The organism is Dyella agri (assembly GCF_044904705.1).
Taxonomy (GTDB): Bacteria; Pseudomonadota; Gammaproteobacteria; order Xanthomonadales; family Rhodanobacteraceae; genus Rhodanobacter_A; species Rhodanobacter_A agri.
Map to the genome: position 1 here is coordinate 1 of NZ_JADIKL010000002.1, position 57,671 is coordinate 57,671.

47 protein-coding genes (1 of these 47 running past the window's edge) are annotated in these 57,671 nt (G+C 64.4%); 30 read left to right on the forward strand and 17 right to left on the reverse strand.

What is annotated here, in order from left to right:
• Positions 1–245 precede the first annotated feature (245 nt).
• The 5 genes from ISP14_RS02715 to ISP14_RS02735 all read right to left on the reverse strand — a co-directional run bounded on the left by ISP14_RS02715 (position 246) and on the right by ISP14_RS02735 (position 3,178).
• The gene (locus ISP14_RS02715) at positions 246–923 is read right to left on the reverse strand and encodes a Fe2+-dependent dioxygenase (protein WP_404536105.1); all 678 of its coding nucleotides are present in this window, start codon (positions 921–923) and stop codon (positions 246–248) included.
• Positions 924–1,049: 126 nt separating this feature from the next.
• Entirely contained in the window at positions 1,050–1,457 is a 408-nt protein-coding gene (locus ISP14_RS02720; protein WP_404536107.1) for a hypothetical protein, read from the reverse strand.
• A complete protein-coding gene (locus ISP14_RS02725; RefSeq protein ID WP_404536108.1) occupies positions 1,454–1,945 on the reverse strand; it encodes an Mpo1 family 2-hydroxy fatty acid dioxygenase in 492 nt (163 codons plus the stop codon). Before ISP14_RS02725 ends, ISP14_RS02720 begins: the two co-directional genes overlap by 4 nt.
• The gene (locus ISP14_RS02730) at positions 1,945–2,277 is read right to left on the reverse strand and encodes a DMT family transporter (RefSeq protein WP_404536109.1); all 333 of its coding nucleotides are present in this window, start codon (positions 2,275–2,277) and stop codon (positions 1,945–1,947) included. The genes ISP14_RS02725 and ISP14_RS02730 overlap by 1 nt, the downstream gene beginning before the upstream one ends.
• 4 nt (positions 2,278–2,281) lie before the next feature.
• Entirely contained in the window at positions 2,282–3,178 is an 897-nt protein-coding gene (locus ISP14_RS02735; RefSeq protein WP_404537104.1) for a phosphoribosylaminoimidazolesuccinocarboxamide synthase, read from the reverse strand.
• 128 nt (positions 3,179–3,306) lie between these two features.
• On the opposite strand from ISP14_RS02735, the gene ISP14_RS02740 reads away from it, so the two are divergent.
• The 3 genes from ISP14_RS02740 to rpe all read left to right on the forward strand — a co-directional run bounded on the left by ISP14_RS02740 (position 3,307) and on the right by rpe (position 5,183).
• Complete coding sequence (locus ISP14_RS02740) at positions 3,307–3,633, forward strand: c-type cytochrome (RefSeq protein ID WP_404536110.1); 327 nt, start codon at positions 3,307–3,309, stop codon at positions 3,631–3,633.
• Complete coding sequence (gene djlA / locus ISP14_RS02745) at positions 3,630–4,430, forward strand: co-chaperone DjlA (RefSeq protein WP_404536112.1); 801 nt, start codon at positions 3,630–3,632, stop codon at positions 4,428–4,430. The genes ISP14_RS02740 and djlA overlap by 4 nt, the downstream gene beginning before the upstream one ends.
• 84 nt (positions 4,431–4,514) lie before the next feature.
• Positions 4,515–5,183, forward strand: a complete 669-nt coding sequence (gene rpe, locus ISP14_RS02750) for a ribulose-phosphate 3-epimerase (protein ID WP_404536113.1) — start codon at positions 4,515–4,517, stop codon at positions 5,181–5,183.
• Between the two features lie 707 nt (positions 5,184–5,890).
• Here the strand turns inward: rpe and ISP14_RS02755 are convergent.
• Complete coding sequence (locus ISP14_RS02755) at positions 5,891–6,562, reverse strand: hypothetical protein (RefSeq protein WP_404536115.1); 672 nt, start codon at positions 6,560–6,562, stop codon at positions 5,891–5,893.
• Positions 6,563–6,819: 257 nt separating this feature from the next.
• Between ISP14_RS02755 and pdsR the strand changes: the two genes are divergently transcribed.
• The 4 genes from pdsR to ISP14_RS02775 all read left to right on the forward strand — a co-directional run bounded on the left by pdsR (position 6,820) and on the right by ISP14_RS02775 (position 12,096).
• Positions 6,820–7,509 (forward strand): proteobacterial dedicated sortase system response regulator, encoded by a 690-nt coding sequence (pdsR, locus tag ISP14_RS02760; protein ID WP_404536116.1) that lies wholly within the window; start codon positions 6,820–6,822, stop codon positions 7,507–7,509.
• Entirely contained in the window at positions 7,506–8,102 is a 597-nt protein-coding gene (locus tag ISP14_RS02765) for a hypothetical protein (protein WP_404536117.1), read from the forward strand. Before pdsR ends, ISP14_RS02765 begins: the two co-directional genes overlap by 4 nt.
• A 170-nt stretch (positions 8,103–8,272) precedes the next feature.
• Complete coding sequence (locus ISP14_RS02770; RefSeq protein ID WP_404536119.1) at positions 8,273–10,072, forward strand: VanW family protein; 1,800 nt, start codon at positions 8,273–8,275, stop codon at positions 10,070–10,072.
• A complete protein-coding gene (locus tag ISP14_RS02775) occupies positions 10,069–12,096 on the forward strand; it encodes an ATP-binding protein (RefSeq protein ID WP_404536120.1) in 2,028 nt (675 codons plus the stop codon). Before ISP14_RS02770 ends, ISP14_RS02775 begins: the two co-directional genes overlap by 4 nt.
• A 115-nt stretch (positions 12,097–12,211) precedes the next feature.
• Here the strand turns inward: ISP14_RS02775 and ISP14_RS02780 are convergent, their stop codons facing one another.
• Positions 12,212–15,121 (reverse strand): TonB-dependent receptor domain-containing protein, encoded by a 2,910-nt coding sequence (locus ISP14_RS02780; protein ID WP_404536122.1) that lies wholly within the window; start codon positions 15,119–15,121, stop codon positions 12,212–12,214.
• Positions 15,122–15,390: 269 nt separating this feature from the next.
• Entirely contained in the window at positions 15,391–17,418 is a 2,028-nt protein-coding gene (locus ISP14_RS02785; protein WP_404536123.1) for an alpha/beta hydrolase family protein, read from the reverse strand.
• A 289-nt stretch (positions 17,419–17,707) separates the two neighbouring features.
• On the opposite strand from ISP14_RS02785, the gene trpE reads away from it, so the two are divergent.
• Positions 17,708–19,183, forward strand: coding sequence for an anthranilate synthase component I (gene trpE, locus ISP14_RS02790; RefSeq protein ID WP_404536124.1), 1,476 nt, complete (start codon positions 17,708–17,710; stop codon positions 19,181–19,183).
• 35 nt (positions 19,184–19,218) lie between these two features.
• On the forward strand, positions 19,219–19,842 hold the full coding sequence (locus tag ISP14_RS02795) for a hypothetical protein (RefSeq protein ID WP_404536126.1): 624 nt from the start codon (positions 19,219–19,221) through the stop codon (positions 19,840–19,842).
• On the opposite strand, the gene ISP14_RS02800 is transcribed toward ISP14_RS02795, so the two are convergent.
• From ISP14_RS02800 to ISP14_RS02830, 7 genes are all read right to left on the reverse strand, one after another.
• Positions 19,839–20,651: an N-acetylmuramoyl-L-alanine amidase gene (locus ISP14_RS02800; RefSeq protein WP_404536127.1), complete on the reverse strand. Its 813-nt coding sequence runs from the start codon at positions 20,649–20,651 to the stop codon at positions 19,839–19,841. The genes ISP14_RS02795 and ISP14_RS02800 overlap by 4 nt on opposite strands.
• Positions 20,652–20,674: 23 nt before the next feature.
• Positions 20,675–21,733, reverse strand: a complete 1,059-nt coding sequence (locus ISP14_RS02805; RefSeq protein ID WP_404536129.1) for a serine hydrolase domain-containing protein — start codon at positions 21,731–21,733, stop codon at positions 20,675–20,677.
• A gap of 172 nt (positions 21,734–21,905) precedes the next feature.
• Positions 21,906–22,619, reverse strand: coding sequence for a M15 family metallopeptidase (locus ISP14_RS02810; RefSeq protein WP_404536131.1), 714 nt, complete (start codon positions 22,617–22,619; stop codon positions 21,906–21,908).
• A complete protein-coding gene (locus ISP14_RS02815) occupies positions 22,616–24,199 on the reverse strand; it encodes a serine hydrolase (protein ID WP_404536133.1) in 1,584 nt (527 codons plus the stop codon). The genes ISP14_RS02810 and ISP14_RS02815 overlap by 4 nt, the downstream gene beginning before the upstream one ends.
• On the reverse strand, positions 24,186–25,397 hold the full coding sequence (locus ISP14_RS02820) for a dipeptidase (RefSeq protein ID WP_404536135.1): 1,212 nt from the start codon (positions 25,395–25,397) through the stop codon (positions 24,186–24,188). Before ISP14_RS02820 ends, ISP14_RS02815 begins: the two co-directional genes overlap by 14 nt.
• A gap of 13 nt (positions 25,398–25,410) precedes the next feature.
• Positions 25,411–26,715, reverse strand: a complete 1,305-nt coding sequence (lysA, locus tag ISP14_RS02825) for a diaminopimelate decarboxylase (protein ID WP_404537106.1) — start codon at positions 26,713–26,715, stop codon at positions 25,411–25,413.
• Between the two features lie 143 nt (positions 26,716–26,858).
• Positions 26,859–28,370, reverse strand: coding sequence for a transglutaminase-like domain-containing protein (locus ISP14_RS02830; protein ID WP_404536137.1), 1,512 nt, complete (start codon positions 28,368–28,370; stop codon positions 26,859–26,861).
• A 162-nt stretch (positions 28,371–28,532) separates the two neighbouring features.
• Here ISP14_RS02830 and ISP14_RS02835 point away from each other — a divergent pair, with 162 nt between their 5' ends.
• The 17 genes from ISP14_RS02835 (at position 28,533) to ISP14_RS02915 (ending at position 51,743) form a co-directional block, all read left to right on the forward strand.
• A complete protein-coding gene (locus ISP14_RS02835; RefSeq protein WP_404536138.1) occupies positions 28,533–29,684 on the forward strand; it encodes a DUF819 family protein in 1,152 nt (383 codons plus the stop codon).
• Between the two features lie 26 nt (positions 29,685–29,710).
• Positions 29,711–31,114 (forward strand): C40 family peptidase, encoded by a 1,404-nt coding sequence (locus ISP14_RS02840; protein ID WP_404536139.1) that lies wholly within the window; start codon positions 29,711–29,713, stop codon positions 31,112–31,114.
• Positions 31,115–31,167: 53 nt separating this feature from the next.
• Positions 31,168–32,265 (forward strand): dipeptide epimerase, encoded by a 1,098-nt coding sequence (locus tag ISP14_RS02845; RefSeq protein ID WP_404536140.1) that lies wholly within the window; start codon positions 31,168–31,170, stop codon positions 32,263–32,265.
• Positions 32,265–33,122: a MurR/RpiR family transcriptional regulator gene (locus ISP14_RS02850; RefSeq protein WP_404536141.1), complete on the forward strand. Its 858-nt coding sequence runs from the start codon at positions 32,265–32,267 to the stop codon at positions 33,120–33,122. Before ISP14_RS02845 ends, ISP14_RS02850 begins: the two co-directional genes overlap by 1 nt.
• Positions 33,123–33,152: 30 nt before the next feature.
• Complete coding sequence (locus tag ISP14_RS02855; RefSeq protein ID WP_404536142.1) at positions 33,153–33,950, forward strand: L,D-transpeptidase family protein; 798 nt, start codon at positions 33,153–33,155, stop codon at positions 33,948–33,950.
• A 2-nt stretch (positions 33,951–33,952) separates the two neighbouring features.
• Complete coding sequence (locus ISP14_RS02860; protein WP_404536143.1) at positions 33,953–35,233, forward strand: dicarboxylate/amino acid:cation symporter; 1,281 nt, start codon at positions 33,953–33,955, stop codon at positions 35,231–35,233.
• Between the two features lie 2 nt (positions 35,234–35,235).
• The gene (locus tag ISP14_RS02865; protein WP_404536145.1) at positions 35,236–36,390 is read left to right on the forward strand and encodes an NAD(P)/FAD-dependent oxidoreductase; all 1,155 of its coding nucleotides are present in this window, start codon (positions 35,236–35,238) and stop codon (positions 36,388–36,390) included.
• Between the two features lie 259 nt (positions 36,391–36,649).
• Entirely contained in the window at positions 36,650–39,769 is a 3,120-nt protein-coding gene (locus ISP14_RS02870) for a TonB-dependent receptor (protein WP_404536146.1), read from the forward strand.
• A 155-nt stretch (positions 39,770–39,924) separates the two neighbouring features.
• Entirely contained in the window at positions 39,925–41,520 is a 1,596-nt protein-coding gene (locus ISP14_RS02875) for a tetratricopeptide repeat-containing sulfotransferase family protein (RefSeq protein ID WP_404536148.1), read from the forward strand.
• A 324-nt stretch (positions 41,521–41,844) separates the two neighbouring features.
• Positions 41,845–43,080, forward strand: a complete 1,236-nt coding sequence (locus ISP14_RS02880; RefSeq protein ID WP_404536149.1) for a tyrosine-type recombinase/integrase — start codon at positions 41,845–41,847, stop codon at positions 43,078–43,080.
• Positions 43,081–43,333: 253 nt separating this feature from the next.
• Entirely contained in the window at positions 43,334–44,674 is a 1,341-nt protein-coding gene (locus ISP14_RS02885; RefSeq protein WP_404536150.1) for a hypothetical protein, read from the forward strand.
• Entirely contained in the window at positions 44,671–46,641 is a 1,971-nt protein-coding gene (locus tag ISP14_RS02890) for a phospholipase D-like domain-containing protein (RefSeq protein WP_404536151.1), read from the forward strand. Before ISP14_RS02885 ends, ISP14_RS02890 begins: the two co-directional genes overlap by 4 nt.
• Positions 46,638–49,319 carry a helicase-related protein gene (locus ISP14_RS02895; RefSeq protein WP_404536152.1) on the forward strand — a complete coding sequence of 894 codons (2,682 nt, stop codon included), beginning with the start codon at positions 46,638–46,640 and terminating at the stop codon, positions 49,317–49,319. The genes ISP14_RS02890 and ISP14_RS02895 overlap by 4 nt, the downstream gene beginning before the upstream one ends.
• 229 nt (positions 49,320–49,548) lie before the next feature.
• On the forward strand, positions 49,549–50,367 hold the full coding sequence (locus ISP14_RS02900) for a hypothetical protein (RefSeq protein WP_404536153.1): 819 nt from the start codon (positions 49,549–49,551) through the stop codon (positions 50,365–50,367).
• Between the two features lie 270 nt (positions 50,368–50,637).
• Positions 50,638–50,793, forward strand: coding sequence for a hypothetical protein (locus tag ISP14_RS02905; protein WP_404536154.1), 156 nt, complete (start codon positions 50,638–50,640; stop codon positions 50,791–50,793).
• Positions 50,786–51,154, forward strand: coding sequence for a hypothetical protein (locus tag ISP14_RS02910; RefSeq protein WP_404536156.1), 369 nt, complete (start codon positions 50,786–50,788; stop codon positions 51,152–51,154). Before ISP14_RS02905 ends, ISP14_RS02910 begins: the two co-directional genes overlap by 8 nt.
• Before the next feature lie 112 nt (positions 51,155–51,266).
• Positions 51,267–51,743 carry a JAB domain-containing protein gene (locus ISP14_RS02915; protein WP_404536157.1) on the forward strand — a complete coding sequence of 159 codons (477 nt, stop codon included), beginning with the start codon at positions 51,267–51,269 and terminating at the stop codon, positions 51,741–51,743.
• Between the two features lie 77 nt (positions 51,744–51,820).
• Here the strand turns inward: ISP14_RS02915 and ISP14_RS02920 are convergent, their stop codons facing one another.
• Positions 51,821–52,111, reverse strand: coding sequence for a helix-turn-helix domain-containing protein (locus tag ISP14_RS02920; RefSeq protein WP_404536159.1), 291 nt, complete (start codon positions 52,109–52,111; stop codon positions 51,821–51,823).
• Between the two features lie 303 nt (positions 52,112–52,414).
• On the opposite strand from ISP14_RS02920, the gene ISP14_RS02925 reads away from it, so the two are divergent.
• The gene (locus tag ISP14_RS02925) at positions 52,415–52,900 is read left to right on the forward strand and encodes a hypothetical protein (protein WP_404536160.1); all 486 of its coding nucleotides are present in this window, start codon (positions 52,415–52,417) and stop codon (positions 52,898–52,900) included.
• 89 nt (positions 52,901–52,989) lie between these two features.
• Entirely contained in the window at positions 52,990–54,126 is a 1,137-nt protein-coding gene (locus tag ISP14_RS02930; RefSeq protein ID WP_404536162.1) for a toxin-antitoxin system YwqK family antitoxin, read from the forward strand.
• Between the two features lie 151 nt (positions 54,127–54,277).
• Here the strand turns inward: ISP14_RS02930 and ISP14_RS02935 are convergent, their stop codons facing one another.
• Positions 54,278–55,186, reverse strand: coding sequence for a restriction endonuclease (locus ISP14_RS02935; protein WP_404536163.1), 909 nt, complete (start codon positions 55,184–55,186; stop codon positions 54,278–54,280).
• Positions 55,187–56,160: 974 nt separating this feature from the next.
• Here ISP14_RS02935 and ISP14_RS02940 point away from each other — a divergent pair.
• Complete coding sequence (locus ISP14_RS02940; RefSeq protein ID WP_404536165.1) at positions 56,161–57,594, forward strand: Wadjet anti-phage system protein JetA family protein; 1,434 nt, start codon at positions 56,161–56,163, stop codon at positions 57,592–57,594.
• A gap of 5 nt (positions 57,595–57,599) precedes the next feature.
• On the forward strand, positions 57,600–57,671 hold the start of the coding sequence (locus ISP14_RS02945) for a DUF4194 domain-containing protein (protein WP_404536167.1). It continues 606 nt past the right edge of the window; only the first 72 of its 678 coding nucleotides appear in the window; it begins with the start codon at positions 57,600–57,602; its stop codon lies off the right edge, out of view.

Consider the following 57,671-nt stretch of genomic DNA (forward strand, 5'->3'; position numbering starts at 1 on the left):
AAGCATCGGCGACCCACTGGCTATGGACATACAACCACGAGCGTCCGAACATGGCTCTCGGCGGCATCACACCCATGCAGAAATTGGCCTTGCCCGCTTAGCTCCACTTTTGGCGAGCGCTAAAAGCGGGGGGATTACCGATAGCTGTTTAGTTCGAATCCTAGTCTCCCAGCCAAAACAAAAAGCCCCGCCAATGGCGGGGCTTTTTGTTTTGGCTGGGATCAGGAGCCGCCCTGCTTTTCCCATCAAGTGTCGGCCCAGAGTCGCAGCAGGTTATGGTACGAAGCCAGCACCAGCTTCAGTTCCTGGCTGTTCGGGTCGTGTTCGCGCAGCTTGTTGGCGGCGGCGTCGAGATCGGCCAGGATGCGGCGCTGGCCCGGATCGCGGATCTGGCTCTGGATCCACAGCACACAAGCCAGCCGTCTGCCCTTCGTCACCGGGGCGACGCGATGCAGGCTGGTTGCCGGGTAGGCAAACGCGCTGCCCGCAGCAAGCTTGATGCGGTGGTTGCCGAGTCCGATGTCTTCGATCTGCAGCTCGCCACCTTCGTAGCTCTCCGGTGGGGAAAGGAAGATCGTCATCGCGATATCGCTGCGAATCGGTCCCTGCCGTGTCTGCAGTACGCCGCTGTCCACATGCAGGCCGTATTCCATGCCTTGCGTGTAGGCCGAGAACATCGGCCGCGAAACGCGCTGGGGAAGTGTCGCGCCGACGAAATCGTGCACATTGCGAAGATGCTTGAGGACCGCTTCGCCGAGCTCATCCGCGAGCGCCGATCCGGGGGCGAGCTGGGTATTGTTCTTTACGATGCGCGCATTGCCGCTGGCGGTGATGCGCCCATCCACGAACTCCGCGGTGGCCAGACGGGTCTGCAGTTCCTTGAGCAAGTCTTCGGGGAGCAGACGATCGATTCGTAGCAGCATGGAATGCTTCCTGTTGGTTCATGTCGACGACAGCAAATCAGCGGCGCAATCGCGGGCGACGCCAGGTAGTTTCCTGCGCCCGGCCAGATACCAGCAAAACGGCTCAACCCCTCAAACTCCCCACCTTCACACCAGGCTGGTGGCCACCCCGAAACCCACTGCCATCACCGCCGCCACCGCCAGACACGCACTCCCCGGCCGCACGCGATGCGCATCCACCCGCGGCGTCAGCCGCCACACCAGCGCCACGCCCACCACCATGTCCAGCACCAGCGCCCACCGCAGCAGCCCGGAAGAGAGCAGCGCGCGGAACGGCGGGTGCAGATGGCCCTCGTACGCGGCCACGCCCACCACCAGCAGCATCCCGAGCAGCGTCCACAGCAAACAGGCGAGATAGACCCGGTTGAACACCACGTTGCAGCGTTCGGTCCAGCGCAGTATCGACCAGGCGATCAGCGCGCAGAACAGCGCGCCGATGCTGCCGTAGAGCACCCACCAGACCAGGCTGCTGACGAGCGTGAGCAGAGCGTTCATACGGCGTGCTTGAAGCCGAGCCGACGCAGCAGCTTGGCCATCAGCCAGGCCGGGCCGATCAGCAGATAGGCGAGGTCGGTGAGGAAGCTGGGTTTGCGCCCTTCGAACTTGTGGCCGATGAACTGGCCGATCCACGCCACCACGAACACGCCGACGGCGAGCCAGCAGAGATGGGCCGCGCCGAGCTTCCAGTACAGGAAGTTGGTGAGCAGGCCGAGCACGGCGAAGGCAATCAGCAGTGCCAGCGCCAGCCCGCGCGAGCGCTTCCAGTACCAGTAGAACGCCAGCACCATCACCGCCACCGCCCAGGCGCCGGGGCGCAGGTAGGCCTGCGGCACCGGGGCGGCCCACAGCAGTGCAATCACCGACCACACGATGGGTGGCACGCAGCACCAGTGGAAGACCTGGTTCACCGGATTGCGGTGGTCGTTGCTGTAGCTGTCCAGCCAGTCCTGCATGCTGCGCCGGCTTGCGTCGTGGGTGGCCATCAATGCGCTCCGCTCTTGGACCAGAGGTTCAATACCAGCACACCGGCGACGATCAGTGCGATGCCGAGCACGCCGGCCGCGTCGATCTTCTGACGGAATGCCAGCACGCCGATCAGCGTGATCAGCACCGTGCCGATGCCCGACCATACCGCGTAGGCGATGCCGACGGGAATCTGCCGCAGCGCGAGGCTGAGGAAGTAGAACGCGGTGCCGTAGCCGGCCACCACCACGAGGCTGGGCCACAAGCGGCTGAAGCCCGCACTGGCCTTGAGCGCCGAGGTACCGATCACCTCGGCGAGGATGGCCAGCGCCAGCGGCAGCCAGGCGCGCATCGGATCAGTCCAGCCGGATGCCGGCGAGGCGCTCCAGCGCCTCGGCGTACTTGGCGGCGGTGCGCGCGATCACTTCGTCCGGGATCGCCGGGCCGGGCGGGGTCTTGTCCCAGCCTTGCGCCTCCAGCCAGTCGCGCACGAACTGCTTGTCGTAGCTGGGCGGGCTGATGCCGACCTGGTAGCTGTCGGCGGGCCAGTAGCGCGTGGAGTCCGGCGTGAGCATCTCGTCCATCACGTACAGCTTGCCGTCGGCGTCGGTGCCGAACTCGAACTTGGTGTCGGCGAGGATGATGCCGCGCTCGGTGGCATACGCTGCGGCCCAGCGGTAGATCGCCAAGGTGGCGTCGCGCACCTTTTCCGCCAGCTCGCGGCCGACCAGGTTCACCACGGCGTCGAAGCTGACGTTCTCGTCGTGGTCGCCTACCGCGGCCTTGGTCGACGGCGTGAAAATCGGCTCGGGCAGCTGCTGCGCCTGCTTGAGGCCTGCAGGCAGCGCGATGCCGCACACGGCGCCGGTCTTCTGATAGTCCTTCCAGCCCGAGCCGATCAGGTAGCCGCGCGCGATCGCTTCCACCGGGACCGGCTTCAGCCGGCGCGTCACCACGGCGCGCTTCGCGTAGAGCGCGAGGTCGGTGCCGGGCGGCAGCACGTCGGCCAGCGGCACGTCGAGCAGGTGGTTGGGGATCAGGTGCGCGGTCTTGCCGAACCAGAAGTTGGAGATCTGGGTGAGCATCTCGCCCTTGCCGGGAATCGGGTTCGGCAGCACCACGTCGAAGGCGGAGAGACGGTCGGTGGCCACCATCAGCAGGCGATGCTCGTCCAGCGCATAGACATCGCGCACCTTGCCGCGATGGATCAGTTCCAGGCCGGGCAGGTTCGATTGCAGCAAGGTGGTGGGCACGACGGCGGTTCCGTGGCGGGGAGGGAAGCGCTCATTGTAGCGGTTGGCATCGGCGGTGTTCCGTCGCATGGCGGGCAGCGTCGCCCGCCGCTGCTAGAATCGGCGGCTTTCGCCCCCAGCTCCCGTCGATGCGCATTTTGCTGACCGCGGCACTCAGCCTCACCGTAGCCTTGCCGAGCCTGGCGCAAACGGCTTCGCCCGCCGTGGCGAAGCCGTCGCGGCTGGGCCTGTGCGCGTCCTGCCATGGCGAAACCGGTATGGCCGTGATGCCCGGCGCGCCGAATCTTGCCGGGCAGCGGCTGGATTACCTGCGCCAGGCACTCAAGGACTACCGTGACGGACGCCGCGACGCACCGGTGATGCGCGCCGCGATCGGTCCCATCGGTGCGGCCGAGCTGGATGCGCTGGCGCGTTGGTACAGCGCGCAGGCCCCGGCCGCGGCATCCGCGCCATGAGCTTCACCTACACGCTCTGGTTCGCCTTCTTCGGCCTGTTGATCGGCCATCTGCCCGGTGCGATCACCGGCGGCATCCTCGGCTTTGTGTTCGACAACCTGCGCCACAGCCAGCGCAAGCAGGCCACGCCGGAGGCGGGCGGTTTCGTCGGTCCGCTGTTCGCGCTGCTGGGCGCGGTGGCCAAGTCCGACGGCCGCGTCTCCGAGGCAGAGATCGCCGTGGCCGAGCGCATGATGGCGCGCATGGGCCTGGACGCCGCGCAGCGCCAGCAGGCGATCGCCAGTTTCAACGCCGGCAAGCAGCCGGAGTTCGACGTGACGCCGACCATCGACGAGCTGCGCCGCTGGGCCGGCTTGCGCCGCGACCATGCCTTCCCGGTGCTGGACGTGGTGATCGATACCGTGCTCGCCGAGGGCAATCCGCCGCCGGAGAAGATGGCGATCCTGCGCCAGCTCGCGTTCGCCTTGCGCGTCAGCGACATGGAGCTGATGGCGCTGATGGCGATGAAGGGCTATGCCTGGAACACGGGTGGCACGCGCGGACGCCAGGGCTACGGCGGTGGTGGCTACGTGCCGCCGCGACGCAATACACAGGGGCCGGATCCCTACGTCGTGCTCGGCATCGAGCGCGGCGCCGACGACCGCACGGTGAAGCGCGCCTACCGCAAGCTGATTTCCGAGCACCACCCCGACCGCCTCGGCGACCTGCCCGAGGCGATGCGCAGGCAGGCCGAGGCCCGCGCCAGCGAGATCAACGCCGCCTACGAGCGGATCAAGGCGGAAAGAGGCTTCAAGTAGACGCGTCCCCGTGCGCGAATGCGTTGGCTTCGTTGAACATTTAGAGTGGTCGCGCACAGGGTGCGCTCCTACAGGAATCAGCCCATGAGCAAGCAGAACCCGATCATCGCCCCTTCCATCCTCGCCGCCGATTTCGCGCGGCTGGGCGAGGACACCGCCGCGGCGCTGGCCGCGGGTGCCGACTGGGTGCATTTCGACGTGATGGACAACCACTACGTGCCGAATCTCACGATGGGCCCGATGGTGCTGCAGGCGCTGCGCAAATACGGCATCAGCGCGCCGATCGACGTGCATTTGATGGTGAAGCCGGTGGACCGCATCGTGCCGGACTTTGCCAAGGCCGGCGCCACGCTGATCAGCTTCCACCCCGAGGCCAGCGAGCACGTGGACCGCACCATCGGCCTGATCAAGGATTCGGGCTGTCAGGCCGGCCTGGTGTTCAACCCCGCCACCTCGCTGGATTGCCTGGACTACGTGCTGGACAAGCTCGACCTGGTGCTGATCATGTCGGTGAACCCCGGCTTCGGCGGCCAGAAATTCATCCCGATGGCGCTGGAGAAGCTGCGCCGCGTACGCCGCATGATCGACGATCGCGGCCTGGCGGTGCGGCTGGAAGTGGACGGCGGCGTCACCGCCGAGAACATCGGCATGATCGCGGCCGCCGGCGCCGACACTTTCGTGGCCGGCTCGGCGATCTTCAACGCCAAGGACTACCGCGCCGAGATCGCGGCGATGCGCGCGGCGATCGGCTGAAGCCACGGTTGCTCGAAGGGCGCCTGCCGCAGGCGGTGGCCGCAAAAAGCCCCGGCGTGGCGGGGCCGTGCCGGGGCAAACGTCATTGCGTGACGTGCGAGGAGACACCATCGACCGGCACCGTGGCGCGGATAGAACGGCCACGGAGGGGAGGTCTGTGGCCGTATCGGCGCCATCCACGGCAATGGATGTGGCACCGGTCATCAAGTCTGACCCGGTCCGGAAAGGATTGGTTCCCCAAAAAAATCCCCTCGCGCGGAGGGGATGAAGGAACCACCATGTTGGAGGATCGGGTGGATGGGATCGGGGCGCCGGGGGCGGCCTGTTCAGCATCGGGATTCGGGGTCGTCGTGCCCCCGCGGCCGGAGCGCTTCCCTGCGCCACGGCCGCCATCGCTTTCCACGGCTAATGGGGGTGTCGACGGGCTTTCAGTGCAGACCCGCCAGCAGGCCGAGCAGCAGCGCGCCCAGCGCCAGCGTCACCCGCAACGGCTCAAAGCTGCGCAATTCGGCGTTGGGGTCCACTTGAGCGGGTGTGGGCTTGTTCATGGGCATGCGGCGCGGGTTGGGAGGGGGTTGAGCCCATGAAAGCACCGGACGCGTGCTTTCGCGGGGTGGAAGCGGACAAATCGATGGTGAAATCTGGCGAAATGCGGGCAAAACGTTTCGAGATGCGCGGCTGGGTTTAGCGGGGGTGCCTGCCGGCGATCAACCGCTGAAGCTCTGGCATGCGACCTTCTTCACGCTCTGGTGCTTTCCGGCGGCGGACGAGAGGTACAGGCAGGTGTCCGCACTGCGACCGTCCTCGTGATCCGTACTGATGATCAGATCGAGTCGGCCGTCGTGGTCGAGATCGCCGGCCCACATGAGCTGCGCCGAGTCCGTGTCGGTGTCGAGCAGGGTGCGTGTGCGGCCGTCATCGAGGACGAGGTTGCTTCCGGCATCCGAGCCCTGCGCGGACAGGATCAGTCGGTAGCGTTGCGCGCCAAACCGCATTGCGAGCTGGTTCTTGCCCTTCCCGTCGGCGGCGGTTTCCGGCAGATCCACGCCATCGGGCAACTGCATTGCCAGCGTGCGCACCCTGCCGGCGGAAAGCCGGCGCGCGTGCAGGAAAACCAGCGCCTCGGGCTGGCTGGAGGAATGGATTTCGGGGTCCAGGTCGATTTTCGTGCGAACCAGTTCCCAATGGCCGCCGCGCTTGACCAGCGCAAGCCAGCCGTCGCGAGGAAGGGGCGAGACGTCGAGGTCCGCGGTTTCGTAGCCGCCCGGCTGGAGGATCGAGACAGCGGGCGGGTGCTCGTTCGCGGCGATGGCCGGCGCGATGGCCAGCATGGCCGAGAGCAGCGCGGCGCGGTACGGAAAGGGAAGCGGCGAGGGCATGCAGGCGGCCTCAGTGGTTCTTGAAGTGGCGGCGAAGCACCCGGGCGCGGGTTCGATCCCGTGATCCGGGTGGCGGGCGGTCCTGACGGAATCCCCATGCCGAGTGCATCTATCCGAGCATGCCGCGATGGAGGCGCGCGGCACGGCGGGGGCGCGCCCGGGGCGGCTTGGGGCAATTCGCGGGCAAGCGCACTTTCAAGCTTGCATGGAAGCGGCGCGCATAGCACGCTGCGCGCCATTGCCACCGGGAGCCGCCCATGGGCCGCAGCATTGCCATTGTCGAGGACGAACCGCTGATCCGCGCCAACTACGTCGAGGCGCTCAATCGCTTCGGCTACGACACCCGCGGCTACGGCTCGCGGCGGGAGGCGTCGAACGCGTTCGCGATCAAGTTGCCGGAGCTGGTGATCATCGACATCGGCCTCGGCGACGAGCCGGAGGGCGGCTTCGACCTGTGCCGCGAGCTGCGCGCCAAGTCGGCCACCTTGCCGATCATCTTCCTCACCGCACGCGATTCCGATTTCGACGTGATCTCTGGCCTGCGCCTGGGCGCCGACGATTACCTGAGCAAGGACACCAGCCTGCACCAGCTCGCCGCGCGCATCGCCGCGCTGTTCCGCCGCATCGAGTCGCTGAAGGCACCGGCGGCCAGCGAGACGGTGATCGAGCACGGTCCGCTGAAGATGGAATCCGAGCGCATGCGCATCACCTGGAATGGCATCGAGGTGCCGCTCACCGTCACTGAATTCTGGATGGTGCATACCTTGATCCGCTTCCCCGGCCACGTGAAGAACCGCGACCAGCTGATGCGCGAGGCGGAGCTGGTGGTGGACGACGCCACCATCACCTCGCACATCAAGCGCATCCGCAAGAAGTTCATCGCGGTAGCGCCGGAGTTCGATGCGATCGAAACAGTGCACGGCGTGGGTTACCGGTGGCGGCCGTGACCCAGAGTGCGATGCGGCGATGCCTGCTGGCGCTGGTCCTGCTCGTGCCATGCGTGTTCGCCGTGCAGGCCGCCGACAAGAGCGGCGACGTGCTGGCCCACGGCGTGCGCGACGGCAACGCGCCGGCCTGGGCGATCGCGGTGGCGAGTCCGACCGGCTGGACACGCGACTGCTGCATGTACGCCAAGGCCATCGGCGTCGATGCCGTGCTCTACCAGGGCGAATGGACGGGCAAGCCCGAGCGCGTGATGGTGCTCAATGTGTGGCCGCGCAAGCTGGCCACGTTGGCCGACGAATTGGCTGCCGACCGCAAGCAGTACCTGCAGCGCGACGCGGCGAGCAAGTCCACCGCCATCACCATCCACAACCCGCACATGCCTTGCCAGGGCGTGCTGCACCAGGGCAGCGACCACATCGACGACATGGTGGTGTTCTGCGACCCGGGCGAGACCAGCGGGATCCGGCTGAGCTGGTCGATGAGTTTCGCCGACGCCGACGCCACGCGGCGCCCGCTGCTCGATGCCTTCATGCGGGTGGCGACGGACGCGCGGTACCAGCGCGATATTGTGCCGCCTGTGCCAAAGAAGTCCTGACGCACAATGACCTTGCGCCGCAAGCTGTTGCTGGTCGCGCTGTGCAAATCGCCGTTGTTGGCGGTCCGCACTTGGGCGAGCCGGATCGATGCGAGTGTGAGGAAGTAAGCCGCGGTGCGAGGCAGAGGATGAATGCGCCAAGCCGAAAGCTGCCGAGCCGGGCTGATGCCATGTCGTTCTGGCTGCGCTCACGCGCCTTGATCGGCTTGCGCGTGCTGCGCAACGTGTTCGAACCCGGATCTCGGTGCTGGTCTGCAGGGGAGGCGTTGGCACATGCGCCGGTGCGTGCGTGGTTGCGTACGCCATTGTGGGCGGACGGGCGCGACGAGGAATTTGTGCTGGTGGCTGGGAAGGTGCATAACCTGCGCATCGCAGCGCTGGCATTCAACGGTGTGGTGGTGCCGGCCGGCGCGACGCTGAGTTTCTGGCGCCAGCTTGGCCGACCCAATCGGCGGCGCGGCTTCGTGATCGGTCGCGAAGTGCGCGCCGGCTGCGTGATCCCAGCCTTGGCTGGAGGCATCTGCCAGCTTTCCAACGCCTTGGCTACCTGTGCGCAGCAGGCTGGCTTCGCGTTGGTCGAGCGACATGCGCACGGCGCACGCACCGAACAAGCCATCGCGCCAAAGGACGGCCTTGATGCGACGGTATTCTGGAACTACGTCGATCTGCGCATTCGTGCGCCTGTGCGGTGGCGACTCGACGTAAGCCTGGACGGGCACGAATTGCGGGTGGATATCCGGAGCGAGGAGACGCTGCTGGTGCCACCCTCTGTACAGTCCGACACAGGAAGTGTGCCGGTAGCGGCGTCGCCAGCCGCACGCAGCTGTTCGACCTGTGACGAGACGAGTTGTTTTCGCCATCGGTCAGGGAAGCAGGCGCTATCTCATCGAAGTGTTTGGCTGCTAGACGCGTGTACGCCGGAGCTCCGGCAATGGCTACTCGATCGGGATGAGGCCGCCGAGCTTTTCCTACCCGTGCCGTCGCGTCAGCTGTTGCGATGGCTGTTGCGATTGCGCCCGCCGGACGGCAACTGGACATTATGGGCTATTGAAGCGGATCGACGCTTGCGGCTATTCGGTTGGCCCAGCCTGCGCCGGGCCGTATGGCTCCGGGTGAATGCGCAGCGACCCGGCCGACGCCAAGCCAACATCGTCAACGGTCAGGGTTGGCTGGCGCAGGCGTATTCACGTGCGCTGCGACCGGAGCACACCGATCTAGTCGTCGATCAGGGACTGCTGCCGCAGCTTTGGTTACAGGGAGCATTGGGTGGGCGTAGCTACGACGTGCTCGCCACTGCGCTGCCGATGCAGGAGATCGAGCGCCGACTCGATCGAGCCGATGCCCTGCACGCGGGCAACACCGCCGCGCGCACGCTGGTCGACTTCCGCGTCCGGCCGGTGCTGGCGCAGGCAGAATTGTCGGCGCTGCGCGGTGCGCGTCGTATCGTGACCGCGCACGCCGACGTTGCCGACTATTGGCGTCAACGCGGGCTGACGGTACTCGAGTTGCCGTGGCAAATGCCGTTGTCACCCCGGCGACCAGCATTCGACTGCAAGACGAAACCATTGCTGGTGTTCCCGGCGAGCGCCTTGGCACGCAAGGGCGCGTACGAACTCGCGGCTGCGTTGCGTGGGTTGTCTGTACAGCTGCTGGTGCTTGGTACACCGTCGGACGATGTTGCTTTGTGGAAGGGGCTGGATGTGATCCATGGATGCTATGCCGAGGACTGGGTTAGCCGGGCTGACTTGGTGGTGCTGCCTGCACACGTCGAACATGCGCCGCGCGCCTTGCTGCGTGCCATTTCTGCCGGCTTGCCGGTGATCGCCACATCGGCCTGTGGCGTGCGTGGCGAAGGCGTAGTGCGGGCAGTGGCAGGCGACGTCGAAAACCTGCGCGCGACCATCATCGCGACGCTGGGGCTTGAGACCAGCGTATTGGCAACGCACGCCACTGCGGTGGTGCCCACATGACCCTGCGCCGCAAGCTGTTGCTGGTCGCGTTGTGCACGCTGGCGTTGCCGGTGGCTGGCTGGCTGTACGTGCGGCAGATGGAGGCGCTGCTGCGCGAAGGGCAGGCGCAGGCGCTGATCGCCTCGGCGCGCGCGGTGGCGCGCAGCCTGGTGGTGACGCATGCCGAGCTACCGCAGGGTGACGCCGCCTGGTACGTGGAGCAGGCGGTCAATCCGATCACTGTGGACGGCTATGGCGACGACTGGGCGCCGCTGACGCCGTGGAGCCAGCCATTCGGCACGCGCGGCAAGCTGTTGCTGGCGGGGGATGCCGGCGGGCTGTATCTCTACGCCGAGGTGCGCGATACCCGGCGCACCCGCGGCGACGCGATGGACGGCGCGAACGCGCTGGCCGCCGATCATCTCAACCTGGTGCTCGGCAACGCGGCTGGCCAACAGCGCTACCTGCTGGAGAGCGACGCGCCCGGCGCGATCACGGTCAGGGCGCAGGGGCCGTCGGTGGCTGGCCTGCCCGCGGAGTTTCCCGCGCAATGGCAGGAGGACGGCAGCGGTTTCCGCATCGAGCTGAGCCTGCCACGCAGCCTGCAACTGCAGACGCTGGGCATCGGCGCCTATGTCGCGGAGGCCGGCGGCGACCGCATGGCGGTGGAGCTGCGGCCGTTGCTGGACTATTCGTCTGCGCTTTCCACCGAACTGGCCAGCCTCGCGCCCGAGCGCACGCAGGCGCGTGTGCTGTCGCCGCAGGGTTGGTTGTTGGCGCGCAGCGGCAAGCTGGACACCGCGCCCGGCGCGCACGGCCAGCCGGGCTGGTTCGCCGCGCTGGTCTACCGTTCCCTGCTGGCCACGCGACTGGAGGATGCCAACCTGTGGGCGCAGGACGTGCCGCGACTGGACACGCCCGAGGTGCTGCGCGCCCGTGCCGGCCAGTCGGTGAGCGTGTGGCGCAGCGGCGAGGAGCGCGGCAGCGTGGTGCTCTCCGCTGCGGTACCGATCGAACAGGACGGCAAGCTCGTCGGCGTGCTGTTGCTGGAGCAGGCCAGTCGCGCGGTGCCGCTGCTGGCCAACCGCGCGCTGCTCGGCCTGTTGCTCACCAGCTTCGGCGTATTGCTGGTGGCCGGCGCGATCCTGCTGCTGTTCGCCACCCGGCTCAGTCTGCGGCTGGGGCGCTTGCGCAACGCGGCCGAGCGCGCGCAACTATCGGATGGACGTCTGGACGGCCTGTTCGAACGCGGCCGCTTTCCGATGACCGATGCGCCCGACGAGATCGGCGATCTTGCGCGCAGCTTCGAGCGCTTGTTCGAGGCAGTAGGCGGCTACACCGACTATCTGCGCACGCTGGCGTCCAAGCTGTCGCACGAACTCAATACGCCGCTGGCGATCGTGAAGTCCTCGCTGGACAACCTCGAACACGCCCTGCAAGAGCGGGCCGAGCTTCCGCCCGATGCACAGCCCTATCTCGCCCGCGCTCGCGACGGCGTGGCGCGGCTGGGCGCGCTGGTGCGCGCGATGAGCGAGGCCAGCCGCATGGAGCGTGCGATCGCCGCCGCCGAGCCGGAAGACGTGGATTTGCGCGAGGTAGTACGCGGCTGCGCCGACGCCTACCGGCCGCTGGCCGGCGCGCGACGGCTGGACTGCATGCTGCCCGATACACCGTTGCACTTGCATTGCGCGCCGGAACCGATCGCGCAGGCGCTGGACAAGCTGTTCGACAACGCGCTGTCGTTCACCCCGCCCGACGGCTGGTTGCGGCTCAGCCTGCGCGCCGTCGACGGCGGCGCCGAGATCGAGCTGGCCAACCAAGGCCCCCCGTTGCCCGCGGCGATGCAGGGCCGCCTGTTCGATTCGCTGGTCAGCCTGCGCGACAAGGCCACGCCCGGCGACGCGCCGCACCTCGGCCTGGGCCTGTACGTGGTGCGCCTGGTGGCGGAGCGCCATGGCGGCGTGGCCAGCGCACGCAATCTCGACGATGGCGACGGCGTGGCTTTCAGCGTGAGTCTGCGCGGCATGCCGCGGCAGCGGCTCTGAATTTTCTTCGTTTCCGGCCGTGCAATAACTGGAGCGAGATGCGCCATGCGGATGAAGGCCGACAAAAAGGGGGCGACATGACGTCGCCCCCTCGGTTCCCACACTGTCCCTGCCGTCAGAACTTGTAGTTCAGACGAGCGAAGAGCGTGCGGCCGTACCAGTCGTACTGCGAGGCGTACAGCGGCGTGTTGCCGATGGTGGTGCCTGCGCTGGCCGAAATCAGATCCGGCTGCTTGTCGAACAGGTTGCGGATGCCAACCATCACACCCCAGTTACCCTTCTCGTAGGTGGCGGACACGTTGTGCAGGAACTGCCAGCCGGCCTTGATGTCGCGCACGGCATCGGGATAATCCGAATAGGTGAAGGTGCGATCCAGATCCCTGTTTTCAGTGGTACTGACGTAGCGCCCCTGCCAGGCGAAGGTCCAGTCGCCCCGCTTCAGGCTCAGATCGGCGATGCCTACCGTCTTGGGGCGTCCGATGTAGCCGACCTGGTTGTCGCGGGTGAAGCCGCTCGCTTCCGCGCTGTCGAACAGCAGGGTGGTGTCCTCGATGGTATAGGTCACCTGCGCATCGGCCGACAGTTTGCCGAACGAGAAGTCCTTGTCGTAGTTGATCTGCAGGTCGTAGCCGCGGGTGCGCTCACTGTTGATGTTGATATACGAGCCGTAGATATCCGTGATCAAGAAGGGGTTGGCAGGGTCGTTGGCAGGCTTGCGCTTGATCTGGTCGCAGAACGCGTTCGGGTAGGTTGCCGAGCCATAACAGCCGGAGATGACATCGCTCGCGCTGAGATCGGTGATCTCGCCGTGCACGTCGTAATCGAAGTAGTCCAGCGCCACGTTCAGGTTGGCAAAATCCGGAGTCCAGACGAAACCCAGTGATTTGGCTCTGGAGGTCTCGGGCTTCAGGTGGCCCTTGCCGCCGCCGGAATGGATCACGGCAGATGAGCCGCTGCCGGCATAGTCGGCCGGGATGCCTGCAGCCGCGCAATGTGTACGGATGCGGTCGTTGGTGCTGTCGCCCCATAGGATGCAGGGATCGATCACCGTCTGCGCCTCGAAGCCGGTCTGGTCGCCGAGGTACAGCTCGTACAGGCCTGGGGCGCGATAAGAGGTACCCAACGTGCCGCGGATACGGAACGTGGGTGTCAAGCGCCAGTTGAGGCCCGCCTTCCAGACCTGGTCATGTCCGCCTACCGTGCCGTACGTGAACATGCGGCCGGACAGATCGACTGTCAGCGACTCGATGGCCGGAATGCCCTTGAGCAAGGGCACGCTGACTTCGCCGAAGATCTCCTTGACGTTGTCTGTGCCATAGGTCCTGTCAGCCGAGGTGTAGCCCCACTGGCTTTTGTCCAGGGCAAGCTGGCTGGGTTGGTCGTCGATCTTGTAATGGCGGTATTCGGCGCCGAACGCGGAGGCGACATCACCCGCTGGCAAGGTGAACAGGTTGCCGGTGAGCAAGGCGTTGACGGTGGCCTGGGTGTACACCGTGTTGCCGGTGTCCCAGACGCCGATGGCATTGACCAGATCACGCATCCGGGAGCCGCTCAGGAAGCCAGGGTCGAAGTAGTTGACCAGGGGATCGCCGGAGTTGTCGTAACTCAAATCGCCAGTCTTCGAGGTGTCGATATCCAGATGGCGATAGCTGCCGTCAGAGCGGCTGAAGCCGGCATTGACTTCCCACGCCCAACTGTCCGTGGACGTGAACAGGCCTTCCAGTTTGGTGGTGCCGTATAGGTAGTCCACCGATTCCGTGCCGTTGTCCGGGAACGGCATGATGGGTTCGTAGACATTGGACAGGTCATCCTTGAGCGGGCCGTCGGAGACCAGCGGGAAGAACTGCCGGTACGAGTGCGTCCGGGTGGTGCGATGGTTGAGCAGCCACTGGGTTTTCCAGTTCACACTGCCGAAGCTGAAGTCGGTGGCGAGATATGCGCTGGCACGTTGGCGCGCGCTGATCGCGTCGCTGTCGCCGAAGAACGGGTAGTTCAACACGTCCTCGTAAGAGGCCTGGCCACCGTTCGCATAGCTCGGCGTGGGATATGGGCGCGGATGGTAGCCGGGGAACGGCCCAACGGTACTGCCGTCTTTCGATGGTACGTAGCGGACCCTGGAATCGATGTACTTGACGATCGTGTTCGCATACAGGTTGTTGCAGCCTGCCAGCTTGCTGCCTTGCAGGATGGAATGGTCTGCACGATCGATGCGCTGCCCGTTCTTGCCCCAGACCATGTCCTGATTGCAATCGAGGAAGTCGCGATCGCCCACCTGCAGCGCCTTGAGCTTGTCGAACTGCACGGCGGCCACAATGCTGCCGCGCTCGAAACTCCAGCCGTTGCCGAAGGAGAAAGTGTATTGCTCGCCGCCACCGTGCTCCGGCAAGCTGGTCGCCAGGGTCATCTCCGGGCGGTCCATGCTCTTTTTCGTGATGAGATTCACCGCGCCTGCCAGCGCGTCGGAGCCATAGATCGAGGACGAGCCGTCCTTCACGATCTCGATGCGCGAAAGGATGGCCTGCGGGATGACGTTGAGGTCGAACGCGCCTACCTGGCCGCGCGTGCCCGCCGGGCCTGGCCGTTGGCCATCAAGCAACACCAAGGTGCGATTGGCGCCCAGGCCGCGCAGGTTGACGGACTGCACGCCGGTGCCGCCTTCGATGACGTAGCCGCCGAACTGGCCGTTGATCTGCGTGGAGCCGGCTGCGGCGGCTGTGGTCATCAGGATGTCGGCGGTGTCGAACTGGCCGGCGGCAACGCTGGTCTTGATGTCGATCACTTGTACAGGCGAGGTCGTTTCGTATTCCGGACGCTTCAGCAGCGAGCCAGTCACGTTGACTGCTTCAAGCTGCTTGGCCTTGCTCGTCTCGGCTTGTTTCGACGTATGGGTGTCGTTGGTTGTCTGGCCGGTAGGCGCAGCGGTGGACGTCTGATCCTGTGCGAACACAGGGGCGATCTGCAGTGCGGCAAGCACCGCGATGGTCAGTGGCAGACGCTGGATTCCCCGATGGGCAAACTTGGGCATGCTGGATTCCCTCCCCGTTTAATGAATGCAAATGCCGCAACCGCATTTTGTTGCGGTTCACGAATCTAACTGTTCGTAATTTGTTACGCAACACGCGCAAATGCCTGGATTCGCGCCCAGGCAGAGCGGTTCGGAAAAAGCGAGACGCCATACGGGGCGCACAACCTTGCTGTACAAGGCTGTGCGGCGCCGATTGATGGTGGCGAGTCCGGGCTTATGTGGAGGGCGTTTGCTCGGGAACTGCTGAAAAGGTGGTTGAGGAATTTCCCTCAGGAGCGAACGGACCCGCAGTTTTTCTCGAGATAATTCACGATCAGGTCGAGGGTTTCCCGCTGCTGGCGCGGATACCACGGCATGCTGTGCGGCATGTCAGGAATCACGTGGTATTGGGCTGGAACCTTGTCCTTGACGGCTTCGTAGAAGTCGTTCGGGTGATAGGGCGGGACGCGCACATCGCGGTCGCCGCCGAACAGCATGATCGGCAGGTGGGCCTTGTCCGTGTTCCGCATCGGATCCATGCCTTTCACCGTGCGGCCCTGCAGGATGCGTTGCAGACGGTTGTCGCTCCAGGAAGTGCCGAGCCGTCCCAGATTGGCCACCGGCGCACCGGCAATGGCGCACTGGAATGGCGAAGGCGAACGCACGTCGGCAGCGATTGCCGCGAAGCCGCCATAGGAATAACCGAAGATGGCGATGCGGTTCTTCGCGGCGATGCCTTGCGACACCAGCCACGCGGCGCCGTCGTCGACGTCGTCGGACATTTTCAGTCCCCACTGCGCGTCGCCGGCCAGCCACAGGCCGCGACCCAGGCCCTCGGAGCCGCGGTACTGCGGGCGCAACACGGCATAGCCGCGTGAGGTGAGCAGCGGCACCCAGCCCGAGACGTCCCAGCCGAGATAGTCACGTGCCCAGGGGCCACCATGCGGCAAGACGATGGCATGCGTGGCGGCATCGCCCTGTTTCCAACCGGCGGGCAGGTCGAGGATGGCTGGAATTTCGCGGCCATCGCGCGCCTTGTAGTGCACCCAACGCTCGACGCCGGTCTGGTCGGCGGCGATGCCACTGCGCGAGCTGCCCAGGTTCACCACCTGCTTCTTGTCCTGCAGCAGATGGTAGGCAGGCGGCACGTTGGCGCTTTCGGTAACGAACAGCACCTTCGAGAAGTCGTCGCTGTAGTCGACCAGGCTCACCTGCTGATCCGGAAAAGCCTGCTTGATGCCGGCCTGGATGGATTTGAGCGCGGGGTCGACGTAGACCGTTTCGCGCTGGGGGCCGTCGACGACGAAGCCGGTCACCTGGTTAAAGTTCGCCGGGCGCGTGCTGAACAGCAGGCGGGCGATGGAGTAGTGGGCGTCGGCGGCCACGGGTTCGGGGTCGTACTGGTGCTTGGTCGCGTCGTACAGGCGCGCTTGCACCATGTCGGAGAACTGGTCGGTAAGCACGTAGTACTTGCCGGTGGCGTCGTCGATGCCTACCGGGTTCACGGTGTAGCGGTCGGACAGCTTGGTGGTCAGCGCCGGCTGAAGTTCGAATTGCCCGGTTCCCGGGTTGAGGAACAGCACCCTGCGCTCGTAGTCGCCGTCTTTGGGCTCGGTCTCGACGCGGGCCAGCACCTTGCCGGTGCGCGAATCGAACAGCGATGGCGAGGCGCGCAGGTTGTCACGGAACAACAGTTCGGAATCGCCGGTCTTCAGGTTGTAGAGGTAATAGTTCGATCCCAGGCTGACGCCGCTGAGTTGCCGGATGATGACCTTGTCCGGATCCAGCGGCAGCATGTCTATCAGGGACGTGGTGCCGGCCAGCTCCAGACACTCCTGCGTCTGTTTGCTGACGCCGGTCATGCGGGTGTCCTGCGCGAAGGCTTCCTTGAAGCTCTTCTGGTCGTCGCCGGTCAGGTAGGCCTTGGTGATGAAGGTCCTGGTGGCACCGGTGACTTTGCCTTCGCCGCAGCCACCGAGCTGGCCGGTCCACTCCTGGCGCGCGATAGCGAGAATCTTGCCCGCCTTGAGCGCCGAGGCGGCGATGAATTTCATGTGCTCGCCGGAAGGTGTGACCACGGTCGGGCCCTTGTCCAACGCGCCTGTGTCCCATGTCGCCAGGGCGGTTTCGTCCGGGTTCTTGGGCGAGGGAACGAGCGCGACCAGGTGCTTGCCGTCCGGGCTCATGGACATCGACTGCAATGCGGGCAGGCGCGCGAGCGTATCGATCGGGATGGCTTGGGTTGCCAGGGCGGGACTCGCGATGGTTGCGCCGAGCGTGGCGGTGAACAGGGCCCGGTAGAGCATGCTGTTGCGCATAGTCGGTTACCTCTTCCTTGTGTCCATGATTCCGGCGTGGCGTGCGATTCGGCCGGTCCTTTGTAATAACTTGCGAAATTAGCAGAAAATTGCGAATGACGAGCAAGCATCGGGTGATGCGCGCCGTGGGCGGCCGCGCCTGTGAGGACATGCGGCAAGCCTGCGGCGAAGCATGGGCACCACTTTCACTGCGGATCCGGCAAGAAGGTCGCAGGCTTCTGGACGTCCATACGGAATCCGGCGCCATCCTGCTATCGTGCGCAGTTCGTCCCCGCCTGGATCGTTTCCCGTGATCACCCGTAGCGACTTCGACGCGCTGGCCGCGCAGGGCCACACCCGTATCCCGCTGGTGCGCGAGGTGTTCTCCGACCTCGACACGCCGCTGTCGGTGTACCTGAAGCTGGCCGACGGCCCGTACACCTTCCTGTTCGAGTCGGTCGAGGGCGGCGCAACCTGGGGGCGCTATTCGATCATCGGCCTGCCGGCGAAGCGCGTGTACCGCCTGCGCGGGCATGAGCTGGAGGTGGAGGATTCCGGTGAAGTCACCGAACGCCGTCACCTCGACGATCCGCTGGGTGAGATCGAGAAGCTGCGCGCGCAGTACGACGTGCCGCGTCTGCCGCAGCTGCCGGCGTTCAGTGGCGGCCTGGTCGGCTACTTCGGTTTCGAAACCATCGGCTATATCGAGCCGCGGCTGGCGCAGTGGGATCGCGCCGACGAACTCGGCACGGCCGACGTACTGCTGATGCTGGCCGAGGAAGTCGCCGTGTTCGACAACCTCAAGGGCCGGCTGTACCTGATCGTGCATGCCGATCCGTCGCAGCCGCAGGCTTACGCCGCCGCGCAGCGCCGGCTCGACGCGCTGGTGCACCGCTTGCGCCAGGGCGGCGCGGCGTATCCGCAGCTTACGCAGTCCGTCGCGCTGGACGAGGGTGACTTCAAATCGTCGTTCACCAAGGCCGAGTTCGAGGCGATGGTGGAGAAGGCGAAGGAATACATCCGCGCCGGCGACATCTTCCAGGTGGTGCCCTCGCAGCGGCTCAGCGTAGGCTTCAATGCACGTCCGGTGGACGTGTACCGCGCGCTGCGCGCGCTGAATCCCTCGCCTTACATGTACTTCGTCGATCTCGGCAACACGCAGATCGTCGGCTCCTCGCCCGAGATCCTGGCGCGGCTCAAAGACGGCAAGGTACTGGTGCGCCCGCTGGCCGGCACACGCAAGCGCGGCGCTACCGAGGAAGAGGACAAGGCGCTGGAAGCCGAGTTGCTGGCCGATCCCAAGGAGCGCGCCGAGCACGTGATGCTGATCGACCTGGGCCGCAACGACATCGGCCGCATCAGCGAGACCGGCACGGTGGAAGTGAGCGAATCCTTCGTGATCGAACACTACTCGCACGTGATGCACATCGTCTCGCAGGTGCAGGGCACGGCGAAGCCGGGGCTCAGCTATATGGATGTGCTCAAGGCCACCTTCCCGGCCGGCACGCTCAGCGGCGCGCCGAAGATCCGCGCGCTCGAAATCATCCAGGAGCTGGAGCCGTACAAGCGCAACATCTATGCCGGCGCGATCGGCTGGATCGGCTGGTGGGGTGACGCTGACACCGCCATCGCGATCCGCACTGCGGTGATCCAGGACGGCCGCCTGCACGTGCAGGCCGGTGCCGGCATCGTCTACGACTCCGATCCCGCCGCCGAATGGGAGGAGACGATGAACAAGGGCCGCGCACTGTTTCGCGCGGTGGCGCAGGCGGCGAAAGGGCTGTGAGAGCCTCTTCGCGGAATTTCGCGGCATGCGTTGCGATGGCGCTGGCAATTGCGCCAGCCGTATCCGCGCGCGACGGCTGGCCGGACACGCCGCTGGCCCGCACGCAGGCGCTGGCCGAATTGCAGACGCTTAATGCCGAATTGCTGAGCCATCCCAGCGCCACGCTGACTTTGGAACACTGGTGCGGCGTGCACCGCCTGGCGCTGCAGGCGAAGATCGTGGCGCATCGCGTGCGGGGCGAGGACAAACCGTTGCCGCCGGGTGGGCGCGGCTTGCTCGGCATCGGCCCGGACGAACCGGTGCGTTACCGCCGCGTGCAACTGGCCTGCGGCGACACGGTGCTTTCCGATGCGGATAACTGGTACGTGCCATCGCGACTGACGGCGGCGATGAACCAGCAGCTCGACACCACCGACGTGCCGTTCGGCAAAGTGGTGCAGTCGCTGCATTTCCGCCGCCAGACGCTCTCCGCCGAGCTGCTGTGGTCGCCGTTGCCGCAGGGCTGGGACAGTGGCGCGGCACTGCCGCCGGCGAGCAGCCGGCCGTTGGCGATTCCGCCCCACGTGCTGCAACACCGCGCCCTGCTTTACACCCAGGGCAACCAGCCTTTCAGCCTGGTGGTGGAGAGCTACACCGCGCGCGTGCTGGCCCGTCCCTAGCCGGCCGGGGCCTGCGGCGACGGCGCGGCGCAGGTGTTCGCGCCCGGCTCGATCTGCTGTACGAGGTTGTAGAGGATGCGCAGGTCCTGTGTGTCCAGCGTGTCGCCTTGCATGCCGCGGAAATGATGGTGGAAGGAGCGCGCGGCGGCGGCGCGGTCGTCCAGCGCGTAACCAACCACTGCCATGGCCATCCACGGGTCGAAGCCCGGTGGCGGATCGCACAGCGGGCCGTGTGGCCAGCGGCCGTAGCCGGCGTCGGCGAGCTGCTGCCACGGGAACAGCGGGCCGGGGTCGTCCTTGCGGTCGGGCGCGAGATCCTCGTGGCCGATGATCTGCGTGGGCGGGATGTGCAGCCGCGTGGTGAGGTCGGCGAGCAGGCGCAGCAAGCTGTCGATTTGCGGCTGGGCGAACGGTGTCTGACCGTCGCTGTCCAGCTCGATGCCGATGGAGGCCGAGTTGAGGTCGGTGATGGTGCCCCAGCGGCCCGGCCCGGCCTGCCACGCGCGCAGCGAGTCGGGCACCAGCTGGTAGATGTGGCCGTCGCGGCCGATCAGATAGTGGGCGCTGACCGGGCCGCCGCTGTTGCGCGTGCGCAAGGTATCCAGGCTCTGCGCGGCGGACTGCTGCTGGGTGAAGTGCAGCACGATCAGCACCGGCCGGCGGATGTCGTAGTTCGGCGACGGCACCCAGGTCGCCAGCGGATTGCGCGGCGCATGGGCACAGGCGGCGAGCAGCAGGAATGCGGCCAGCAGCGCCGCAAAGCGAACGAAGGCGAAGCGGCTGCGCGACGTGTCGGGCGAAGCGTGCATGAATGCGGTGTTCCAGCGGGCGGTCAGTGTTGCAGGAACGGCTCGGCGATCGCCAGCACGGTGCGATAGGGCTCGGGCTCGTTGCGGTTGCTGAGCAGGATCACCGTGAGGTGCTGCTTCGGCCAGCGCACGATCACGTTGCGGAAGCCGATGCTCTCGCCTGAATGCCACAGCGTGTCGCCGGTGATGCGCCAGCCGTAGCCGTAGCTGGCTTCATATGGCTCGCCGGTGACCTTCACGTGCGGGCCGAAGGCGAGCTTGCGCGAGGCGTCGCTGAGCAGGCGATCGTCGTAGAGCGCCGCATCCCACTTCGCGAGATCGTCGATGCTGGAATAGATGCCGCCGTCGCCGCGGGTAGCACTGGTCAGGTCCTGGTCGGTGCGCTGCCAACGGCCAGTGGTTTCGGTGTAGCCGTAGGCGCGGTTGGGCACGGTCTTGGCGTCGTGCACGTAGAGCAAGGTGTGGTCCATGTGCAGCGGCTGGAAGATGCGCCGTGCAAGGAAGTCCTGCAGCGACAGGCCGGAGGCCTTCTCCACCGCCAGGCCGAGCAGCACGAAGCCGGTGTTGCTGTAGCGATAGGCGGTGCCCGGCGGGAAATAGCCATGCGTGGTGGCGCCGATCATGCGCAGCACGTCCTGGTCGTCGAGCTGCTTCGTGCGGCCGGGCGGGATCAGGTCTTCGTAGTCGAGCAGGCCGCCGGTGTGGCAGAGCAGCTCGCCCAGCGTCACCTTGTCGGTGAACGCCGGAAGCGTGGGCAACCAGTGGCGGATCGAATCGTCGAGCTTCAGCTTGCCGTCCTGTGCCAGCAGCAGGATCGCGGCGGCGGTGAACTGCTTGGTGACGGAGGCAAGGCGATAGTCGGTGGCCGGAGAGGCGGCGACATGGTGTTCCAGGTCGGCCATGCCGTAGCCGCGATCGAGCAGAGGCTTGCCGTCCTTGATGACCAGCAGCGAGGCGCCGGGGATGTTGCCGGTGTACTTCTGCATCAGCTGGTCGGCATGGCGGACGGCGTCGGCAGTGGTGGCTGCGCTTGCGGTGCCGGCGACGAGCAGTGACAAGACGAAGAGGAATGCGAGACGCATGTCGGACCTCCGGAAGCCGAGGCTTGAGCCCCTCTCCCGTCGGGAGAGGGGTTGGGGAGTGGGTTCGGTACCGCCGTGACGCCCGGCTTCGCCCGTACCCTCTCGCGCCTGCCGGCACCCTCTCCCGGAGGGAGAGGGGATGTACTGGGCAGAGTGGGGCGCGGGAGGGTGCTCATTGCACCGGCACGTCGTAGAGCGTGTGCGGCGTGGGCTCTGGGGTGAGTGTGTAGTGCCACCACTCCAGCGTGTAGTTCTGGAATCCTTCGCGCTGCATGGCCGCGCGCAGGCGATGGCGATGGGCTAGCCGCGCGGCGTTGATACCGGGCGCGTCGGTGTGGGCGCGCACGCCGAACCAGTCGAAACCGGTGCCCATATCCAGCGGCGCGCAATGCGTGCCGTCGGCAGCGCAGCGTTCCATGGTGAGGTCCACGGTGGCGCCGCGGCTGTGGCCGGAGACGGGGGCGATGTAGTCGCCGAGCAGTTGCGATTTGTCGAGGTCCGGATAGTGCTGCGGCTTGGTGCGCTGGTCGGACAAGTCATGCGCCCAGTGTACGAAGTCCGCCACGGCGCGCGCGGGTCGGTAGCAGTCCCACAGTTTCAGCCGGTAGTGCTGTGCGCGCAGCTCGTGTTCGACCCGCGCCAGCGCTTCGGCAGCGGGGCGCAGCAGCAGGCACTTGGGCGCGAGGTAGCCGTGCACCGGCCGGCCGACGAAGTTGTCGCTGCCGGCGTACTTGATGTCCTCGGCGATATCAGGGGCCAGGCTGCGGATGTCGACCAGGCCAGCCTGCGCCGCGGTTTTCGCGGGCGAGAGGTGCGGCGGCGGCTCGTCGGCCCGTGCCGCAAGCGGCAACAAGAGCAGGGCAAAGAGCAGCAGCTGCGGTTTCATGGGCAATCTCCGGTACGCACGAAGTGCAGGTCCTCGTAGTCGGAGCTGAAGTCGCCCAGCGGATCGACCTTGGCCATGGTCAGCGTGGCTGGCTGACCGGCCTGCGCGGGATGGAAGTCCAGCCACGCGTCGGGCTCCATGCCGTGCTTGCTCCAGTGCACCAGCTCGCGCTTGCCAAGGCGCATCACGTCGCCGTTGAGCCGCGGCGACTTGGCGACGGCGAAATGCACACGGTCGCCGTCCGGGCACAGTGCAAGGTCGCCCAGCCACGGGTCGCGGTAGCGGCCCGTCCATGCCGCCAGCGCGGCAGGCGCGACGGGCGTGGCGGCGGAGGTGTCAGGCGCGGCGGCGCGTTTGCTGGCCTGCGCATCGGCGTGTTGCAGGGCATCCGCGTACCAGGTGACGTCGTGTGTATCGTCCGGCTTGGTGAAGTGTTTGAGCAGCGCTTCGCCGAGCACGGTGCGCGCGGATTCCGCTTCGCCGTTGATGAGGAATACGAAGCCGTCCTTGCGGTCGGGCAGCAGCATCAGTTCGGAGTACATGCCGTTCAGCGTGCCGGTGTGCCACACCGTCCAGCTACCGTCCACGTCGGTCATGCGCCAACCGTAGCCGTAGGCCATGATGTGGCTGTCGTCCCAGTCGCGGCGCTGATCGGAAACGGGGATCAGCATGTGCGGCGATTGCAACACGCGGCGCTGCTCCGCCGACAGCCACTTCAGCTGTGCCGGCGTGGGTGCCAGCCAGTTGCGCGCCCAGGCCAGCATGTCGTCGAGGTCGCAGCGGATGCCGCCGGCGGGGGCGGAGGCGATCGCGGGGATCGCCGGGCCGTCCTCGTCCGTCAGCAGGTTGCGCTCGCCCTTGCGGGCGTGCGGCTCAGCCACATCGCCTACCGCATCACGGCTCCACTGGCCGACCTGGCAGCGGTTGAGGCCCAGCGGCTGGAACACTTCGCGGCGCATCAGCGTTTCGTACGGCGCGCCACTCGCAGCGGCGGCGACTTCGCCGGCCACCACATAGAGCAGGTTGTCGTACTGGTACTTCGAGCGGAAGCTGTAGCCGGGCTTGATGTAGCGCAGGCCGTGGATGATGTCGGCGCGGGTGAATGCGTTCGGCTCCGGCCACAGCATCAGATCGCCGCCGCCCTCGGGCAGGCCGCTGGAGTGGGTGAGCAGGTCGGCCACGCGCATGTTCTGGGTGACCCACAGGTTGTACATGCGGAAGTCCGGCAGGTACTTCGTCACCGGGTCGTCCCAGCGCAGTTTGCCCTGGTCCACCAGGCGGCCAAGCAGGGCCGTGGTCATCGCCTTGCTGTTGGAGGCGATCTTGAACAAGGTGCGCGGGGTGATCTTGCGGCCCGAACCGGCGATGGTTTCGCCGCGCGTAGCGACGTAGACCACCTGGCCGTGTTCGATCACGCCGACGGCGATGCCGGGCAGGCGATAGCGGGCGACCACGGCATCGACGATGCGGTCGTAGTCTTTCGCCGGCCGGGTGGCGGCGTGCGCGGGGCCGAAGCTTGCCGCCGCAAGCAGCAGGGCGAGGCCGCCGAGGCAGCGGCGGGTGCGCCTAGTGCTGCGCATCGCGCTCGACCTCGCGCCACACTCGCAGCAGGTTGCCGCCCCAGATCTTGGCGATATCGGCGTCGCTGAAGCCGGCGCGGCGCAGCGCGGCGGCGACGTTGCGCGTTTCCGTGGCGTCCTTCCAGCCGGTGATGCCGCCGCCGCCGTCGAAGTCGGAGGCGATGCCGACGTGATCGATGCCGGCCACCTGCACCATGTGCCGGATCTGTTTCACGTAGTCGTCCAGCGTGGGCAGCGGGTACTTCGTCTGGATCTCGGCCATGCCGGCGGCCATCGCCGGCAGGTAGTCGTCCTTGTCGCTGTCGTATACCTTGTCGCCGTTGGCTTTCGCTACCGCGTCCTGCAATTTCTTCTCGGCGGCTTCGCGGCCAGGGTCGTTCTTCAGGAATTCCTTGTAAGCCACCGCCTGGATCACCCCGCCCTTGGCGGCGATCGCGCGCAGCAGGTCATCGGGCAGGTTGCGCGGGTGGTCGAGCACGGCACGGGCGCCGGAGTGCGAGGCGATGATCGGCGCGGTGGATACCTTCAGCGCATCGCGCACGCAATGGTCGGAAGCGTGCGAGATGTCGACCATCATGCCGAGTTGGTTGGCGCGTTTCACCGCCGCACGGCCGAAGTCGGTCATGCCGGTGTCGCCCTTGCTGTTCATCGCCGGCTCGTGCCTGTCCTTGTCGGGCAGCGAGCTGGTGCACAAGTCGTCGTTGCCGACGTGGACCAGGCCGAGGTAACGCGCGCCGCGGTCGAAGGCAGCGTCGAGGCGGTGGATGTCGTGACCCAGCGAGTAGGCGTTCTCGATGCCGATCATCGCCGACAGCAGGCCGGCCTTGCGGTTGGCCAGCGCCTGTTCGGGCGTGGTGGCGAGCCGGATGCGGTCGGGATACTGCATCAGCATGCGATCGATGCCGTCGTATTTCTCCTCGGCCTGCGCCACGGCCTTGGCGTAGCCCGCAGGCGTGAGCGGCCCCTGCGGCACCCAGATCACGAAGAACGCCGCGTTCAGGCCGCCGCGCTCCATCTTGCCCAGGTCGACCAGCAGTGGCGTGTCCTTGCCCACGTCGAAGCGTGCCTCGCGCATGTAGCTAAAGGGGATGTCGACGTGGGTGTCGATGGTGATCGGCGGATCCTGCGTGGCGTGCGCCGGAAGTGTGCCGGCCAGGCCGAGCGCGGCGAAGGTGGCGAAGCGGGCGATGGGGTTCATGCGATCGGCCTGTTCAAGGGGTTTGCCAATGGCGTGCCGGTTGTTCGCCGGCGATCATCTCGTCGAAATGCTGGCGGCGGCGCACCACCGCATAGCGGCCGCGGTCGAGCAGTACCTCGGCCGCCAGCGGTCGCGAGTTGTAGGTGGAGGCCATCGACGCACCGTACGCACCGGTGGCCTTGATCAGCAAGAGGTCGCCGGCGACGCATTCGGGCAGCACGCGCCCGCGCGCGAAAGTGTCGCCGGTTTCGCACACCGGCCCGACGATGTCGTAGGTAGTCGGCGACCCCGAGGCGTCGGCACGGACCGGCACGATGTCGTGCCAGGCGTCGTACAGGCTGGGCCGCTGCAAGTCGTTCATCGCCGCGTCGAGCACCAGGAAGCAGCGTTCGACGCCCGGTTTGACACGGATCACCCGGGTCAGCAGCACCCCGGCCTCGGCGACCAGCCAGCGGCCGGGCTCCAGCAGTATCCGGCCCTTGAAGCCGGACAGCGCTTCGTGGATCGCGGCGGCATAGTCGGTCACGGCCAGCGGCTGGTCCACGCCGGCGCGGTAGCACACGCCGAGGCCGCCGCCGACGTCGATACTGGCGATAGGGTGCCCGGCCTGTTCCAGCTCGCGCCAAAACACCGCGACCCGTTGCAGCGCCAGCCGGAACGGCTCCGCGTCGAGAATCTGCGAACCGATGTGCACATGCAGGCCGTCCAGCCGCACGTTGGGGAACATCGACCGCGCGGCGAACCAGCAGCGCGCCTCGTCGATGCTCACCCCGAACTTGTTCTCCGACTTGCCGGTGGAGATCTTCGCGTGGGTGTGCGCATCCACGTCGGGATTGATGCGCACCGCGGCCGCCGCGACCACCTGCTGCGCCTGGGCCAGCCGCTGCAGCAGGTGCAGCTCGTCCAGCGATTCGACGTTGAAACGGGCGATGCCCACGCTCAGCGCGCCGGTGATTTCGTCCGCACTCTTGCCCACGCCGGAGAACACGATCCGTCCAGGTGGCACGCCGGCGTGCAGGCTGCGCTGCAACTCGCCGGCGGACACGATGTCCGCGCCGACGCCGGCCTCGGCCATCAGCTGCAGGATGGCCAGGTTCGGGTTGGCTTTGACGGCGAAGCAGATCCCGGCATCGAGGCCGGCCAGTGCCTGCCGCAGCGTGTCGATGCGTTGCCGGATCGCGCTGGCCGAGTAGGCGTGCAAGGGCGTGGCGATGCGATGTGCCAGCTGTTCCAGGTCGACGCCATCGAGCGTGGCGTCGTCGTCGAGGGCGTGGGTCGATGCATCCGGGTCCGCGGGTCCGGCAGTGGCAGCTTGCATCATGGGCGGCATCGTCATCGTCGTCATGGCGGGTCGAAGGTGGTGGCCGCTTGCAGGGCAAGCGGCAGGTGGATCATGGATCGGTCAGCAGCGTCGACTGCAGCAGGCGCGCTGGTGCGGCCTCCCCCGAAGCGTCCGCTCCGTCAGCCGTCGTTGTGTCCTTGCGCCGCCGGCAGGATCTGCCACTTGAAGTCGTAGTCCCACTGGTCGAAATACAGGTTGCCGCCGTTCCATTCGACTTCGCCGCGCTGCGAGTCGACATTGTCGGAACGGAAATGCTGCTTGGGCGGTGCGAAGGTCTGCCCGTAGTCGTCGTTGAACGCGATGCGGTAGGCGTCGAGACCGCCGAGGTAGAACCATTGTAACGCCGGGTCGTCGCCCGGGCCGGGCCGCAGCTGGCCGGTGGTGACGTCCATCGGCACCCAGCCGTAGGGCGCCAGATACAGGTAGCCCCAGTCGTGGATATCGCTGTACTTGCCGTCGTCGGCGAACACCATGCCCGACTGCCAGCGCGTGGGAATGCCGTTGAGCCGCAGCAAGGTCATCAGCAGCATGGTCTGCTGACCGCAGTCGCCATGGCCGGCGTGCAGTGTGTAGTCGCTGATGTTGCTGATCGTCGAGTACTCGCGCGCGCCGGCCCAGGGAATGCGGTCGACCGCGGCGAACAGTTTCTGCGCGATGCGCCAGGGATTCTTCTCGTTGCCCACCACCTTGCGCGAGAACGCCCGCATCGCCGGGGTGAACACGATGTGCGGCGGGCGCTCGGCCACGAACGGGGCCAGTTCGGGCGTGATCGCCGGCAACCGCGTGCGGTCGGGATCGACGGCGTGGTACTGCGCGTACACGGTCAGTTCGTAGGTCACCGAGAACACGGTGGGCTGGCCGGCGTGGGCCGGCTGTTCCAGGTGTACGGTGCGTTGCAAGGCCGTGGTCGGTGCGATCTCGTGCTGCGCCGGTTCGCTGGCGACGTAGCGGATGTTCTCTTGCTGCCCCGCAATCGCGCGCGGGTAGGGGATCCAGGCGCGAACGATCTGTCCGGCGGGCACTGCGTCGGCCTTGACGGTAAGGATCTGGGTCATCCGCACGCGACGCGGCAGCACGCTGCTGCGGTGCTCGGCCAATGCGGTGTGGTAGACCGCGCGCTGATGGTCGTTCAACGATTCCATCGGACCGGCGCTGAGCGGCGTCTGCACCGCGCGCCGCGCCAGCGCCTCGGGGCTGAGCCGGAACAGGTTGCTGGGCGAGCGTTTGAAGTACAGCGTGCGGCCGTCGATCACCTGGTGCTCGAACAAGCCCTCGGCATTCCATCTGGCGAACTCGGCGTCGCTGAGGTCGGGGATTTCCTTGCGCACACGCGCCTTGACGTCGTCGGCGCTGAGGGTGAAATCGAGCAGGATGCGGTGCATGCGTTCGCGCTGGAACAGCAAGGCGTTGCGTGTCTGCGTCGCCAGCTGCGGTTGCGTCAGGGCTTGTTCGATCGACGCCTCGGCCGCTTTGAAATGGCCGGCGTCGATCTGGCTGATGATGGGGGCGAGCGGCGTGTCGGCCGTTGCGGCGAATGCCATCGGCATGGCGAGCAGCAGGGCCAGCAAGGCGAGCATCGCGCGCCGCACGCAGAGGTGCCGGCGTGGCGCGATCGGATGCGGCGTGCCCATCGTCTGACCCCCGATGTGAAACCCCCGGAAGCATGCTGTGTAGCACGCTTGCAAATCGCGGTCAATAATTTATGCTTCGAATGGATGGCAATGGAATCATCTATTCCTGATTGCCCGGACCCGTTCCGCCTCGCGGCGGACCACCCAACAAGGGGAACGCGCGTGATCCACACGGTCTGGCCTTATCTGGCGGTGATGTTGCTGGCCGCCGGCCTGTTCCCCGCCATGGAGCGGCGCTTCGGCTGGCGCGTCTTCAACGTGCTGCCGCCGATCGTGTTCACCTACCTGCTTGTCACCGCACTGTCGGTAGCCGGCCTGTGGCAGCTCAACGACGGCATCCGCGCCGCGCAGGGCATGCTCACCGACCGGCTGGTGCCGGCGCTGCTGTTCCTGCTGATGATCAACTGCGACCTGCGTGCGATCTGGCGGCTCGGGCCGCGCGTGCTGGCCGTGTTCACCTGCGCCGGCATCGCACTGTTCATCGCCTTCATCGGCACCTACCTGCTGTACCGGCACTGGCTGCCGGGCGACGACTGGCAGCCGTTGGCCGCGCTGTCGGGCAGCTGGATGGGCGGGACCGCGAACATGATCGCCGTGAAGCAGGCGATCGGCATGTCCGACCAGCACCTGGCGATGTCGCTGCTCACCGATGCGCTGTGCTACTCGATGTGGGTGGTGGTGCTGTTCTCGGTGGCGCGCCTGGCGCCGGCGTTCAACCGCTGGACCGGGGCACGCTCCAGCGGCGACATGGAGGTGGCCGAGACACCGACCAGCGGGCCGATCACCTACGACTGCGTGTTGCTGTGGCTGGGCATGGCGCTGGCGGTGGCGGCGTTGTCGAGCTGGGCGTCGGACTGGCTGCCGGTATCCAGCATGATCAGCGGCACCACCTGGGCGATCCTGCTCGCCACCGCCGCGGGGCTGGTGGTGGCGCACACGCCGCTGTCGCGGTTTCCCGGCGCAAGCAAGATCTCCAGCGCGATGCTGATCAGCGTGGTCGCGGTGCTGGCCTCGCAGAGCAACTTCCAGGGCATCGCGGCCGCGCCGATGTACCTGCTGTGCGGCGTCACCATCATCACGATCCATGCGGCGCTGCTGGTGGGTTTCGCCAAGCTGTTCCATTTCGATCTCTACCTTTGCGGCATCTCGTCGCTGGCGCAGATCGGCGGCGTCGCCGCCACGCCGGTGCTGGCCGCGAGCTATTCGCGGGCGCTGGTGCCGGTGGGCGTGTTGCTGGCACTACTGGGCTACATCCTCGGCACCGCCTTCGGCCTGCTGGTGGCGAGCGTGATGTCGATGCTGGCCGGGTCATGAGCCGGCGTCGTTACGGGAGCATGGTCATGCGATCTTTCCGGTTTGTGGCGACGTTGTTCGTTTTTGCCCTGACGGCCACGCCGCTGGCTGCGCGCGATGGGAGTCCGTCCGGCGCGACGTCCGCCTCCGGCATGCCCGGGATGGGTGCGGCGCAGCTCACGCCGGACTACTGGATCGGGCTGTTGCAACAACCCGACCGGGTGATCCTCGACCGGACACAGATCGCGGCAGAGAACGCGCAGCTGCTGAAGACCGATCCGTCGATGCACGACCTGAGCGCCTTGCCGCACACGCTGGACCGTGCACGGGTCGCAGGCTGGATCCAGGCGATTTCGGAGCGTCCCACGCGGCCGGTGTTTGACGCCGACGGCCAGCCGGTGCCTGCGGCCACACTGGACGCACTGGTCGACGCGCTGGCGCTGGCGGACATCCCCGCGCAACAGCCCACGCGCTACGGATTGGTGGTGCGCCGCGCCGCGCTGCGTGCGTTCCCCACCGCGCTGCGCGTGTTCAGCGAGAAGGGCGATACCGACATCGACCGCTTCCAGGAGACCGCCGAGTTTCCCGGTACGCCGGTGGTGATCGCCCATGCCAGCCGCGACGGCCAGTGGCTGTTCGTGGTGAGTCCGCGCTATGCCGCGTGGACGAAGAAGGACAACGTGGCCGAGGGCAGCGCCGCCGAGGTGTTCGGTTATGCGGAGCAGGCGCCGTACCGGGTGATCACCGGTGCCACCGAACACACCGTGTTCACCCCCGAGCGGCCCGAGCTGTCGCAGCTGCAGCTGGACATGGGCACGCGTGTACCGCTGCAGGCCGGATTGCCGCCGGACGAGCCGGTGAACGGGCAGACGGCGCAGGCCGCATGGACGTTGCGGCTGCCGTACCGCGATGCCGGCGGCAAGCTCGCGTTCTCGCCGGCACTGCTGCAGAAGAGCACCGACAGCGCGCCCGACTACCTGCCGCTGACCCGGGCCAACATCATCCGCCAGGCCTTCAAGTTCCTCGGCGAACGTTATGGCTGGGGCCACGCCTACGACGGCCGCGACTGCTCGGGCTTCGTCTCCGACGTCTACCGCAGCATGGGCGTGCAGATGCCGCGCGACACCAGCAAGCAGTCGGTGAGCCCGGCGTTGTCGCACCGGCTGTTCACCGCCAAGGACAGCCGCGAGGCGCGGCTGGCGGCGGTGCGCGCGCTGCAGGTGGGCGACCTGGTCTACATCCCCGGCCACGTGATGATGGTGATCGGCCAACGCGACGGCCAGCCGTACGTGATCCACGACGTGGGCGGCATGAGCTGGCGCAGGAGCGACGGCAGCATCGGCCACATCAAGCTCAACGCGGTGTCGGTGACGCCGCTGCTGCCGAACCTGTTCAACGACCACCAGACCTATGTCGACCGCATGACCAGCATCGTGCGCATCCGTCACTGAATCGTCGCAGGCGATACCAAGCACCAGGACATGGACTCCATGAAGGCTGCCTCATGAAAATCACCGACATCACCTTCGGCATGCTGCGGGTACCGCTGAAGACGCCGTTCAAGACCGCCTTGCGCACCGTCGCCACGATCGAGGACATCGTGGTGATGGTGCACACCGACACCGGCCATGTCGGCTACGGCGAGGCGCCGGCCACCGCGGTGATCACCGGCGACACGCATGGCTCGATCATCGACGCGATCCGCCACTACATTTCGCCGCGGCTGATCGGCATGGAGGTGGCCGATCTCAATCGCGTCACCCAGCTAATCCAGGGCGCGATGGAAAAGAACACCAGCGCCAAGGCGGCGGTGGAGATCGCTGTCTACGACTTGTGGGGCCAGCTGTACAAAGCACCGCTGTACAAGCTGCTCGGCGGCGGCGACCCGGCGATCACCACCGACATCACCATCAGCGTGGACTACATCGACAAGATGGTGGCCGATTCGGTGGACGCGGTGGAGCGCGGTTTCGAATCGCTGAAGATCAAGGTAGGCAAGGACATCGGCGTGGACATCGAGCGCGTGCGCGCGATCTACGCCGCCGTGGAGAACCGCGCGCTGCTGCGGCTGGACGCCAACCAGGGCTGGACCGCCAAGCAGGCGGTGTACGCGTTACAGACGCTGGAGGACGCCGGCATCAAGCTGGAACTGGTCGAGCAGCCGGTGAAGGCGCGCGACCTGGCCGGCATGCGCTACGTCACCGAGCGCGTGCACACGCCGGTGATGGCCGACGAAAGCGTGTTCGGCCCGATGGAGGTGATCGAGCTGATCCGCATGCGCGCGGCCGACATCATCAACATCAAGCTGATGAAGACCGGCGGCATCTCCAACGCCATCCGCATCGCCGACATCGCTGCCATGCATGGCGTCGAATGCATGATCGGCTGCATGCTGGAAACCTCGATCAGCGTGGCCGCCGCGGTGCACGTGGCGGTGGCCAAGGCCGACGTGATCACCAAGGTCGACCTGGACGGCCCCTCGCTGGCGCGCTTCAACCCGATCGACGGCGGGGTGATCTTCAACGAGTCGGAGATCTCGGTGACGGACGCGCCCGGCCTGGGCATCCGCGAGATCCGCGGCCTGGAAAGGATCGAAACCTGATGTCGCCCCTGGTCAAAATCCGTTCGGAGCGCGACCAGATGTCGGCGGTGGAGCGGCGCATCGCCGACTTCATCCTGGAGAACGCGCAGCTGCTGCGCGACTATTCCTCGCAACAGCTGGCCGACGCGCTGGGTATCAGCCAGTCCAGCGTGGTCAAGTTCACCCAGAAGCTCGGCTTCAAGGGGTATCCGGATCTCAAGTACTCGGTCGGCGAGGCGATCGCCCGCGCCGACAACGGCGACGCGCCGCAACCGGCGGCAGCGAGCGCCCGCGAACAGGCCGCTTCGCTGGCGGAGCAGCTGTGGCGGCGCAAATCGGAAGCGGAGGAAGCGACCCGGCTGATCAATACGCCCGAGGCGATCCGCGCCGTGGCCGAGGCGATCGGCCAGGCCGGCCGCAGCGGCAAGGTGTTCATCATCGGCCTGGGCGAGGACGACATCTACGCGCGCGGCTTCGCGCTGAAGCTGTCGCTGCTGGGCATCCTCGCCGTGCACAACTTCGATACCGCGCGGATGACCGCCAACATCTCCGCCGCCGCTCCCGGCGATGTGCTGCTGGTGTTCTCCGAGCACGGCAACCACCCGGCGCTGGGCAAGATCGCGCGCTACTTCCGCGAGCACCGCGGCAAGGTGATCTCGGTGACGCGGCATACCGCCAACCCGCTGCGCACGCTGGCCGACATGTCCTTGCTGGTGTCGGCCCACGACGAGCAGCCGTACATCCAGCCGCTGCTTTACCAGTCCGCGCTGCAACACCTGCTCGACAACGTTTTCGTGCTGCTGTGCGAGGGGCACGACGATCGCCGCGCGCAGCTGCTGGCGAACCTGGAACGCATCCAGCTGATGCTCGAACCGTAAGTCTTCCGTCCTCCCACCAGGCAGGTCCGCATGGCTTTCCAACGTTCCTTCCGTTTGCGCTTGGTGCCGGCCTTGGCGTTGCTGGCGTTGTCTGCCGCCGCCGCCGCCGGCGAGCCGAAAACCGCCGAGGCGGACCACTGGCGCAGCGCGCGCCAGCTGGTGCTGGTGATCGTGCCCGACTGGAACGCCGGCCACGGCAAGCTGCGCACGTTCACGCGCGGGCCGCATGGCTGGGCCGCGGCAGGCATCGATGCGCCGGTGGTGATCGGCAAGAACGGCGCGGCCTGGGGGCTGGGCCTGAACGAGCTGCGCAGCGACGGACCGGTCAAGCACGAAGGCGACGACCGCAGCCCCGCGGGGGTGTTCCGTGTCGGCACGGTATTCGGTTACGCGACCCGCGCTGACACCGCCATGCCTTATCGCGCGCTGAGCGCCAGCGACTATTGCGTCGATGTCAGCGGTACCGCGCAATACAACCGCATCGTCGACGCCACGGTGGTCGGCGAGGACGCGGTGAAAGGCTCCACCGAGCCGATGCGGCGCGACATCCACGTGCACGGCGACCAGGCCTACCGGCTGGGTTTCAACATCGAGCAGAACCCGCAGGCGAAGCCGCTGGGCGGCAGCTGCATCTTCGGCCATCTGTGGAAGTCGCCGAGCACGCCCACCGCCGGCTGCACCGCGATGACGCCGGCGGTGATGCAGTCGCTGGTGGCCTGGCTGAAGCCGCAGCAGCAGCCGGTATTCGTGTTGCTGCCGCAAAGCGCCTACCTGAAGCTGCGCGAGCACTGGCAGCTTCCGCGCGTCGACGCGGAGCCGGCGCGATGAAGATGAGCGCGACCAGTCGCGTCCTGGCCGGCCTGGTGGCCGGTGTCGTCACCGGTCTGCTGCTGGCCGCATGGCGGCCGCGGGTGGCACTGCAGGTTGCCGGCGTGGCGCAGCCGATCGGCAAGCTGTGGTTGAACGCGTTGCAGATGACCGTGGTGCCGCTGGTGCTGGCGCTGGTGGTGGTCGGCGTGAACACGGCTACCGATGCGGCGGCGTCCGGGCGCATCGCGCGACGCGCGCTCGTCGCCATCATCGTGCTGCTCGTGCTGGGCGCGGCGGTTGCCGCACTGCTCGCGCCGCCGTTGCTGGCCATGTTTCCGCACAATCCGGCACTGAGCGAGGTGCTGCGCGGCAGCGCCGCGCACGCGCCAGACATCGCGCCGCCGGGCTGGGCCGACTGGTTCGCCGGCATCGTGCCCAGCAACGCGCTGATGGCGGCGGCACAGAGCGCGATGCTGCCGCTGGTGGTGTTTGCGCTGTTCCTCGGCTTCGCGCTCACGCAGTTGCAGCCATCGCGGCGTGCGCTGCTGGTGGAGTTCTTCCAGGCTGTTGCCGACGCGATGATCGTGATTGTGCGCTGGGTGCTGTGGCTGGCGCCGCTGGGCGTGTTCGCGCTGATCCTCGCGGTGTGCGCGCGTGCCGGCCTGGGCATGGTGCGTGCACTCGGCGTTTACGTGCTGGTGGAGATCACCCTGTACCTCGTGGTCGCTGCGCTGATGCTGCCGGTGGCGGTGTTGTGGGGCGGCGAGCGCCTGCGACGCTTCGTGGCCGCGCTGGCGCCGGCGCAGGCCGTGGCGGCCAGCACGCAGTCTTCGCTGGCGTCGTTGCCGGCGATGCTGGAAAGCGCAGAGCGGCGGCTGGGCTATCCCTCGCAGGTCACCGCCCTGGTGCTGCCGATGGCGGTGTCGCTGTGCCGGCTCACCAGTCCGGTGCAGTACATCGCCTCCGCCTGTTTCATCGCATGGGCCAGCGGCATCGATCTCGGCGCCGCGCAGCTGATGGCCGGTGCGGCGTTGGCGGTGGTGATCAGCCTGGGTTCGGTGGGCCTGCCCGGCCAGGTCACCTTCATGGCGACCAACCTGCCGGTGGCGCAGGCAATGGGTGTGCCGGTGGCGCCGCTGGGCCTGATGCTGGCGGTGGATACCTTGCCCGACGTGTTCGCCACGCTCGGCAACGTCACCGCCGATCTCACCGTGGCCAGCGTGGTCGCGCGGCAATCGCGCAAGGACATCTCCGGTGCCGTCCGCGCGTGCGGGGACGGCGACACGGGAGCACGGGGTTGAGCATGCAGGCGAACGATTACGACGCCATCGTCATCGGTGCCGGCATGGCCGGCGCCTCGGTTGCCTGGTTCATGGCGCCGCATGCACGCGTGCTGGTGCTGGAGCGCGAGGCCTGGCCCGGCATGCACTCCACCGGCCGCTCCGCGGCGCTGTTCAGCGAGACCTACGGCTCGGCGCAGGTGCGTGCGCTGTCGCGCGCCACGCGGCCGTTCCTCGAGCATCCGCCGGAAGGCTTTGCCGGGCATCCCATCCTGAGCCGTCGTCCCACGCTGGTGATCGGCAGCGCCGCACAGGCAGACGAGGTGCGCGCGATGTACGCGGAAAACCGCGGCCACATTCCCGGCCTGCGCCTGCTCGATGCCGCCGAAGTGCAGGCGATGGTGCCGGTGCTGAAGCCGGAAGCCGCGCAGATCGGCATGCTCGAGCCCGACGCCGCCGACATCGACGTCAACGAATTGCATCAGGGTTTCCTGCGTGGCCTGCGCCAGCGCGGCGGCGTGCTGCGCGTCGAGGTGGCGATCCGTGCGATCGAGCGCTCGCGGGGGCAGTGGCAAGTCGATTGCGGCGAGGCGGTGTATCGCGCGCCGCGGCTGCTCGACGCCGCGGGTGCATGGGCGGACGAAGTAGCGTGCCTCGCCGGCGTGGCGCCGCTGGGACTGCAACCGAAGCGGCGCACCGCCTTCCTGTTCGAGCCGCCGAAGGGTTTCGACACCGCGCATTGGCCCTTCGTGATCGATGCGGCGGAGAGCTTCTACTTCAAGCCCGACGCCGGCCTGCTGCTGGGTTCGCCTGCCAACGCCGACCCAGTGCCGCCGCACGACGTGCAGCCGGAGGATCTCGACGTCGCGCTGGGCATCGATCGCATCGAGCAGGCCACCACGATGACGATCAGCCGCCCGATCCGCAGCTGGGCCGGCCTGCGCAGTTTTGTCGGCACGGAAGGCGACCTGGTAGGCGGCTTCGCGCCGGATGCGGAAGGCTTCTTCTGGGTCGCCGCGCAAGGCGGCTACGGCATCCAGACCAGCGCCGCGATGGGCGAGGCCTGCGCCTGCCTGGCGCTGGGCCGGCCGCTGCCGTCGGCGCTGGTCGATGCCGGCGTGTCCGCCGGAATGCTTGCACCACCGGCGGCCCGTCCGGACGGGAGGGCGATGCCGTGAAGCCCATTCGAACCGGAATCCGCGCGTGCGCCGCCGGAGTCGGCTTCGCCCGGGACGGGGCGTCGACACACAGCTTGCTGACGCGATCCACGGCCGGATCGCGTTTGACCCGGCGGCGCAGAACGCCGGGCCATCGGAAACGGGTCCGGATATCGGGCGGATTCGTCGAGTTGAAGAGGGCAGGGCCGCCCTCTCCAGCGAACTTGCAGAGGGCATCCATCCACTGGCAGTGGCCATCGATCCAATGGGGAGCACGTCAATGAAGGGCAACTATTCTCGTGCGTCGCGACACAACGCCGTCCTCCGGCGCAAGGCGCTGGCGCTGGCTATCGGTTCCGTCACCATGGGTTTCGCAAGTGCCGCCTGGTCGCAGGCGACCAACGGCACCATCTACGGCACGGTGCCGGTGGCGCCCGGCGAAACCGTCCAGATCACCAGCGCCGGCGGCTTCAACCGCAGCATTCCGGTGAACGAGTCCGGCAGGTACTCGATCACCTTGCCGGTCGGCACGTATACGGTGTCGCTGTTGCAAGGCGGCAAGGTCGTGCAGAGCCGCACCGACGTCACGCCGGTGGCGGCAGGCGCGGTGGCGGTCGATTTCTCGTCCGCGGCCGGCGGCTCCGGGAACGCGGTGAACCTCAATGCGATCCAGGTCACGGCCAACGCCCTCCCGGCGATCGACGTGACCACGACCAACCAAGTCACCACGATCACCTCCAAGCAGCTGCAGCAGCTGCCACTGGCGCGCACCGCCGAAAACATCGCCATGCTGGCGCCGGGCGTCAACATGGGTTCGCCCGAACTTGGCAGCGGCCCGCTAGGCACACCGATGAATGTGTTCGGCGGCGCCTCCACGGCCGAGAACGCGTATTACGTCGACGGCATGAACGTCACCGAGGCGCTCAACAACTCGGGCGGCATCACTCTGCCTTACGGCGCGATCGACCAGCAGCAGACCTACATCAGCGGCTACGACGCGCGGTATGGCCGCTCCATCGGCGGCGTGATCAACCAGATCGGCAAGAGCGGCACCAACGACTGGCACTTCGGCGTGCGCGCGCTGTGGCAGCCGGCCAGCCTGCGCGCGAGTCCGGACAACATCTACTACGCCAATCCGCTGCTGGCCAGCGACCCGGTCTATTCGCCGGGCGACCTTGCCGTATATCGCAACGGCAACCGATCCTGGGAAACGATCTACGACGCCTACGTCAGCGGCCCGCTCGTCAAGGACAAGCTGTTCTTCTTCCTGAGCGCGGAGAAGGACGACAGCCGGTACCGCAGCACACCGGAATTCGGCAACGGCGTCACCGACACCTTCAGCGAGCATGATCCGAAGTTCTTCGGCAAGCTGAACTGGAACATCAACGACAGCAACGTGCTGACGCTGAGCTACCTGCAGAACGCGCACCAGACGCAAGGCGCGTATTACAACTTCGACTACGGCACGCTGCAGAGCGGCGCCTTCGCCTATCTCGGCCAGTACAACAAGACGGTGTTCAAGATGGGGGTGCTGAACTACACCTCCTACCTCACCGACGACCTCACGCTGAACGCCACTTACGGCAAGATGCACGGTCAGTACTACTCGGCCCAGCCTGCTTACCCTGGCTTCGACCCCGAGCTGCCGCACATCGCCAGTGCGTCCCTGCAGGATCCGCGGTTCGCCCCGCCGGGCGGCATCGTCAATGCGCAGTCCAGCTCCACGCTCGCCGACCCCGACCATCGCGAGTCGATCACCAACTACCGCCTCAGCCTCGACTGGAAGCTGGGCAACCACGACTTCCAGGTCGGCATCGACAACATCAACTCGTACGACATCAACGATGGTTCGCAGGACACCGGCCCGGGCTATCAGTGGATGTACGGCGCCACCGGCCCCGGCGTGCCGGTGTTCGGCACCGACCCCAACATCCCGCCCTACGTCGCGCCGTCCACCCAGTGTTACCAGGGGACCTGCTACTACGTGCAGAAGCATGTCGACCTCAGCGTCGCCACTGTGCGCGTGACGCAGCGCGCGCAGTACGTCATGGACAACTGGCAGGTCACCCCGAACCTGCTGCTGAACCTCGGCCTGCGCAACGACCAGTTCGTGAACTACGACGCCTCCGGCGTGCCCTACATCCGCGAGACCAAGCCGCAGTGGGCGCCGCGCCTAGGCTTCAGCTGGGATGTGCACAGCGACTCGTCGCTCAAGGTGTTTGGCAATGCCGGTCGCTACTATCTGGCCTTGCCGACCAACGTGGCCTTGTCCATCGCTGCGCCGGTGACGAATGCCGGCGTGTACGGCACCTACACCGGCATCGACCCGGTGACCGGCGTGCCGACCGGGTTCACGCCGCTGCCGCAAAGCCCCTCGACCGGTGTGTCGATCGACAACGAGTACGGCCAGGCGAAGGACCCGCGCGTCTCCGCCGCGCGGAACGCCAGGGCCGAGTTCTCCGACAACTACGTGCTGGGCTTGCAGCAGCAGTTCCACATGCTTGGCACGAACTGGGTGTTCAGTGCCACCGGCACCTACCAGCGCATGAACCGCATCATCGACGACTTCGACGACGAACAGATCGAATGCGCAGCCGGTCGTGCGCAGGGCTATGCCTGGATGACGCCGCAGGATTGCTCCAGCTATGCGCAGAGCCTGGTGCTGATCAATCCTGGCGAGACCAACTACCTGTGGATGAAGGCGCCGAACGGCGGCCTCGTGCCGGTGACGCTGAGCGGCACCGACCAGCGCTTCCCGAAGGGTCCGGAGCGTCGCTACTACTCGCTGGACCTGTCGCTGGAACACGCGTGGGACGGCAAGTGGTTCGCCAAGTTCGACTACGTGTTCTCGCGCACCTGGGGCAATACCGAAGGTCCGGTGAGCACGTACTCGCAGCAGGGCGGTTCCTACGAATCCCTCACCACTGCCTGGGATTTCCCGGAGCGCATGGAATGGTCCGGCGGCGTGCTGCCGAACAGCCGCAAGCACCAGTTCAAGCTTTTCGGTTCCTACGCGCTCACGCCGGAGTGGACAGTCGGCGCCAACCTGTACATCACCTCGGGCACCCCGGTGATGTGCCGCGGCGGTTATGGCCCGAACCAGGTGGCCTTGCACGGTTCGCACACCTACTACTGGTGCGGCGGCGTGCCCGTGCCGCCCGGCTCGCTAGGCAACACGCCGTGGGTGCACGACGTCGACCTAAGCCTGGACTACAAGCCGGCGTGGGCACAGCACAAGCTCGACTTCAACCTGTCGGTGTTCAACGTGCTCAACGATCAGACCACGATTTTCTACAACGACTTCTACGGCACCACCAGCAGTCCCAATCCGGACTACGGCCGGATACAGGACACCTACCCGCCGCGCAGCGTGCGCTTCTCCATCGCCTACGACTTCTGAACGATGCAAACCTTCCCTCCTGCGCCGGGCTTCGCCCGGCGTTTTTTTGCGGGTTTCGTCCCCGCGATCGCTTTACGGTCCGCTGCTGGCGTGGGGGCAGGCATCGTTCGCTGCGGTGCTTTGCAGGCTTCGGACGACTTGTGTAGCGTGGCGGCATGAGCATCGAGACCGTGCATCCGACGCCACTGCCGCCCGCGGCCGCTCAGTTGCTGGCACGGGCGCGCGCGGAATGGCAGCAGCGGCAATTCGATGCCGCCGAGCGTTCGGTCCGGCAGGTACTGACGCTCGCGCCCGACAACGCGGATGCACTGCGCATGCTCGGCATCATGGCCCAGCATCGCGGCGACCAGGCCACGGCTGCCGATTGTTTCCGGCGCGTGCTGCCGGTCTGGCCCGGGGACTCGGAGCTGCGCGTGGGGCTGGGCATCGCCTTGCACGAATGCGGCGAGATCAAGGAAGCCCTGGCGCATCTGCGTCGCGCCTGCGAACTGGCGCCTTCCTCCGCATCGGCCTGGTTCAACCTCGGCGAGGCGTTGTGGCGGCAAGTGCGCACCGACGAAGCCGTTGCCGCCTTGCAGCGCACGCTGGCACTCGCTCCTGCGCATCTTCCGGCCCGCTTGTCGCTGGCCAAGGCCCAGGCCAGTCAGGGTCAGGTCGATGCCGCGGTGACCGGCTTCCGCGAGGTGCTGCGCCTGGACCCGGGGCACGCCGAGGGTTGGTTCGGCCTGTCCAACCTCAACACCGTGCGTTTCGACGCCGCCGATGCGGCAGGCCTGCGCCAGGCGCTGGCGCGCGGTGGGCAGTCGCCGCGCCATCGCGAGTTGCTCGGTTTCTCGATGGCCAAGGCGCTGGAAGACCAGGGCGATTACGCGCAGGCCTTCGAGATCTTCCGGGAAGCGAATGCGTCGCGGCGCCAGCGGGTGCGCTGGGACGCTGCGGGGGAGCATCGGCGGGTGGAGGCGATCCAGCGCATCTTCACCGAAGCGATGCCGGCGCCGCTGGACCCCAGGTCCGGCCACGAGGCCATCTTGATCGTCAGTATCCCGCGCTCCGGTTCCACCCTGGTCGAGCAGATCCTGGCCTCGCATCCCGAAGTCGAGGGCGCCAACGAGATCAAGGACCTGTCGCAGGTGATCGACGCGGAAACGCGCCGCCGCCACTCGGCATTCCCGTTGTGGGCGCCGGATGCCAGCGCCGGGGACTGGCAGCGCCTGGGCCGCGAATACCTCGCGCGCACCGCGCCCTGGCGCAAGGCCAAACCACGCTTCACCGACAAGAGCCTGGTGAGCTGGTACCTGGTGGGCGCGGCGCTGGCGATGTTGCCGGCGGCACGCGTGGTCATCGTGCGGCGCGACCCGGTGGAAACCTGCCTGGCCTGCTTCCGCCAGTGCTTCACGGAACAGACCGGCTTCACCTGCGATCTGGACGAGATGGCCGACTACTGCATCGATTTCCTGCGCCTGACCCGTTTCTGGCTGGACAGGTACCCCGACCGCGTATTCGATCTCCCGTACGAATCCCTGGTGGCCGAACCGGAACCGATGATCCGCCGTCTGCTGGATTTCTGTGGCCTGCCGTTCGACCCCGCCTGCCTGGAATTCCACAAGACCGAGCGCACCGTGCTGAGCACGCCCAGCGCCGCGCAGGTACGGCAACCCATGCGCCGCGACACCGCCCGCAGCGCACGCTATGGCGACAAGCTGGACCCGCTGCGGCAGCGCCTGCGCGACGCGGGCGTGCTGGTGGATTAGGCGGCGGGCCCGGCCAGGCGGCCCGGCGGGAGCCAGTGCCGCGTGGCCCTCATGCCTATTCGTTGCTTGAGCGGGCTTCGCCGTCCGGCCACAATGATTGCCCCAGTTTCCGGGGCATTGCCCCGATTCATCTCCCGCGGGCCCCGTCATGCTCTTGATGATCGATAATTAGCATCGCCATCCGATTCAGTCCGACGCTGTCTGCCGTCGTCGCATAAACCCCTTAAAATAAGCGCTTTATGTCTACCCTTGTCCAGGGTGGGTCATGGTAAGCCAACAAAATTGCGGGTATCGTTGCGGGTATCAAAGGCCTGATACCCGCACATGCCGCTGACTGACGCCAAGGTACGAACCGCAAAGCCAACTCCCAAATCCACCAAGATGGCGGATGGGAGGGGGCTATATCTGGAAGTGCGCCCTACGGGCGCCAAACTTTGGCGATATCGCTACCGTATCGCTGGCAAGGAAAACATATTCGCCATTGGCGAATACCCGTCGATCTCGCTGGCGGAGGCTAGGAATGAGCACCTCCGGGCCCGCGCACTCGTTGCGAGTGGCGTGCACCCATCGCACAACCGAAAAGTTGAGCGATTGTCGAACATGGTGGCTAACGCCAATACGTTTGAAGCCGTGGCCAACGAATGGGTTGCGAAGAAGTCTGTGAATTGGACTGCGTACTATAAGCGCCAAGTAGAGGGCGTACTTGGCGCTGACGTCTTCCCTCATGTGGGGAGGCTTCCGATTCGCAGTGTCACTGCAGGGCACTTGTTGGAGATCGTTCGCCGAGTTGATGCGCGGGGAGCCACGACGATTGCGTTGCTGATACGTCAGTGGTCGTCAGCTATTTTTCGCTACGCAGTTGCTACGCTCCGTGCCGACAATGATCCGGCCGCTGCGCTACGTGGAGCAATCGAACGCTCCAGAGTTGTTCATCATCGCCCCCTTTCCCGTGCTCAGATAGTGCAATTCATGGTTGCGCTAGATAGGTATGGCGGGTACCGCACGACAGTGATTGCTCTGCGATTGATGTTGCTGACCTTTGTTCGGACGGTGGAGCTTCGCAAAGCCCTGTGGAATGAGTTCGACTTGGATCTTGCGCAGTGGCGGATTCCAGCGGAGCGCATGAAGATGCGGGAGCCGCACATCGTGCCGTTGTCAAAGCAGGCAGTGGTGCTACTTCAGGAGCTGAGGGCCTATACAGGCGGGCAGGGTCTCCTGTTCCCGAACTACCGCCGACCGCGCGAAAGCATGACCGCTACCACGTTGAACCGGGCCCTGGAGCGTATGGGTTTCAACGGCAAGGACAGCATCGGGTTCTCGGCTCACGGATTTCGAGCTACTGCATCGACCATCCTCAACGAGCTTGGCTATCGCTCTGACGTGATAGAGCGACAGCTTGCACATGCCGAAAGAAACAAGGTTCGTGCGAGCTACAACCAGGCCGAATACTTGGAGGATCGTAAGGTGATGATGCAGGATTGGGCGAACCTCATCGATGACTTGATCGAGAAGGCCGAGAATGGAAGCGGTTCACCTAGGTCGCTGCCCAAGGTAGCTTGAGGTGACTTCAAGGTAGCTTGAGGTGACTTGAAGAGAGTCAATTACTGAGCCGTTACCCATTGCCGGTTCTTCGCTGAGCCGAGTGGTTGCTCGGGATGGTACGGTCCAAACAGTGTGCAGTGCCTAATACAGGGGAGAGGGTGTTGGATGCGAAAGCGTTGAAAGATTTGCATCGGAGCGAGCGGAATGAGCAATCGCTGCTATCGCACGATCAGCTGGCTGACGAGCGCAGAACGGAAGATGGAAGATTCCGTTGGCCAATGACGCTTTCGAATCCGCAAAGCTGGGCCAGCTTCTGACCATGCACTGGGGCTTGCTTGGACCCGAGCAGCTTGCTGGGGCGCGCAGAGCGCGAACGCTAGGCTTGGGCTCCACCGTGCGGAAGTTCAACCAGCTTGCCGTGCCAGGACTGGGCGGGGTGTGGTTTGCCAAGCAGATCTTCCTTGCAACGCTTGGCGTCCGCGTTGCGGACCGGTTGCGCTCCACAAACTCCAACGTCAAGGCAATCGAGATTGCCAACGCGGTCGAGGCGCTGGCTTGCTGGTGTGCATTCCAGAACAACGGTTGGACGAGAGACCCCCGACTGCGTGGCAGTCAGAAACTGGCCGGCAAGGACAATCTCACCTTCACGCGACTGCGCCAGCCGCGGTTCTACGTCACCCAGCCCATGCGCATGGCGACGGTGGAAGCCCTCGTCGATCTTGGCTTCGTCGAATCCGGTAGCCAGCGGTTCAACAGCTTCCGTTGCACGCAGGCTGGTATGGACTTGATCGAAGCCGCTACTGCCGCCTACAGGCCGTTTAACGGTACGGTGGAGGACTATCTCTTCAACCGTGCCAAAGACGATGCCTCCGTCTCCAATACGCCCGCACTGCGGGAAGCATTATCGCCTTTGGTCGTCCTGCCGGTTGATGCTCGGGCGCTGATTCGCGACAAGCTCTGCGAGGGAGCTGGTCTGAACCCGTCGGCGGCCCGTAGGAAGAATGCTCTTGCCTGGGTGCGTTCCGTTGAGCCGAGTAACTCTGCAGGGTGGGACGCCAAGCCATCGGCGCTTGAAGCGAGTCACTGGGACGATCTCCGATTAGGCGCGCGGTTCTTCGCGGCGAGAGATGCCGCGATAGATGTATTGAACGCCATTGAGGTCCAGATGGTGCCGCTGGCGGTGCCGAAACTTACAGTGGACGACGCGCGGACGTTTTCCCTTGTCCAGCGGGCGATTATAGATTTACGCAAGGCGGCACAGCGGTTTCTTGGCGAAGACGCAGATCCGACGGAAGGACGCACGGCGATGGCTTTCTGCCGTGAATGCGTAGAGGCGGATCCCGCGGCCATTATTCGCAGCCTCGTAAAACGTGACGATCGGGTTTTGCGGCTGGTAGGCAACGACGTGCTGCCCGGCGCAGCCTTCTCCTCACAGCTTCAGGCGGAAGCTTCAGAAGACGAGAGTGAGGGACCAGGCGCCGACAATGTGGGACGGGTGCCGGTTCCGGGAGGCATCTCCGGTCGTATCCGCAATCTCTATCTCCTCGAGCTGGATTTGCAGGGACGACTTGGAGAGTTCCTGAGCCAGTCCGCGACTGAGGAGACGGTATGAGTTTCAAGCCCGCCTCACTCGCTCAGCTCTTCGAGCCGCCCACCGGGTATCGAGGATTCTTTGGCTGGCTTTGCGGCTACGCGGCCGACGCCGGCTTCCTGGAGGATGCTCTTGAGCGCTTCTCTGGCCTGACACGGGCCCAGCGTGCTCACCAGGGCCGGATCCTGCTGGCCGCGATGCTCGATCCCGGAAACCCACAGATCGGGCCTGTGGAAATGCCAGGCGCACTGCATCTGCCGGTGAGGGTTGCAAAGCTGCCCTTTGCTCTCCTGCATGCCAAGGTCGCTGTCCTTGGCTTCCAGGGTGCCGATCGCTTCGTCCTACGCGTCATCGTGTCAACCGGCAATTGGACAAGCCAAACGCTTCGAGAAAGCCTAGATCTTGCCTGGCACGTCGATGTCTTCAGCAAGGATGAGGATGCAGACGCTGAGGTCGTCCGTCAGAACCGCACCGATCTGGCCGCTGTTTGGGATTTCCTATGGTCGCTCCAGGAATCCTTCGATCTTCGCCTGCTCGAACTTGCTGCGGGGATAGATAACGAGTCCGCCGATGCGGCTGCCAGACTCACCGAATGGATCGCCGAGATCGGCAAACGCCATCGGGGATATCGGCCACGCTTCTTTGACAGTCGAAGGCACTCTCTCATTGCGCAGCTTCCCGATCTTGTGCGTCATCACGCGGCCGAAGTCAGGCGCAACTATCTTGCGCTTGGGTCAGGCTTCTTCGAAGGCGAAGGATCGAGCGACACCTTCGTTCCTGAGCAGATTCTTGAGGCACTGCAGAAGTCTGAACTTGTAACGGCCTCCTGCGAAAAAGACATCTTCGTCAACCCGCTCGCCTGCCAGGCAGTTGCCACCCGCCAGTCCTGGATTGAACAGGAAAGGGGCTGGACGATACGCGTTGCGCGCGCGCCGGCGTACTTTGGCGCCGCCCCGCGCGCGCTCCACGCCAAGTTCATCTTCAGCGCCAATTGGCAAAAGGGATCCAATAACTGCAGTCGCCCATGGGTCTATCTCGGCTCGGGCAATCTGACTAGCCCAGGCTTCATGAATAGGGCCGGCTCGGCCGGAAATCTCGAGGCCGGGGTGGTTTTCGCCCCTGAAACCTTGCGATGGGAGGTGGAGGGGAAGAGGGATGACGGCGCCAATGTCATCACCAATCTTCTTCCCATCCATTGGGACGACGCGGACCAGACACCATTGCCAGTGCTACAGGTAGGGCAAGACATGCCGGAGCGCGATACGGCGTTCATTGCCGCGCCCGTCGCTCTGTTTCTCTGGGACGAGCGCAGCGAGCTTGCGTCCCTTACGCCGCAAGGAGATGTGCGGGGGCCGTTTGCGCTGCACGATCCCGACGGGCGTTCATGCGAGTGCCTCGCGGATGGCAGCTTCGTCTGGCCAGGTAAGCGTCCCCGCCAAGTGACAGTGGTGTGGTCAGTCGAGGAGGGCGTCCGAAAGGCCAGTGTGCCGGTCATTGATCGTTACGGCCGCTATGGAGCAGGCGACTTGCCTGCGCTCGATTTGGAAGAGGCGTGGATCCAGCTTGCCAATTTCCCGATGCCCCCGGAGGATGAGGAGCTGGTGGGTGGTGACTCTGCGGACACCGTGGACGGGGTCGTCTCCAGTGGAGTCGCCTCGTCAACGACATCTTCTTCCTACCCAGTCCGCCGGATGATGATCCTAGTTGAGGAAATTGCAGCCAAGCAGGTCGCCATCGGAGAGTCGGACTGGTCGATGTGGTGCAACCGTCTCGAGCAGATCTTGACGCAAGCAAAGGACAGTGCGGTTGTAAGGGCATTCCAATCGATAGCACTTAACCCGCTCCACCCCTTGTTTGCGCCAGCTTTCCGGCCAGCCTTTGCCGCGACTGCTCAGACGCAACAGGGCGCTCGCTACGAGGCGGCGCTCAATGCGGCTATCACGGCCTGGCAGCTTGAGGGCTATTCGAAGCTGGGGGAGCGGCGTTGAAACAGAAGTTTCTGGGATGGAGGGACGTCGCGCGACATCTCCGAGACATGGCAAGTCCGTCGTCGGAGTTCGCGCCTCTGCTCAATCACGGGCAACGTGCAAGCCTAGAGGCAATCGCCGACCGAATCGGCAGCAATGGCGTGATTGTTGCCGATGAGGTTGGCATGGGCAAAACGCGCATTGCGGCTTTCGTGGCTAAGGCGGTCGCGCAATGCGGCGGGCGATCCGCCGTCGTCATCCCGCCCGGGCTGAGCTTCCAGTGGAGAAAGGAATTTCGCGAATGCGGAACCGTGGTCCATGACGCCGTGCGGAGCCTGTATGGATACTTTGAAAGATGGGATCCGGAAGCAATGGCTGGCAGCCGTACGGAAGCGCGGCCTTGGTTCGAGAACGATATCGTGCTGGTTTCGCATCGTTTCGCCGACTGGCGCATCTGGCCGAATAGCTCGCAGATCTGGCGCTGGGCACTTCTTCCAGAGATTTATGCGGAGGCCCGCCGTTCAATCGAGGGGAAGCGGCCACGCGGGTATCAGGACTACGCGAGCCAACGTCCCAACAGCCGACAATCCACTCAGGTTTTGGCTGCCGCGCAATCGATCGTGCAAGCGGTGCCAGACGATGACCATCATCCCGTCCGTCGTTTGCTCATCGATCTCCTTTCAGAGGTGCGCTGGCCGGAACCGCTGAACGCCATTGCTTATGGTCGTAACGCTGCACTTCGGGACCGGCTTGAAAAGTTCATCGGGCTAGGTCTTGGAGTCTTCGATCTCATCATTGTGGACGAGGCGCATAAGAACCGGTCACAGGACGGTGGGCTATCCACTGTTCTCGAAAAGGTTCTCTTCAAGGGTGGTGAAAGCCGCCGCCTAGCGCTGACGGCGACACCCATCGAGCTCGATGTCTGTCAGTGGGAGTCGACGCTCATGCGCCTGGATACGACCGAGGCGCAGCGCGACCCGATTGTTAGGGCGACGGAGCACTATGCAAACGCGATCCGCCGCCTCCGATCGGGCTGGCGAACGAATGGAGAGGTGCTGGACGAATACCGCGGCGCCGCCAAGCAGTTCCATTCGGCGCTCTCGCCATATCTGCTGCGACGCGACAAGCGAGAAGATGAAGATGTTCGTGCATTCGCAAGAGCCAGTGGGCAATCCGAGTACGGCTATCGGGAGCTGCGGGAGGTTGCGATCAATTTCCAGGATTTGAGTCCTGCGTGGCGTCAGGTGGTGTGTGCGGCTGAGGCGCTATCAGTCGTCCGAGAGCCCGTGATAGATAGTCGGGCGAAACGCTTGCGCCTCACCGTCGGCAATGGTCACGGCCTTGCCAGTGTCATCGACGAAGCATTTCGCGACGAGAAAAAGGACCGGAAGCAGATCGAGGAAGAGCGCGCGCAGAACGAGGGGGACGGGGGAGCGTCTGGCCTTAATCAGGAAGATGAGCCGAAGGCAGCTACTCGATCCTCATGGTGGCTATCCACCCTACGAGACGCGCTCGCGCATGACCCAAGCATTCTATTTGATCATCCGGCGATCTTGGCCGCTGTCAGGGTCATTGAAGAAGAAGTTGATCGGGGTGAAAAGGTGCTGGTATTTGGCCGCTTCACCCGACCGATGCGCGCTCTGGTGAGCTTGCTCAACGCGCGCCAGATGCTTCGGGCCGTCGAGCAAGAGCGGGCTTGGCCGCAAAGCAAGGTGCATGAGGATCGGCACGATCCCGAATTCGGCGAGTGGACAGCCGTCCAGGCTGCTCACCGGCAGCTATCGTCGAACGTGGATCTGGCCAAGCTCAACGACATGCTCGCCCAGCGTTATCGCCGGGATAGTGAGCAACGTGCGCGGCAGCGCGAAGGGCTTCTTCCCCGCCTGCGTGCCGGGCTCTATGGCCTTGGAGACGGTGGCAAGTGTCTCGCTATTATCGATGCCATCGAGCGCCAGGCAGTACCCGTGGTCGGTGATGTTGACGAGAACGAGCGTCACGTGACCCTGTTGGCCCGTGCTATTGCCGCGAATACTGATCGTTCGGATCCATCTGATGTCGATCTGGCTAAGGCATTCCAAGCATTGGTCCAGGCGGCCGGTGACCATGACAGCAGCGACGACGAGGAATTCGACGAAGAGCAAGCGGAAGAAGCATGGAACACTCTCGAGGAGCATTTGCGAGAGGGCTATACAAGCCAGCAAGGAGGTTTCGCCCGTCTGATGTATGGCGAAACTAGACCGCAGACGCGACGTATGATCCAGCTGGCCTTCAATCGCCCGAACAGCTTCCCGCGGGTGCTGGTCGCGCAGTCGCTCGTGGGGCGCGAGGGCCTCAATCTTCACGAGAGCTGCCGAATCGTCGTCCTGCTTCATCCGGAATGGAATCCGGGCGTGGTGGAACAGCAGGTCGGCCGTGTCGATCGCGTGAGCTCTCGATGGGCGAAGGTGCTACGGCAGGCGATTGACGATGGAGAAAGGGGAGAGGATCTCCCGCGCATCGAGATACGCCCGATTGTCTTCAAAGGGACCTACGACGAACACAATTGGAATGTCTTGCAGGAGCGATGGGACGATTTGCGCGCCCAGCTCCACGGAGAAGCGGTTCCGGTGCGCTTGCGAGCCAGCGAGGACCCCGAAGCGCTTGCGATTCTCGACCAAATCGACGCAGCCAGGCCGAATTTCTCGCCATTAGAAGTGTAATCGAGCGAGAACCCTTGTTGCTCTTTCGCGTCAGGGTGCGGATTACGGTCGACCTGAACACCCATTCCGGCTGGGTCTGAACACGGCGTCGGTGCTGATCTGAAGAAAGCGAGTCCCCATCCATTGCAAATCGGTGGTTGCCGTTGGCTTTTTGACTAGACTACTTTGAATACATTGCCGGACATGCGGTGGGTTTTTGCCTGTACAGCACTTGGAGTGCAAACACGATATGGCACTGAAACGCGGGGATGGACTCGATGAATTTCGCGAGCTTGTCGCAAACGCGGAAACGGTCGCAACGACGTGGCAGGTCGGTTCTGAGTATATTTGGCTCGATCACGCGCTGGAGCGTCTCTGGAGCAACTTTGCTCGACTGCGGGACGAAATTCAGATGGCCGCAGATAAGAAGTCCGAAGCAGTGCCCGGTGACTACCAGCGTTGGCTTGGGCGACTCCGTGAGTACAATCCAGAGGGCACGGCACAGGAAATCGATGCTGAAGCGCGCAAACTCTCCGAATACGACAGGAAGCCATTGGACCGCGCCGGCTCCTTTTTAGGGCAGCTGATGCCCATCTACGCTGAAGTAGCGATTCTTTCCGCCGCCTTATGCGAAGCTCACATTAACCTCGCACTGGCTTGGGGGCTGACTATGCTCGGTAGGGACCCGGCTTTTCGGCTAATTGAGCAATCGGGTACTGTAGAGAAGTGGCTGCGCGGGCCGACACTTCTGTTTGACGGCTATGAATTGCCGTCGAATTCGGCCGAAGTCGAAACTTTAAGAAGGGTATTTGAGGAGAGAAACATCCTCATGCACCCCAAATCGTCCATTTCCAGAAATGGAGCGGCCCGCGTTTCTGCAAAGCGCCTTCACGCCAAGAGTGTGACGGACGTGCTCAATTGGCTACCCCGGTTCTTTAGCCTTCCGTTTGATCTTGCGGAGTTTATGGCTAAGCAGCCGGCAATTGATGGCTTCGACTTTCCTCAGCTCAGCAAAAGGCAATCGATACCACGCGCACCTCAGCACATGTTGCGCAGAACGCGAGCGTAGCCAGTACGTTCTTTGTGGATGCTGTCGATGCATGCGTAAGCGCTTTCGAACAGACAGGCGGTGCGGGACTAGCAGTCTGTCGAATGAAATTGGTAAGGGCTGTCAAAGAAATCGGATGCGAGGCGGGAGTGCCCATCCGCGACTGACCATCACCGGTTACGGACGAATCAAAAGAATCTCAGGTACATATCACCACGTTGAGCAGAGTCCAATCTGTTCCTCGCGCCTGGTCCTCACGCGCGAGACATTCCATCCAAAGGAGTCGTGGTGATGTTTGATAGGTCGTGGATCGGCTATCCCGGTCCCTCGTTGTTCGAGCATCTTTTGGTCTATGCCATCCTGTTTCTTGCAGGCAGCGCCTGGGCGATGTGTTTCAACTGGTACATTGGCTTTCTTCTGGGCCGGAAGGAGAAGGCCCATGAATGAGCTGGCGCTGGGACACGAGTGGGGTGGGGACATTGTGGACGTGACGCCGCGCTGTCCGAAATGCCGTTCTGCTCAGATCGAGTCGCGTGATATTGGGCGTCGATTCGGCGGTGCTATCGGCGCCATCGCGGGTACGACCAGCGGTGTGGCGATGGCAATCACCGGAGCGGAGATCGGTCTTCTCGCGGGTCCGGTTGGGGCCGTACTGGGAGCAGCTGCAGGCGTGGTGATCGATGGCATTGTCGGCGGAGCTACCGGCTGTGCCGCTGGTTCCCGTCTTGGTGCGGCTATCGACCGGAACATCCTCCGAAATCATTGTTGCCGGACCTGCGGTCATACATTCGCGAATGCGCAGGTATAGAACCGAAGCGTACCGTCCCTTAGCCTCTTTCTTCTACAGCCTCAGCATATGCGCACAGAGCCCGGCGAAAGCCGGGCTCTGTGCGTTTCTGTCTCTGCAAAAGGAGTTCGTAATGTCATCCATCCCGTCCTGCGGTACTTCGGCCAACGCCTCCGACACGGAGCAGGCCCTTCTAGCCCTTGCCGAGGGCATTTTGAGGGGGCGATTAGAGCGGCAAGGAAGCATCGGCAATCCCGCCGATGCAATCGATTACCTACGTTTGAGGCTCGGTGTCCTGGAGCATGAAGAATTTCATGTTCTGTGGCTGGACAACCGGCATCAGATTCTTGAGTGCCAACGCCTGTTCACGGGCACGATCGATGGTGCCGCCGTTTATCCAAGAGAAGTGGTCCGGGCGGCTTTGGCGGTGAATGCCAGTGCTGCAATTCTTGCCCACAATCATCCCAGCGGTATCGCTGAGCCCAGTGCCGCCGACAGGGCGATTACCAAAGAGCTTCGGGAGGCACTGCGCCTTATCGGCGTGCGAGTGCTTGATCACATCATTGTGGGATCGGACTGCGTCAGCATGGCCAGTAGTGGACTTTTCTGATTGAGCTACTTGGAGCCAATTGGACTCCCTTCCTCGGCGTGGCCATCAATGCCTCTCTTGGCCGGGGGCGTATTCCCTTAGTCCTTCCGTCGGCGTCGAGGCGGCCTCTTCGTGCTTTCCCTGCTTTTGAGCCTTGCTTCGAAGAGCTCGGCGAACTTCGGAAAGCCCAGGCCATAGAGATTGCATAGCTCTCGAACTTGCAGCAGGTCGATACCGCGTTGCCCGACTTCAACGGCTGAAACGTAAGTTTGGGGGCGCCCAAGCGCCTCCGCGACTTCGACTTGAGAAAGGCCCGCTTTGAGGCGCAAGTCCTTGAGTAGAAGGACTAGCTCCGCGTGTTCTGGGGTGTGGATCGATGCGTGCTTCATGGCCGTCCCTTGTGGGCGGCCCAGACGTTATTACCTGGTTATCGTTTACTGTAAATACAGGATATAACCTGTTAAACAGGTATGATTCGATCGTTCAAACAAGGGGGAACCACGTATGAACTCTGTATAGGCGCACCCATTTGCCAATATCGGGCGCGCAATTCTTGGCTAGGTCGGCGCCCATGGTTGGCTGTCGTAGGCGTTCTCTTCGACAAGGCCAACTTATGCCCGTGTGATGTTGATCTAGGTCGCTTCCGTAGATCGGGTGCGGCTTGTACTTCTCTAGGATAAGGATTTGTCGCAATGACTAGTTTGAAACGACCCTTCCAGCTCACGTCGTCCCAGCGCTGGAAGAACATTGGCTATGGCGTGGCCGTAGACCTGGGACTGTTCGTGCTGGCGATGGTGTTCGGCAACGATCTAAGCGAGGAGGTCGCGGGAATCGTCACCCTATTCGTCTTCGGCCTGCTTGTAGGTACGACCGTGCGACTAAGTATTCGACGTGGTTGGACCTATTACGCCGAGCGGTACCAGCCTGGCGCCAACTTCATCTTTACGAAGTCGCTCAAGATCGGGGCGCTTTGGCGAAGCCTAGCGATCTGGTTTGGTGGGCGCTTCATCACGATTCTGCTTCTGAACCAGGCGGAGAGCGATGTAGGCCTGGCGATCCTACTTCTGCTCAGCCTTTGTCTCGTCACTGCAGCTGCACTATTGGCGGGGCTCCAGTTTGGCTGGCGTTCGGCGGATAGCATGCTAAGCAGCGACGTGCCCACCCCGGCCTCTGTTTGAGGACTCCACCTTACCCGTCACAGGCCATATCAAGAGCGCGCGCCCGAAAGGACGCGCGCTCTTTGTTATGCAATACAGAAGAGAAAAACATGAGAATTCCATACCGCATTCTTTCGACTACCTGTGTGGTGATGGCCCTACTGGCTCTTACCGGATGCAGCCATCCCGTACTTGATTACCGGAACGCTGAGGTGTCCGATGGGCTCATCTACGCAGGAGGTGCCAACGAGCCGTTCTCCGGTACGGTGACTCATGTCCCGGACAGCTTCATGATGAACGGGGAGGGGCATGCCAAGTTCATGAACGAGATGGGTGGTGCCAAGTACGCCACTGCCAGGTTCGTGCAGGCGATTCTAGGAAGGGACTCGTCAACGTCCCTGTGCACCATCTCTGTTCGTAAGGGCTATGTTGATGGATTGGCAGCCTGCTACCGCCCTCAATCCGATACCCAGATTATTGAGGCCCACTTTGTCGTGGGGCAATTGTCCGGGAAATTCGTGTATTACAACCCAGACAAGCCTGGCGAGAAGTTGGCGGAAGGGAGCTTCGAAGAAGGACAGCCGGACGGTACGCAGAAGATTTACAGCGCGTCGACAGGCGAACTGAGGGAAAAAATGCACTGGTCGCATGGACTGTACGATGGCGACTATGTGACCTACAACGAGACCAACGGCAAGGTCGTTCTCAAGGGAGCCTTCGTCCAGGGCAAGCGCGAAGGCACCTGGATGGAGTACGCGACGACGGGTGAGCCGCTGATTGCCAAGGAGGGTTACCGGCATGGTCTGCTCCAGGGCGTGCAGGAAGTCTTCGATGCGGATACCGGAAAGCGAACTCGGCTCGTCGATCAATGGGTCGACGGGAAGATCAGTGGAAGCCGGAAAACCTGGGACAAGAACGGCGTACTTATAGACGACGAAACCTATGCGGATGGAACCTTGGTGCAACACAAGGATGTCAGTACCAAGGCTAGTAACGAGGTGGACTCGCGCGCGGGGGATCAAGCGGGCGCGCCAGCAGGATCTGCTTCCCCTGCCTCGCCAAAGCAGGGCGCAGCCGAGACGGCTCCCGTAGGCGATCAGCATGAAGCATCGACGACGCTAGATGCCTGCGTGGGTGTATGGGCGCGGGTACACCGAAAGGCCGTCGGTGACGACGCGATGATTTCGGCGGATCAGTTAGATGAATGGCGACAGTGGTGCGCTCAGGGAAAGCATGCACCGAATTGATGGGACGTTCCGGTTGGGGCGACCCATCGATCCGTATCTGGCGCGAAGATGCGTCGTACGGGATCGATCATAACGTTATAGGTGATAGGGCAGGGGAGCACTCGCTCCCCTGCCGATCTGGGCGGACTCTCATTTTTTTTGATCTGAGGGTCTAGCCTTGCAGCGAGTGTGGGCAGTAGATGTTGCCCTTCATCGATGCCTGTCCTATCGCGTGTTCGAGAAGCTCCGGCATTCTGTAGAGCCCGTGGATCACATTCGCCAGATGATTTCCGTCGAGCAGCAGAATCTTGAGGTCCTTGCCATTCGGCAGAGAATTGATCGCGCCGTCGGTGAAGCCGCTCATCGATAGGAAGATGCCGCGTGCACCGAGCTTTCCCTCGACCTTGTAGTAAAAGTGCGCGATCTCCTTTGGATCGGTCCTCGCATTCGTCCACTTGAGTTCAATCAAGTAGTAGTGGCCGTCATACTTAATGGCACCGTCGAGCTGTTCACCTTCGATGCGGAAGGGGGCTTCGACGGGTATGCCACTGATGCGCATTAGCTCGGAGAACAGTTCTTCAAGCGCATAGCCTCTCTCCTGTGGGGGAAGGTCAATCGCATTCGCGAACTTGTTCCTGAGTTCACCGAGCCTTGATTCGTAGGTCTCACGCGACGCTTTTGCTGCACGTGTTCGTATGGTGTCACGGTACTCGCGGTCCTTCTCCTGCTGGCGGACAAGCTCGCGAAGTTTCAGGGCGCAGCGCTCGGCGACCTCGATTCGATGTTTCGGATCCTGGGGCGCGAAGGTTTTGTGCTCAGTCAGAATGCGCACAAAGTTCCGCGATACCTCGAGTCGCCGTTCGTATTGCCCGGTGCGGAGTCGCTCGTACAGCGCATCCATCTGAAGGCGCTTCGTAAGGTCTTTTCCCGCGGCATCGCGCAGTCGAAGAATCTCATCACGGAGCGCCGCGGTGATGCCAGAGCGAAGCCATGCCTTATGTAGGTCGCCCTTGTACCAGTAAAGGTTGGCGACGCCGTCTTTGATCAAGACCTCTACTTCTTCAGTGAATACATCGAACATGGGCTGACGATGCCTCTGAAATGGGGTAAGGGGCACCGGTTGTCTCGACCGGATGCCCAATCTTGCAAACAAGCACTACAGTAGATCGCGATCCGTGCGACGGTGCTTCGTTGTTACAGTTGCCCATAAACAAGTCGGTGGAGTTTCCTTCCCACGGGCCGCGGTAAGGCCTTGATTAAATGGAAAGCGATTGTTCCGTGGCTTCGGTCGCGCCCATCAGGACAGCGCTTCGATTCGGTTAGCTACCATGCTTAACCACCAGATCTTCGAAGAACGACGATGATGCCAACATGATGATGAATTCTCATGTCGTCATATTCGTCTTGAGTCACTGAGTCATCCAGTAACTCTTGAGAGGCAGTGAACGGTATGACGTCCCATTCGATCCGACGATCAAGGCAACTCAATTTGACATACCGTTCGTAGGCTGACTTGGCGCGATTGAGGTCACGCGGTATCTGCCACTTGTAGCGCGTGAGCTTGTTGTGGCGATACGCGCACAGGGCAGTGAACTCTACCTGGGTCGCGCCTGTACGACCTTCAAGAAGCAGGTATTCCGCATTTCGTCGGAGGTCATCCAAAATGTCATCTTTCGGCGGTGCAAAGCGTTTGGCCTCGATGGCGCAGATTGGGGTATGGTCCTCGCGGACTTGTCCTTGGGTTGCGTGAAGTCTTTGTTTTATAAACTATTTCATGCGCGCGCCTTTGATGGTGAGGTTTGCTTCTCTTGGGCCACGCGTGCTGGCCCGTGGCCCCTTGAAGAACGATTTCAAAGAATCGAGTCATCCACCGCGATACCTTTCTTAAGTCCTTGATTGGAGAAAGGATGCGCTGTGGTGCAACGATCGGCATAGCGACTAGCCATTAGGTAAGCTCACTATAAGAAGGGAGCGGGCGGATGACCGGTCTGGCGTAGCCTGCGTGCTTCCGCACGGCGGGATTCGGTCCGCGGATTACTAGGGAGGGTATGTGCGATGTTGTTTTTTACACCACCTCGCGAACATTTCTTTCGTCCGCTTACGCACGACGATCGTGAGTTGTGCGCCGCTGTATTACGAACCTTGTACGAAAGGGTGCATGGTGCCAATGCGGACTACGCGGAGGTGCTGACACGCGACCTAGTGCTGGAGGTGATCCAGCACACCCTGGCCAACCCAGCGCTGCGATCGATGGCCTTCGAGGTCGGGCAGGCGGTTCGCCCAGAAGCGGAGCGCGCTTACGCCGCCGAACTACTTCGCAAGCTAAAGGACTATGGCTGGTTGGAGGACTATCGGGACCCTATCGACTTGCGGCCGACGCTCAAGCTCAGTCGCGCGGGCAAAGCGTTTAGCGAGACCTTTGCCAACATGGACGATTCGCGAGCCAAGACACGGCAGCGCAACATGCGCTCCGCGCGCAAGGCGCTGGTCGCCTTCATCGCCACCCGAGACGCGGACGAATTGCTGGACGCGCATGAGTTCGCCAGTCGCGTGGTGCAGGATCTGCAAGATGACATCGAGTATTTCCGTCATCTGATTCAGAGCCTGACGCGTGAGGCCTTGGCACAAAAGGTGGCGTGGGACGAATTCAATGACTTCATTGAGAAGCGCTTCGCCCGGGAATACGCCGTGCGACTGGTTGCCGATTCCGCCGAGCGCCACCGGGGCCAGATCTACGAGTCTCTGGAGAACGTGCGCGCATTAGATGGCGAGCAGCGCCTTCAAATCGATGCGCATCTACTACAGCGCGCGTCTTGGCTCGAGCCGATGGTGCAGGGGCGCAGTCCGATGCTCTGGCTGGCCGACCGCATTGAAAGCATGGTGGAAGCCGCCTGTAGTTTGAAACTGCCGATGCTTCGCTCGGAGATGAACAACTATGTGCGTCGCTTTACCAGCCTGCTTCGGCAAGCCCTTTCACTGGACTATGGCGCCGAGTCACCTCTGGGCCAAACCATGGCATGGCTGAAGGAAAACGTGGATCCCGCCCATGGACTGCTATTGGACGTCCTGGCTCGGCGCTTGGCCACGAGTGAAATCCGCCTGTCAGGCGGTGTCCTTCGCTGGACGGTACGCGATCGCGAGGTGGTCGGACCCGAACAGGCGCCCTTGGTTGTCGATGAAACCAGTCGCCTGAACGCACTGCTTCGCCAAGCAGAAGCGGAGGCATTCGCCTTCAGCGACCAGCAGGTGCTGCAGGGCCTGCTTCCCTATCTATCGAATGGTCCGATCACGCTGGCAGCTCTGCCCATCGATACCGCTGAAGACGCGGTACGCGTTTTACACGCCGTGGGAGCGGCGCGATCGACTGAAGGGCGGCGAATCATGCGAGCCAGCAAGACGCTGGGGCAGGTGAGTACACCATTCTTCCGCGCGGATGACTACGAGTTGCGTACTGAATGGGCAGACGCAGAATCCCATAAGAGGTCCTGAGCACCATGCTGCAATCCCTAGCGCAGTACATCGAGCAGCGATTGAGTGACGAGGGTGCTGGGATGGTGAAGCCCGCA

Coding starts and splice junctions, on each gene's coding strand:
- ISP14_RS02715 (WP_404536105.1), bottom strand. CDS start 923: ATGCTGCTACGAATCGATCGTCTGCTCCCCGAAGACTTGCTCAAGGAA.
- ISP14_RS02720 (WP_404536107.1), bottom strand. CDS start 1,457: ATGAACGCTCTGCTCACGCTCGTCAGCAGCCTGGTCTGGTGGGTGCTC.
- ISP14_RS02725 (WP_404536108.1), bottom strand. CDS start 1,945: ATGGCCACCCACGACGCAAGCCGGCGCAGCATGCAGGACTGGCTGGAC.
- ISP14_RS02730 (WP_404536109.1), bottom strand. CDS start 2,277: ATGCGCGCCTGGCTGCCGCTGGCGCTGGCCATCCTCGCCGAGGTGATC.
- ISP14_RS02740 (WP_404536110.1), top strand. CDS start 3,307: ATGCGCATTTTGCTGACCGCGGCACTCAGCCTCACCGTAGCCTTGCCG.
- djlA (WP_404536112.1), top strand. CDS start 3,630: ATGAGCTTCACCTACACGCTCTGGTTCGCCTTCTTCGGCCTGTTGATC.
- rpe (WP_404536113.1), top strand. CDS start 4,515: ATGAGCAAGCAGAACCCGATCATCGCCCCTTCCATCCTCGCCGCCGAT.
- ISP14_RS02755 (WP_404536115.1), bottom strand. CDS start 6,562: ATGCCCTCGCCGCTTCCCTTTCCGTACCGCGCCGCGCTGCTCTCGGCC.
- pdsR (WP_404536116.1), top strand. CDS start 6,820: ATGGGCCGCAGCATTGCCATTGTCGAGGACGAACCGCTGATCCGCGCC.
- ISP14_RS02770 (WP_404536119.1), top strand. CDS start 8,273: ATGTCGTTCTGGCTGCGCTCACGCGCCTTGATCGGCTTGCGCGTGCTG.
- ISP14_RS02775 (WP_404536120.1), top strand. CDS start 10,069: ATGACCCTGCGCCGCAAGCTGTTGCTGGTCGCGTTGTGCACGCTGGCG.
- ISP14_RS02780 (WP_404536122.1), bottom strand. CDS start 15,121: ATGCCCAAGTTTGCCCATCGGGGAATCCAGCGTCTGCCACTGACCATC.
- ISP14_RS02785 (WP_404536123.1), bottom strand. CDS start 17,418: ATGCGCAACAGCATGCTCTACCGGGCCCTGTTCACCGCCACGCTCGGC.
- ISP14_RS02795 (WP_404536126.1), top strand. CDS start 19,219: ATGGCGCTGGCAATTGCGCCAGCCGTATCCGCGCGCGACGGCTGGCCG.
- ISP14_RS02800 (WP_404536127.1), bottom strand. CDS start 20,651: ATGCACGCTTCGCCCGACACGTCGCGCAGCCGCTTCGCCTTCGTTCGC.
- ISP14_RS02805 (WP_404536129.1), bottom strand. CDS start 21,733: ATGCGTCTCGCATTCCTCTTCGTCTTGTCACTGCTCGTCGCCGGCACC.
- ISP14_RS02810 (WP_404536131.1), bottom strand. CDS start 22,619: ATGAAACCGCAGCTGCTGCTCTTTGCCCTGCTCTTGTTGCCGCTTGCG.
- ISP14_RS02815 (WP_404536133.1), bottom strand. CDS start 24,199: ATGCGCAGCACTAGGCGCACCCGCCGCTGCCTCGGCGGCCTCGCCCTG.
- ISP14_RS02820 (WP_404536135.1), bottom strand. CDS start 25,397: ATGAACCCCATCGCCCGCTTCGCCACCTTCGCCGCGCTCGGCCTGGCC.
- lysA (WP_404537106.1), bottom strand. CDS start 26,715: ATGCAAGCTGCCACTGCCGGACCCGCGGACCCGGATGCATCGACCCAC.
- ISP14_RS02830 (WP_404536137.1), bottom strand. CDS start 28,370: ATGGGCACGCCGCATCCGATCGCGCCACGCCGGCACCTCTGCGTGCGG.
- ISP14_RS02840 (WP_404536139.1), top strand. CDS start 29,711: ATGCGATCTTTCCGGTTTGTGGCGACGTTGTTCGTTTTTGCCCTGACG.
- ISP14_RS02845 (WP_404536140.1), top strand. CDS start 31,168: ATGAAAATCACCGACATCACCTTCGGCATGCTGCGGGTACCGCTGAAG.
- ISP14_RS02850 (WP_404536141.1), top strand. CDS start 32,265: ATGTCGCCCCTGGTCAAAATCCGTTCGGAGCGCGACCAGATGTCGGCG.
- ISP14_RS02855 (WP_404536142.1), top strand. CDS start 33,153: ATGGCTTTCCAACGTTCCTTCCGTTTGCGCTTGGTGCCGGCCTTGGCG.
- ISP14_RS02860 (WP_404536143.1), top strand. CDS start 33,953: ATGAGCGCGACCAGTCGCGTCCTGGCCGGCCTGGTGGCCGGTGTCGTC.
- ISP14_RS02865 (WP_404536145.1), top strand. CDS start 35,236: ATGCAGGCGAACGATTACGACGCCATCGTCATCGGTGCCGGCATGGCC.
- ISP14_RS02870 (WP_404536146.1), top strand. CDS start 36,650: ATGAAGGGCAACTATTCTCGTGCGTCGCGACACAACGCCGTCCTCCGG.
- ISP14_RS02875 (WP_404536148.1), top strand. CDS start 39,925: ATGAGCATCGAGACCGTGCATCCGACGCCACTGCCGCCCGCGGCCGCT.
- ISP14_RS02880 (WP_404536149.1), top strand. CDS start 41,845: ATGCCGCTGACTGACGCCAAGGTACGAACCGCAAAGCCAACTCCCAAA.
- ISP14_RS02890 (WP_404536151.1), top strand. CDS start 44,671: ATGAGTTTCAAGCCCGCCTCACTCGCTCAGCTCTTCGAGCCGCCCACC.
- ISP14_RS02900 (WP_404536153.1), top strand. CDS start 49,549: ATGGCACTGAAACGCGGGGATGGACTCGATGAATTTCGCGAGCTTGTC.
- ISP14_RS02905 (WP_404536154.1), top strand. CDS start 50,638: ATGTTTGATAGGTCGTGGATCGGCTATCCCGGTCCCTCGTTGTTCGAG.
- ISP14_RS02910 (WP_404536156.1), top strand. CDS start 50,786: ATGAATGAGCTGGCGCTGGGACACGAGTGGGGTGGGGACATTGTGGAC.
- ISP14_RS02915 (WP_404536157.1), top strand. CDS start 51,267: ATGTCATCCATCCCGTCCTGCGGTACTTCGGCCAACGCCTCCGACACG.
- ISP14_RS02920 (WP_404536159.1), bottom strand. CDS start 52,111: ATGAAGCACGCATCGATCCACACCCCAGAACACGCGGAGCTAGTCCTT.
- ISP14_RS02925 (WP_404536160.1), top strand. CDS start 52,415: ATGACTAGTTTGAAACGACCCTTCCAGCTCACGTCGTCCCAGCGCTGG.
- ISP14_RS02930 (WP_404536162.1), top strand. CDS start 52,990: ATGAGAATTCCATACCGCATTCTTTCGACTACCTGTGTGGTGATGGCC.
- ISP14_RS02935 (WP_404536163.1), bottom strand. CDS start 55,186: ATGTTCGATGTATTCACTGAAGAAGTAGAGGTCTTGATCAAAGACGGC.
- ISP14_RS02940 (WP_404536165.1), top strand. CDS start 56,161: ATGTTGTTTTTTACACCACCTCGCGAACATTTCTTTCGTCCGCTTACG.